This window comes from Paralcaligenes ginsengisoli, from assembly GCF_054781135.1.
In genome coordinates this window covers 56,589-112,791 of sequence record NZ_BAAGUZ010000004.1, presented here as the reverse complement: position 1 = coordinate 112,791, position 56,203 = coordinate 56,589, and the positions used below count along the sequence as shown (strand labels likewise).

General features: G+C 57.9%; 56 protein-coding genes and 1 riboswitch (2 of these 57 only partly in view). Of the genes, 28 read left to right on the top strand and 28 right to left on the bottom strand.

Annotated features, from left to right (window positions below):
- From ACYVIS_RS03815 to urtE, 6 genes are all read left to right on the top strand, one after another.
- Positions 1–325: the end of a heavy metal translocating P-type ATPase gene (locus tag ACYVIS_RS03815; protein WP_460873314.1), read on the top strand. The gene continues 1,958 nt to the left of window position 1, outside the view; 325 of the gene's 2,283 nt are visible here — the last part of the coding sequence; its start codon lies beyond the left edge, outside the window; it ends in the stop codon at positions 323–325.
- 232 nt (positions 326–557) lie between these two features.
- Complete coding sequence (gene urtA, locus ACYVIS_RS03810; protein WP_232741384.1) at positions 558–1,808, top strand: urea ABC transporter substrate-binding protein; 1,251 nt, start codon at positions 558–560, stop codon at positions 1,806–1,808.
- 15 nt (positions 1,809–1,823) lie between these two features.
- Positions 1,824–3,461, top strand: a complete 1,638-nt coding sequence (gene urtB, locus ACYVIS_RS03805) for an urea ABC transporter permease subunit UrtB (protein WP_232741383.1) — start codon at positions 1,824–1,826, stop codon at positions 3,459–3,461.
- Positions 3,458–4,588 carry an urea ABC transporter permease subunit UrtC gene (gene urtC / locus ACYVIS_RS03800; protein WP_232741382.1) on the top strand — a complete coding sequence of 377 codons (1,131 nt, stop codon included), beginning with the start codon at positions 3,458–3,460 and terminating at the stop codon, positions 4,586–4,588. Before urtB ends, urtC begins: the two co-directional genes overlap by 4 nt.
- A 2-nt stretch (positions 4,589–4,590) precedes the next feature.
- Positions 4,591–5,433, top strand: coding sequence for an urea ABC transporter ATP-binding protein UrtD (gene urtD / locus ACYVIS_RS03795; protein WP_232744685.1), 843 nt, complete (start codon positions 4,591–4,593; stop codon positions 5,431–5,433).
- A gap of 1 nt (position 5,434) precedes the next feature.
- Positions 5,435–6,133: an urea ABC transporter ATP-binding subunit UrtE gene (urtE, locus tag ACYVIS_RS03790; RefSeq protein ID WP_232741381.1), complete on the top strand. Its 699-nt coding sequence runs from the start codon at positions 5,435–5,437 to the stop codon at positions 6,131–6,133.
- A 303-nt stretch (positions 6,134–6,436) separates the two neighbouring features.
- Here the strand turns inward: urtE and ACYVIS_RS03785 are convergent, their stop codons facing one another.
- Positions 6,437–7,624 (bottom strand): MFS transporter, encoded by a 1,188-nt coding sequence (locus tag ACYVIS_RS03785; RefSeq protein ID WP_460873313.1) that lies wholly within the window; start codon positions 7,622–7,624, stop codon positions 6,437–6,439.
- A 110-nt stretch (positions 7,625–7,734) separates the two neighbouring features.
- Between ACYVIS_RS03785 and ACYVIS_RS03780 the strand changes: the two genes are divergently transcribed.
- Positions 7,735–8,640 (top strand): LysR family transcriptional regulator, encoded by a 906-nt coding sequence (locus ACYVIS_RS03780; protein WP_232741379.1) that lies wholly within the window; start codon positions 7,735–7,737, stop codon positions 8,638–8,640.
- 165 nt (positions 8,641–8,805) lie between these two features.
- On the opposite strand, the gene ACYVIS_RS03775 is transcribed toward ACYVIS_RS03780, so the two are convergent.
- The 8 genes from ACYVIS_RS03775 to ACYVIS_RS03740 all read right to left on the bottom strand — a co-directional run bounded on the left by ACYVIS_RS03775 (position 8,806) and on the right by ACYVIS_RS03740 (position 16,595).
- Positions 8,806–9,429: a TetR/AcrR family transcriptional regulator gene (locus ACYVIS_RS03775; protein WP_232741378.1), complete on the bottom strand. Its 624-nt coding sequence runs from the start codon at positions 9,427–9,429 to the stop codon at positions 8,806–8,808.
- Between the two features lie 76 nt (positions 9,430–9,505).
- Entirely contained in the window at positions 9,506–9,976 is a 471-nt protein-coding gene (locus ACYVIS_RS03770; RefSeq protein WP_460873312.1) for a MaoC family dehydratase, read from the bottom strand.
- A 58-nt stretch (positions 9,977–10,034) separates the two neighbouring features.
- On the bottom strand, positions 10,035–10,808 hold the full coding sequence (locus ACYVIS_RS03765; protein WP_232741376.1) for an enoyl-CoA hydratase/isomerase family protein: 774 nt from the start codon (positions 10,806–10,808) through the stop codon (positions 10,035–10,037).
- Positions 10,805–12,028: a CaiB/BaiF CoA transferase family protein gene (locus tag ACYVIS_RS03760; RefSeq protein WP_460873311.1), complete on the bottom strand. Its 1,224-nt coding sequence runs from the start codon at positions 12,026–12,028 to the stop codon at positions 10,805–10,807. Before ACYVIS_RS03760 ends, ACYVIS_RS03765 begins: the two co-directional genes overlap by 4 nt.
- Positions 12,029–12,041: 13 nt before the next feature.
- Positions 12,042–13,181: an acyl-CoA dehydrogenase family protein gene (locus ACYVIS_RS03755; RefSeq protein ID WP_460873310.1), complete on the bottom strand. Its 1,140-nt coding sequence runs from the start codon at positions 13,179–13,181 to the stop codon at positions 12,042–12,044.
- Positions 13,178–13,678 carry a MaoC/PaaZ C-terminal domain-containing protein gene (locus ACYVIS_RS03750; RefSeq protein ID WP_232741373.1) on the bottom strand — a complete coding sequence of 167 codons (501 nt, stop codon included), beginning with the start codon at positions 13,676–13,678 and terminating at the stop codon, positions 13,178–13,180. The genes ACYVIS_RS03755 and ACYVIS_RS03750 overlap by 4 nt, the downstream gene beginning before the upstream one ends.
- Positions 13,675–15,633, bottom strand: a complete 1,959-nt coding sequence (locus tag ACYVIS_RS03745; protein ID WP_232741372.1) for a TRAP transporter permease — start codon at positions 15,631–15,633, stop codon at positions 13,675–13,677. The genes ACYVIS_RS03750 and ACYVIS_RS03745 overlap by 4 nt, the downstream gene beginning before the upstream one ends.
- Positions 15,630–16,595: a TAXI family TRAP transporter solute-binding subunit gene (locus tag ACYVIS_RS03740; protein WP_460873309.1), complete on the bottom strand. Its 966-nt coding sequence runs from the start codon at positions 16,593–16,595 to the stop codon at positions 15,630–15,632. Before ACYVIS_RS03740 ends, ACYVIS_RS03745 begins: the two co-directional genes overlap by 4 nt.
- A gap of 321 nt (positions 16,596–16,916) precedes the next feature.
- On the opposite strand from ACYVIS_RS03740, the gene ACYVIS_RS03735 reads away from it, so the two are divergent.
- Together ACYVIS_RS03735 and ACYVIS_RS03730 are read left to right on the top strand one after the other, a co-directional pair.
- Positions 16,917–18,284, top strand: a complete 1,368-nt coding sequence (locus ACYVIS_RS03735; RefSeq protein ID WP_460873308.1) for an acyclic terpene utilization AtuA family protein — start codon at positions 16,917–16,919, stop codon at positions 18,282–18,284.
- Positions 18,281–18,604: an AtuA-related protein gene (locus ACYVIS_RS03730; protein WP_232741369.1), complete on the top strand. Its 324-nt coding sequence runs from the start codon at positions 18,281–18,283 to the stop codon at positions 18,602–18,604. The genes ACYVIS_RS03735 and ACYVIS_RS03730 overlap by 4 nt, the downstream gene beginning before the upstream one ends.
- Positions 18,605–18,671: 67 nt before the next feature.
- On the opposite strand, the gene ACYVIS_RS03725 is transcribed toward ACYVIS_RS03730, so the two are convergent.
- Complete coding sequence (locus ACYVIS_RS03725) at positions 18,672–19,460, bottom strand: IclR family transcriptional regulator (protein ID WP_460873307.1); 789 nt, start codon at positions 19,458–19,460, stop codon at positions 18,672–18,674.
- 129 nt (positions 19,461–19,589) lie between these two features.
- On the opposite strand from ACYVIS_RS03725, the gene ACYVIS_RS03720 reads away from it, so the two are divergent.
- Positions 19,590–20,549, top strand: a complete 960-nt coding sequence (locus tag ACYVIS_RS03720; RefSeq protein WP_460873318.1) for a Bug family tripartite tricarboxylate transporter substrate binding protein — start codon at positions 19,590–19,592, stop codon at positions 20,547–20,549.
- Positions 20,550–20,630: 81 nt separating this feature from the next.
- Here ACYVIS_RS03720 and ACYVIS_RS03715 read toward each other — a convergent pair whose 3' ends face one another.
- From ACYVIS_RS03715 to ACYVIS_RS03670, 10 genes are all read right to left on the bottom strand, one after another.
- Positions 20,631–21,677 (bottom strand): amidohydrolase family protein, encoded by a 1,047-nt coding sequence (locus ACYVIS_RS03715; RefSeq protein WP_460873306.1) that lies wholly within the window; start codon positions 21,675–21,677, stop codon positions 20,631–20,633.
- Positions 21,678–21,739: 62 nt separating this feature from the next.
- Positions 21,740–22,702, bottom strand: coding sequence for a Bug family tripartite tricarboxylate transporter substrate binding protein (locus ACYVIS_RS03710; protein WP_232741366.1), 963 nt, complete (start codon positions 22,700–22,702; stop codon positions 21,740–21,742).
- Positions 22,703–22,778: 76 nt separating this feature from the next.
- Complete coding sequence (locus ACYVIS_RS03705) at positions 22,779–23,768, bottom strand: Bug family tripartite tricarboxylate transporter substrate binding protein (protein WP_460873305.1); 990 nt, start codon at positions 23,766–23,768, stop codon at positions 22,779–22,781.
- Between the two features lie 24 nt (positions 23,769–23,792).
- Positions 23,793–24,578: an amidohydrolase family protein gene (locus ACYVIS_RS03700; protein ID WP_232741364.1), complete on the bottom strand. Its 786-nt coding sequence runs from the start codon at positions 24,576–24,578 to the stop codon at positions 23,793–23,795.
- A gap of 67 nt (positions 24,579–24,645) precedes the next feature.
- A complete protein-coding gene (locus tag ACYVIS_RS03695; RefSeq protein ID WP_370635868.1) occupies positions 24,646–25,560 on the bottom strand; it encodes an SMP-30/gluconolactonase/LRE family protein in 915 nt (304 codons plus the stop codon).
- Between the two features lie 14 nt (positions 25,561–25,574).
- Positions 25,575–26,507, bottom strand: coding sequence for a hydroxyacid dehydrogenase (locus ACYVIS_RS03690; RefSeq protein WP_232741363.1), 933 nt, complete (start codon positions 26,505–26,507; stop codon positions 25,575–25,577).
- Positions 26,504–27,190: an RraA family protein gene (locus ACYVIS_RS03685; RefSeq protein ID WP_232741362.1), complete on the bottom strand. Its 687-nt coding sequence runs from the start codon at positions 27,188–27,190 to the stop codon at positions 26,504–26,506. Before ACYVIS_RS03685 ends, ACYVIS_RS03690 begins: the two co-directional genes overlap by 4 nt.
- Before the next feature lie 34 nt (positions 27,191–27,224).
- Positions 27,225–28,208 (bottom strand): Bug family tripartite tricarboxylate transporter substrate binding protein, encoded by a 984-nt coding sequence (locus ACYVIS_RS03680; protein WP_232741361.1) that lies wholly within the window; start codon positions 28,206–28,208, stop codon positions 27,225–27,227.
- Between the two features lie 646 nt (positions 28,209–28,854).
- Complete coding sequence (locus tag ACYVIS_RS03675) at positions 28,855–29,829, bottom strand: LysR family transcriptional regulator (RefSeq protein ID WP_232741360.1); 975 nt, start codon at positions 29,827–29,829, stop codon at positions 28,855–28,857.
- Positions 29,830–29,901: 72 nt separating this feature from the next.
- Positions 29,902–30,093: a hypothetical protein gene (locus ACYVIS_RS03670; RefSeq protein WP_232741359.1), complete on the bottom strand. Its 192-nt coding sequence runs from the start codon at positions 30,091–30,093 to the stop codon at positions 29,902–29,904.
- Between ACYVIS_RS03670 and ACYVIS_RS03665 the strand changes: the two genes are divergently transcribed.
- From ACYVIS_RS03665 to folE2, 8 genes are all read left to right on the top strand, one after another.
- The gene (locus tag ACYVIS_RS03665) at positions 30,088–31,287 is read left to right on the top strand and encodes an NAD(P)/FAD-dependent oxidoreductase (protein ID WP_460873304.1); all 1,200 of its coding nucleotides are present in this window, start codon (positions 30,088–30,090) and stop codon (positions 31,285–31,287) included. The genes ACYVIS_RS03670 and ACYVIS_RS03665 overlap by 6 nt on opposite strands.
- A gap of 11 nt (positions 31,288–31,298) precedes the next feature.
- A complete protein-coding gene (locus ACYVIS_RS03660; RefSeq protein ID WP_460873303.1) occupies positions 31,299–31,685 on the top strand; it encodes a RidA family protein in 387 nt (128 codons plus the stop codon).
- An 11-nt stretch (positions 31,686–31,696) separates the two neighbouring features.
- Positions 31,697–32,941, top strand: coding sequence for an NAD(P)/FAD-dependent oxidoreductase (locus ACYVIS_RS03655; RefSeq protein ID WP_460873302.1), 1,245 nt, complete (start codon positions 31,697–31,699; stop codon positions 32,939–32,941).
- Between the two features lie 11 nt (positions 32,942–32,952).
- Positions 32,953–34,035: an ABC transporter substrate-binding protein gene (locus ACYVIS_RS03650; protein WP_460873301.1), complete on the top strand. Its 1,083-nt coding sequence runs from the start codon at positions 32,953–32,955 to the stop codon at positions 34,033–34,035.
- Positions 34,017–35,078 (top strand): ABC transporter ATP-binding protein, encoded by a 1,062-nt coding sequence (locus ACYVIS_RS03645; protein ID WP_460873300.1) that lies wholly within the window; start codon positions 34,017–34,019, stop codon positions 35,076–35,078. Before ACYVIS_RS03650 ends, ACYVIS_RS03645 begins: the two co-directional genes overlap by 19 nt.
- The gene (locus ACYVIS_RS03640) at positions 35,071–35,931 is read left to right on the top strand and encodes an ABC transporter permease (protein WP_232741353.1); all 861 of its coding nucleotides are present in this window, start codon (positions 35,071–35,073) and stop codon (positions 35,929–35,931) included. Before ACYVIS_RS03645 ends, ACYVIS_RS03640 begins: the two co-directional genes overlap by 8 nt.
- A gap of 16 nt (positions 35,932–35,947) precedes the next feature.
- Positions 35,948–36,724, top strand: a complete 777-nt coding sequence (locus tag ACYVIS_RS03635; protein WP_460873299.1) for an ABC transporter permease — start codon at positions 35,948–35,950, stop codon at positions 36,722–36,724.
- Between the two features lie 138 nt (positions 36,725–36,862).
- On the top strand, positions 36,863–37,660 hold the full coding sequence (gene folE2, locus ACYVIS_RS03630) for a GTP cyclohydrolase FolE2 (RefSeq protein WP_460873298.1): 798 nt from the start codon (positions 36,863–36,865) through the stop codon (positions 37,658–37,660).
- A gap of 17 nt (positions 37,661–37,677) precedes the next feature.
- Here the strand turns inward: folE2 and gntK are convergent, their stop codons facing one another.
- Positions 37,678–39,213, bottom strand: coding sequence for a gluconokinase (gene gntK / locus ACYVIS_RS03625; RefSeq protein WP_460873297.1), 1,536 nt, complete (start codon positions 39,211–39,213; stop codon positions 37,678–37,680).
- Between the two features lie 89 nt (positions 39,214–39,302).
- A riboswitch (ZMP/ZTP riboswitch) is annotated at positions 39,303–39,388 on the top strand.
- Positions 39,389–39,414: 26 nt separating this feature from the next.
- Between gntK and ACYVIS_RS03620 the strand changes: the two genes are divergently transcribed.
- The gene (locus tag ACYVIS_RS03620; RefSeq protein WP_232741349.1) at positions 39,415–40,047 is read left to right on the top strand and encodes a LysE family translocator; all 633 of its coding nucleotides are present in this window, start codon (positions 39,415–39,417) and stop codon (positions 40,045–40,047) included.
- 643 nt (positions 40,048–40,690) lie between these two features.
- Here the strand turns inward: ACYVIS_RS03620 and pdxR are convergent.
- A complete protein-coding gene (gene pdxR, locus ACYVIS_RS03615; protein ID WP_460873296.1) occupies positions 40,691–42,130 on the bottom strand; it encodes a MocR-like pyridoxine biosynthesis transcription factor PdxR in 1,440 nt (479 codons plus the stop codon).
- A gap of 109 nt (positions 42,131–42,239) precedes the next feature.
- Between pdxR and ACYVIS_RS03610 the strand changes: the two genes are divergently transcribed.
- From ACYVIS_RS03610 to ACYVIS_RS03570, 9 genes are all read left to right on the top strand, one after another.
- A complete protein-coding gene (locus ACYVIS_RS03610) occupies positions 42,240–42,677 on the top strand; it encodes a carboxymuconolactone decarboxylase family protein (protein ID WP_232741347.1) in 438 nt (145 codons plus the stop codon).
- Between the two features lie 181 nt (positions 42,678–42,858).
- Positions 42,859–43,890 carry an esterase gene (locus tag ACYVIS_RS03605; RefSeq protein ID WP_460873295.1) on the top strand — a complete coding sequence of 344 codons (1,032 nt, stop codon included), beginning with the start codon at positions 42,859–42,861 and terminating at the stop codon, positions 43,888–43,890.
- Positions 43,891–43,905: 15 nt separating this feature from the next.
- Positions 43,906–44,790 (top strand): acetoacetate decarboxylase family protein, encoded by an 885-nt coding sequence (locus ACYVIS_RS03600; RefSeq protein ID WP_232741345.1) that lies wholly within the window; start codon positions 43,906–43,908, stop codon positions 44,788–44,790.
- On the top strand, positions 44,787–45,278 hold the full coding sequence (locus ACYVIS_RS03595; protein ID WP_232741344.1) for a DUF1772 domain-containing protein: 492 nt from the start codon (positions 44,787–44,789) through the stop codon (positions 45,276–45,278). The genes ACYVIS_RS03600 and ACYVIS_RS03595 overlap by 4 nt, the downstream gene beginning before the upstream one ends.
- A gap of 4 nt (positions 45,279–45,282) precedes the next feature.
- Positions 45,283–45,660, top strand: coding sequence for a hypothetical protein (locus ACYVIS_RS03590; RefSeq protein ID WP_232741343.1), 378 nt, complete (start codon positions 45,283–45,285; stop codon positions 45,658–45,660).
- A 2-nt stretch (positions 45,661–45,662) separates the two neighbouring features.
- Positions 45,663–46,073 (top strand): DUF4345 family protein, encoded by a 411-nt coding sequence (locus ACYVIS_RS03585; protein WP_232741342.1) that lies wholly within the window; start codon positions 45,663–45,665, stop codon positions 46,071–46,073.
- Complete coding sequence (locus ACYVIS_RS03580) at positions 46,070–47,596, top strand: patatin-like phospholipase family protein (protein WP_460873294.1); 1,527 nt, start codon at positions 46,070–46,072, stop codon at positions 47,594–47,596. Before ACYVIS_RS03585 ends, ACYVIS_RS03580 begins: the two co-directional genes overlap by 4 nt.
- 12 nt (positions 47,597–47,608) lie before the next feature.
- Positions 47,609–49,585: a preprotein translocase subunit YajC gene (locus tag ACYVIS_RS03575; RefSeq protein ID WP_460873293.1), complete on the top strand. Its 1,977-nt coding sequence runs from the start codon at positions 47,609–47,611 to the stop codon at positions 49,583–49,585.
- Entirely contained in the window at positions 49,582–51,168 is a 1,587-nt protein-coding gene (locus tag ACYVIS_RS03570) for an FAD-dependent oxidoreductase (RefSeq protein WP_232741339.1), read from the top strand. Before ACYVIS_RS03575 ends, ACYVIS_RS03570 begins: the two co-directional genes overlap by 4 nt.
- 79 nt (positions 51,169–51,247) lie before the next feature.
- Here the strand turns inward: ACYVIS_RS03570 and ACYVIS_RS03565 are convergent, their stop codons facing one another.
- From ACYVIS_RS03565 to ACYVIS_RS03540, 6 genes are all read right to left on the bottom strand, one after another.
- Positions 51,248–51,736 carry a CreA family protein gene (locus tag ACYVIS_RS03565; protein ID WP_232741338.1) on the bottom strand — a complete coding sequence of 163 codons (489 nt, stop codon included), beginning with the start codon at positions 51,734–51,736 and terminating at the stop codon, positions 51,248–51,250.
- 115 nt (positions 51,737–51,851) lie between these two features.
- On the bottom strand, positions 51,852–53,207 hold the full coding sequence (locus ACYVIS_RS03560; protein WP_460873292.1) for an amidase: 1,356 nt from the start codon (positions 53,205–53,207) through the stop codon (positions 51,852–51,854).
- A gap of 65 nt (positions 53,208–53,272) precedes the next feature.
- On the bottom strand, positions 53,273–53,956 hold the full coding sequence (locus ACYVIS_RS03555; protein ID WP_460873291.1) for a DUF2848 domain-containing protein: 684 nt from the start codon (positions 53,954–53,956) through the stop codon (positions 53,273–53,275).
- A 37-nt stretch (positions 53,957–53,993) separates the two neighbouring features.
- Positions 53,994–55,277 carry a TRAP transporter large permease gene (locus ACYVIS_RS03550; RefSeq protein ID WP_460873290.1) on the bottom strand — a complete coding sequence of 428 codons (1,284 nt, stop codon included), beginning with the start codon at positions 55,275–55,277 and terminating at the stop codon, positions 53,994–53,996.
- Positions 55,274–55,894 (bottom strand): TRAP transporter small permease subunit, encoded by a 621-nt coding sequence (locus tag ACYVIS_RS03545; protein ID WP_232741334.1) that lies wholly within the window; start codon positions 55,892–55,894, stop codon positions 55,274–55,276. The genes ACYVIS_RS03550 and ACYVIS_RS03545 overlap by 4 nt, the downstream gene beginning before the upstream one ends.
- Before the next feature lie 70 nt (positions 55,895–55,964).
- On the bottom strand, positions 55,965–56,203 hold the end of the coding sequence (locus ACYVIS_RS03540; protein WP_460873289.1) for a TRAP transporter substrate-binding protein. It continues 820 nt past the right edge of the window; only the last 239 of its 1,059 coding nucleotides appear in the window; its start codon lies beyond the right edge, outside the window; its stop codon occupies positions 55,965–55,967.

The following is a 56,203-nucleotide window of genomic DNA, read 5'->3' as shown; positions in this document are numbered from 1 at the left end:
CGAGGCGGATGTCGGCCTGGCCATAGGCACCGGTACCGATATCGCTATCGAAGCGGCGGACGTGGTGCTGATGTCCGGCGACTTGGGCGGCGTGCCCAATGCCATTGCATTGTCCAGGGCCACCATCGGCAATATCCGGCAAAACCTGTTCTGGGCTTTCGCCTATAACGCGGCCCTGATTCCCGTGGCCGCGGGAGTGCTTTATCCGTTTAACGGCACATTGCTGTCGCCGGTTTTTGCCGCCGGCGCCATGGCGCTGTCCAGTGTGTTCGTTCTGGGCAATGCGCTGCGACTGCGGCGCTTTCAGCCGCAACGCCTGGCCTGACCGGCGTTGCGCCGTCACTGCGTAACGCACCGCTTTGGCGCGATCCGTGCCCGATAGCACGATTTCCGCACCGTCTTGAAACAAGTCCTTGCAGATTTCCAGGGACGTTTCCGGTGCGCGCCTGTCGCATTTCTTCTTGCCGCAAAGTTGGCACGTATCTTGCTTTAACTCCTTTTGAGTGCTGTACATCTCGATCGCCGGCCATGCCGGCCCCATCTCATTTGGAGTCATCATGAAACGTAGACTGGTACTTAAACAACTGACGGCTGTCAGCCTGCTTGCCTTGTCCGGCTGGATGCCGCAAGCTCTGGCCGCCGACACGATCAAGGTGGGTATTCTCCACTCGCTGTCGGGCACCATGGCCATTTCCGAAACGTCCTTGAAAGACGTGGCCCTGATGACGATAGACGAAATCAATGCCCATGGGGGCGTGCTGGGCAAAAAGCTGGAGCCCGTGGTCGTGGACCCGGCGTCGAACTGGCCCTTGTTTGCCGAGAAGGCGCGCCAGTTACTGAGCCAGGATAAAGTGGCCGTGGTTTTTGGCTGCTGGACTTCGGTATCGCGCAAATCGGTACTGCCGGTGTTCAAGGAACTGAACGGCCTGCTGTTTTACCCCGTGCAGTACGAAGGCGAAGAAATGGAACGCAATGTGTTCTATACCGGCGCGGCACCCAACCAGCAGGCGATTCCGGCCGTGGAATACCTGATGAGCGAAGATGGCGGAGGCGCCAAGCGTTTCGTGCTGTTGGGCACGGATTATGTGTATCCGCGAACCACCAACAAAATCCTGCGCGCCTTCCTGCATTCCAAGGGCGTCAAGGACAGCGATATCGACGAGGTCTACACGCCGTTCGGTCATTCCGACTATCAGACCATCGTGGCAAATATCAAGAAGTTTGCCACTGGCGGAAAGACCGCGGTGATCTCGACCATCAACGGTGATTCCAATGTGCCCTTCTATAAAGAGCTGGGCAACGCCGGCCTGAAGGCAACCGATGTGCCGGTGGTGGCGTTTTCGGTGGGCGAGGAAGAGTTGCGCGGCGTGGATGCCAAGCCTTTGGTGGGGCATCTGGCGGCGTGGAACTACTTCGAGTCGATCAAGAATCCGGTGAACGCGGAATTCATCAAGAAGTGGAAAGCCTATGCCAAGGCCAGGAATTTGCCGAATGCCGAGACCGTGGTGACCAATGATCCTATGGAAGCAACCTATATCGGTATCCATATGTGGAAGCAGGCCGTCGAAAAGGCGGGCTCCACGGATGTCGACAAAGTGATTGCGGCGATGGGCGGGCAGCAATTCAATGCGCCCGATGGCTTCACCGTCGAAATGGACAAGACCAATCATCACTTGCACAAACCTGTCTACATCGGCGAGATCAAGGCGGATGGCCAGTTCAATATCGTGTGGAAGACCAAAGGCCCGATTCGCGCTCAGCCCTGGAGTCCTTACATTCCAGGCAATGAAAGCAAGCAAGGTCTTTAAGCGGAAAGGGTCGTCATGGGCATGGCTGCATTTTTGAATGTCTGGCGCCGGATCATTCTGGCGTTGCTGATGCTCGCGACCGCCCCGGTCGCGTTTGCGGCAGGCGAACGCGGCATCGATCCGGGGTTGCTTGCATCCCTGGCGAGCGGCGATACCGGGGCCAGGCTGCAGGCCATTTCCCGGTTGGGCCAATTGCCCGACCCCCTTGCGGCCAGGGTGCTGGAGGCCCTGGATAGCGAAAATCTGTATGCCACGCCGCAGGGGCGCGTTCTGATCATGGGCAAGGACAAACGCGCTCTTGATCCGGCAACGGGACAAAAAGAGGCCCTGCCCACCGATGCCGATGCGGTCACCATCAACAACAGGCTGCGGCGCGCGATCGACGGTGCCTTGGCCGTTTCGCGGCTATTCTCACCGGACCCGGCGGCGCGTCTGGCGGCCGCAAAACGCATGCAGCAAAGCAGCGATGTCACGCGGTTAGCGCTGCTTGCGCAGGCGCTGGCAAAGGAAACGGATGCGCGGGTTCGCAGCGCGCTGCAGATTGCGCAGGCCAATCTGGAGATCAAGAGCACCGACGCCGCATTGCGCATGCATGCGGTAACGACGCTGGGCGATACGAACAATGCCGAATTCCGGCCAGTGCTGGCGAGCATGCTGGGCAAGGACGCCAGCGGCGCTTACCTCGAACCGGATGCGGGCGTGAGGTCTGCCGTCACGGTGGCGCTCAAGCATATCGACCGCCATCTGGCCACTATCGAATGGGCCGGCAATCTTTTTTATGGGATCAGCCTGGGCAGCGTCCTGCTGCTGGCCTCTCTTGGCCTGGCCATCACCTTCGGCCTGATGGGCGTGATCAATATGGCGCACGGCGAACTGCTCATGATAGGCGCCTATGCCACGTACGTCGTGCAATGGGTCTTCCGGCAGTTCGCGCCAGGGTGGATGGACTGGTATGTGCTTGTGGCGCTGCCGGTCGCCTTCGTCGTCACAGCCCTGGTCGGCATGGCGCTGGAGCGCACCGTGATTCGATGGCTGTACGGCCGCCCGCTGGAAACCCTGCTCGCGACATGGGGCATCAGCCTGATCCTGATGCAGACGGTCCGAACCCTGTTCGGCGCGCAGAACGTCGAGGTCAGCAACCCGTCGTGGATGTCCGGCGGAATCACGGTGCTCGGCGGGCTGGTGCTGAGCCACAACCGCCTCGTGATTATTGTGTTTGCCATGCTGGTGGTTTTCCTGGTGTGGCTCTTGCTCAACCATACGCGCCTGGGGCTGTTCGTGCGCGCCATCACTCAAAATCGCAGCATGGCGGATTGCGTCGGCGTGCCGACCGGCCGTATCGACATGCTGGCCTTCGGCCTGGGTTCGGGCATTGCGGGCCTGGCTGGCGTGGCCTTGTCTCAATTAGGGAATGTGGGCCCTGACCTGGGCCGCGGCTATCTGGTGGATTCATTCATGGTCGTGGTGACGGGCGGAGTGGGGCAGTTGGCGGGTACCGTCATCGCGGCCATGGGCCTGGGCGGCGTCAATAAGTTCCTGGAGCCGTATGCGGGCGCCGTCATGGCCAAGATCGTCATCCTGGTGCTGATCGTGCTGTTTGTCCAGAAGCGCCCGCAAGGGCTGTTCGCCCCGCGCGGAAGGAGTGTCGAATGATCGCCGCCAATTCACTGGGCCCGGCCGGATTCTTGTCGCGCCGGAGCCTGTTTTCACCCGCCGCCTGGACGGGATTGTTGGTTGCCGTCATTGCGCTGGCCCTGCTGCCCGCGCTCAATCTGGCGCTTCCGGCAAGCCATCCATTGCATGTATCGTCGTATACCGTGGCCTTGCTTGGCAAATTCATGTGCTACGCCCTGGCCGCGCTGGCCCTGGATCTGGTCTGGGGCTACGCCGGGATACTGTCGCTGGGCCATGGCCTGTTTTTTGCGCTGGGAGGATACGCCCAGGGCATGTACCTGATGCGGGCCATTGGCCATGACGGCGTCTACCAAAGCAATTTGCCGGATTTCATGGTGTTCCTGGACTGGAAATCCTATCCCTGGTACTGGGCGTTTACCGATCATTTCTGGTACGCGATGCTGCTGGTTATGCTGGTGCCCGGTGTACTGGCATTTGTCTTTGGCTATTTTGCATTCCGCTCGCGCATCAAGGGTGTGTATTTTTCAATCATTACCCAGGCCTTGACGTTTGCCGCAATGCTGCTGTTCTTTCGCAACGATACGGGTTTCGGGGGCAATAACGGCTTTACCGACTTCAAGCGCATCCTGGGTTTCGACATCACGGCACCGGGCACGCGCGCGGTGCTTTTCTGGGTCACGCTGGCGGCGCTGGCCGGCTCGCTGGTTTTTGCCCGCGCGATCACTCAATCCAAGCTGGGCCGTGTGCTGACGGCGGTGCGCGATTCCGAAAGCCGCCTGCGATTCATCGGCTACGACCCGCTGGGTTTCAAGCTGTTCGTGTGGACGGTGTCGGCGGTAATGTGCGGTATTGCCGGGGCGCTTTACGTGCCTCAAGTCGGGATCATCAATCCGGGCGAAATGTCGACCGAGTCGTCGATTGAAATGGTGATCTGGGTGGCGACCGGTGGCCGCGGCACGCTGATCGGTCCGATCCTGGGGGCGGGCGTGGTCAATGGCCTGAAGACCTGGTTCACCAGCGTGTTTCCCGAGTTCTGGCTCTATGCGCTGGGCCTGATTTTCGTATTGACCACTTTGTTTCTGCCGCAGGGCATGGTGGGTCTGGCGCGCCAGGTGGCTGCCCGACGTTCAGGGAGTAAAGCATGAGTATGTCGGGGGCTCGGCCACAAGCCGGTGCGGTGCTTGATGGCGAGGCGGGCGGCGAAGCCTCGTACGGCCGGGTTGCTTCGGCGGACGTCGACACCCGCCATGGCGCCATTCTCTATCTGGATGACATCACGGTCAGCTTCGATGGTTTCAAGGCCTTGAACAATCTCAGCCTGGATATCAGCGTAGGCGAATTGCGCTGCATTATCGGTCCGAACGGCGCGGGCAAGACCACCATGATGGATGTCATTACCGGCAAGACCCGGCCCACGGCCGGCACGGCCTTTTTCGGGCAAAACATCGATCTGACAAAATTCAGCGAGGCCGAGATCGCACATGCCGGCATAGGCCGGAAATTCCAGCGGCCCACGGTGTTCGAGAATCACACGGTATTCGAGAATCTGGAACTGGCCATGAAAACCGACAAACGGGTCAAGCCGACATTGTTTTCGAGATTGAGCGGCGAACAGGCCGATGCCATTGGCTCGACCCTGGAGTTGATTCGCCTGGGGCAGGAAGTGTGGCGACCCGCCGGCCTGCTGTCTCATGGGCAGAAGCAGTGGCTGGAGATCGGCATGCTGCTGATGCAGGAGCCGCAATTGCTGTTGCTGGACGAGCCGGTTGCGGGCATGACCGATGCCGAGACCGAACGTACCGGCGAGTTGCTGAACGAGCTGCGCGGCCGTCATTCCTTGATGGTGGTGGAGCACGATATGGACTTTGTGGCGAGCATCGCGGGGGCCGGAAAAGTGACGGTGCTGCATGAAGGATCGGTTCTGGCGGAAGGTACCATGGCGCAGGTTCAGGCCGACCAGCGCGTTATTGAAGTCTACCTGGGGCGCTGAGATGCTGGACGTTCGGGAAATCAATCAATACTACGGCGGCAGTCATGCGTTGCGCGGCGTGTCGCTGTCATTGAGGAAGGGCGAGTGCCTGGCGCTTCTGGGCCGCAATGGCGTGGGGAAAACCACGCTGCTCAAATGCCTGATGGGTGTGCTGCCGCTTGCATCGGGCAGCATTGTGTTCGATGGCGGCGATATTACACGCCTGACGCCGCATCAGCGTGCCGCGCGCGGCATTGCCTATGTGCCGCAGGGGCGGGATATTTTTGCGCGGTTGACGGTTGAGGAAAACATTCTGATGGGGATGGCGAGCAAGCCGGCCTCGGCGGCGCGCCGCATCAAGGGTGAGGTTTTCGAGCTGTTTCCGGTGCTGAAGTCGATGTTGGCCCGCCGTGGCGGTGATTTGTCGGGGGGACAGCAGCAGCAACTGGCCATCGCGCGGGCCCTGGTGGCGGAACCGAAGCTGATCATTCTGGACGAACCGACCGAGGGGATCCAGCCTTCGATCATCAAGGATATTGCGAAGGTGATACGCCTGTTGCGCGAGCGCGGCGATATGGGTATTTTGCTTTGCGAGCAGTATTTCGATTTTGCGCGCGAGCTGGCCGATCAGTTCATGGTGCTGTCACGCGGCGAAGTCGTGGCCAGTGGCGATAAAACGCAAATTGATGGAGAGGATGTGCGCAGGCATTTGTCGGTTTGAGCCTTAAGGGGGGCTTTGTGGCTGGCCTGTGCTTGTTTCTTAAGGAGCGGAGGTGGCGGGTCAATGACCGCTGCTAGATGCCGGCATGGTATGAGTTCTTAAGGCGCGGGGGTGGCGGCCCAGGTTCCGATCCAGGATGTAGTTTGCGCGGCTTGCGCGCCAGTGGCCCGGGTGATGATGACGGCTAATAGTGCTGTCGCGATGTGCAGGGTTCCGGTCGCCCGGCGGCTTGCTTTTCTGGGGAAGATATTCATCGAAGATTCCTGGTCTTTTGCTGTTGTTTTTCAACGTGGGCGATGTCGTTCATGCATTGGATGGAGCGCAGGCCGGGCTTCTCGCCGGCCTGGCGCGTTCGTGCCGGATGGCGATGAGGGCCAGCCCAACCGCGCAGAGGGGGGCGATGGCCGCGACCCAGGCAATGGCATTCAGGCCGGGGCCGTGTGCGATGACCATGCCGCCCATCCAGGCGCCCAGGGCGTTGCCCAGATTGAATGCGGCGATATTGAAGCTCGATGCCAGGCTCTGGCCTGCGCCCTGTGCCTTTTCCAGTACCCACATTTGCAGGGGAGATACTGTCGCGAAGGCCGAGGCGCCCAGCAGGCCGACAAAGATGATGGCCAATGCCTTGTTGTGCATGGCGAACGGCATCAGTCCCAGTACGGCCGCCAGGGCGACCAGGCTGCCAAGTACGGTGGGAATCAGGTAGCGGTCGGCCAGCTTGCCGCCCAGCAGGTTCCCGACGATCAGGCCTGCGCCAAAGACCAGCAGAATAGGCGATACGGAAGTCTCGTCGAATCCGCTGACACGCGTCAGAAGCGGCGCGATGTAGGTGAACACGGTAAAGACGCCCGCATAGCCCAGCACGGTGGTCGACAGTCCCAGCAGTACAGGGAGGCGGGCCAGGGCTTTCAGATCGGATCGCCAATCGCTCGCCTGCGGGCTTGCCGCATCCCGGGGGATGAACAGGCCGATGATAATCAGGGCGGCCAGCCCTATGCCTGTCACGGCCCAGAAAGTGGCGCGCCAGCCGAAGGCTTGGCCGAGCCAGGTTCCGAAGGGCACACCCAGGATATTGGCCACGGTCAGGCCGGTGAACATGACGGCAATGGCCGATGCGCGCTTGCCGGGGGCCACGAGGCTGGTGGCGACGACTGAGCCGACCCCGAAGAAGGTGCCGTGCGCAAATGCGGTAAGGACGCGGGCGGCCATCAGGAAGCCGTAGCTCGGGGCCAGCGCGCAGGCTGCATTGCCCAGGGTGAAGATCAGCATGAGCCCCAATAGCACGGTTTTACGCGGCCAGCGGGCCGTCATGGCCGTCAACAGGGGAGCGCCGGCCACGACCCCCAGCGCATAGCCGGATATAAGCAGGCCGGCCGCCTGTATGGTTACGCCGAAATCGTTTCCGACTTCCAGCAGCAGCCCCATGATGACAAATTCGGTAACGCCGATACCGAAAGCGCCGACAGTGAGTGCGTATAAAGCGAGTGGCATGAAAATTCGTATCCTGTGAATTCAATTGCTATTTGATATGCAATGATGAATTCAAATCACTTTTTAGGGTAGACTGATTACAGGAAAAACACTTGTGAGTTCATTTCAACATGGCACGCCTGGATATCAATCGATCGGGGGAAATGGAGGTTTTCGTTCGGGTTGTTGAACAGGGAAGCTTTTCTGCGGCGGCGAGAGCCCTGCGCATGACGCCCTCGGCAATCAGCAAACTGGTAGGGCGCCTGGAAGGCCGGTTGGGTGCCAGGCTGGTCAACCGTTCGACACGGCGGGTGCAATTGACCCCGGAAGGCTGCGTTTTCTACGAGCGCAGCGTTCGGGTGCTGGCGGATCTCGATGAGGCCGAGCGCGGCGCGGCCACGAACGGGGCGCCGCGGGGAAGGCTGTGCATCAATGCCAATGTGCCGTTCGGCCGGCATTTCCTGTTGCCGCTGGTACCCGAGTTCCTGGCCCTGCACCCCGACGTTACGCTCGATATTGTGCTGACCGATGAGGTGATCGATATCCTCGAGCAACGCACGGATGTGGCGGTTCGTGCGGGGCCGTTGAAGAGTTCACGCCTGCTGGCTCGCAAGCTGGGGGAAACGCGAAAAATGATTGTCGCCGCGCCCTCGTATCTGGAGCGCTGCGGGGTGCCGGAAAATCCGGTCGATCTCGAGCGCCATAATTGCCTGGGGTTCAATTATGCGCGAACGATCGAGGGCTGGCCTTTGATCGATAAAGGGCGCAGCATCAGCGTGGCGACCATGGGCACGGTCCAGATCAGCGACGGGGATGCCCTGCGGCACCTGGCTGTGGCGGGGGTCGGGCTGGCTCGCCTTGCGCATTTCCAGGTGCGCGACGATATTGCTGCCGGGCGGCTTCAGCCTGTATTGGAAAACTGCAACCCGGGCGATAGCGAAGAGATCCACGCTGTATTTCTTGGGCAAGGAGGGTACCTGCCGGCACGCGTCCGTGCTTTCCTGGATTTTCTGGTGGAAAGAGTCAAGTTCGATTAGGCCGGATCCCGTAGAGACCATCTTGTAAGTCAATAGGCGGGTTCTGTAGGGGCGAGTTCTTTGCCCGCCCTCATGCTGCGTAGTCGTGGCCCGTGGCGAAAAAGTGCAAATTGATGGAGAGGATGCGCGCAGGCATTTGCCGGTTTAGTCGGGGCGTAGCGAAGGTCAGCGTGGCACGACGATGCCGAACAATATGATGTCCGCGTATTCGCGTGCGATGTCGTGGCTCGATTGTTTGCCGCCAGGCTGATACCAGCGCGCCATCCAGTACACCGACGAAATGACCGCGCGCACAACCGCATTCGGGCTGCGGGCCTGGAATAGGCCGGCGGCGATGCCGTCGCGCACTATATTGCGAATCGTGTTTTCATAATTGACCCGCCATTCGATGGCCACGTCTCGCATGTTAGGTTCTTTCAGGTTTGCAAAGCGGGTCAGCAGGACCTGGAAGAAGGCCTGGTGCGTTTCAAAGAATTCGGCCTGGGCTTCCATGAAAGCGATAAGCCTGTCCTGCGGCTCGGTATGGCGGGCGACGGCCGCGTCGACATGCTCGCTCAATTGGCGCACTGTCGAAACCACAATGGTGCCCAGGATTTCTTCTTTACGATCGAAGTAATGATAAAGAGTGGTTTTGGACAAGCCGACCGCTTCGGCGATATCCAGCAACGAGACTGCCTTATAGCCTTCATCGGCAAACAGGCGTGCCGCGACTTCGAGGATTTCATCCTTGCGGGCGGTACGATGCACGGGTGCGGTCATTCTTTTTTTTGCGGCTGTCTTGCTCGCCATTTGCGGATCCTTTCGACCTGATAATACAGATATTGCTGATGATTCCGGTATCTTAACGTGCCTCTTGCAGGCATTTTCAGGCGGCCATGTCGATGCTCTGCACCAGCCGTAGCGGCGTGTAGATCAATATGGTTTCGCCATGCTGGTTGACGACTGCATTGCGGCTGCGCACCAGGCCTCGGGGGCCCTGCGAGGCGGGGCGCGATTCTATGATTTCTGCCTCGACATGTATCGTGTCGCCCACGACGGTGGGTGCCTTGATGTCCAGTTCCATGCCCAGGAATGCCAGGCCAGTGAACTGTACGCTGGGGGCCACCAGTCCTTCGGCGAAGGAGTACAGCAGCGCGCCCGGAACCACCCTGCCTTGCAAGGCCCGGCCGGCGGTGGAATGAGTATTGACGAACACGTCTTCGGTAAACCAGATGAGGTTGATGAAGGTCACCAGATCGGTTTCGGTGATGGTGCGTGCCATGGTCCGGAAGCGGAATCCAACCGGCAACTGCTCATAGTAATAGCCCTGGCCGAGCAATACCGTGTCTTGGTCCATATATTTTCTCCTGATCTGTGCAAGTCTTGCGATAGGGGCGCGCAGGGGTGCGCAAGCTTTATTCCTGCCATTGAGGGCGGCGTTTTTCAATGAAGGCCAGCGGGCCTTCGCGTGCATCGGCGCTGGCATAGACTGGCCGGTGAAGTTCCTTGGCATGCTCGAATCCAGCATCGCAGCCCAGGCTTAGCGCGTCATTGAGGCTGCGCTTGGCGGCCAGCACCGACAAGGGGGCGTTGTCGCGGATCAGCCTGGCCAGCTCGATGGCGCGCGCCAGCACTGCGGCACTGTCGGGCTCGAGATAATTGAGAAAACCAATCTCGTGAAGCCGCTCGGTCGGCTGCATGGCCCCGGTCAGGACCATTTCCATGAGTATGGCTTGCGGCATCTGCCACAGCATTGGCACTGCCCAGGGAGAGCCGCGGCCCACTCTGGCCTCGGCTATGCCGGCGTGGCTGCCCGCCTTGCCGACACGCAGGTCGCAATTAGCGGCCAGCACCATGCCGCCAGCCGTGAAGTGTCCATTGAGCGCGGCAATCAGGGGCTTGGCCACGTTGCGCATGCGCTCGAAAAAAGGGTCGCGCAGGGCCTGGAGAATATCGGTTCCATGTTCTCGCTGCACTCGCGCCGCATCTTTCAAGTCCATGCCGGCACAGAATACGCCGCATTCGGACGCAGTAATCACGGCAGCCTTAACAGTCTTGTCCTGGTCGATCTCACCCCATAGGTCGTATAGCCTTTCCGATGCCGCGATGGATAAGGCGTTTCGTTGGGCGGGGCGATTCAAGGTGATTAGTGCAGTCCCATCACGGACTTCGTAGAGTATGTCGTTCATATCGTTCCCTGGGCACGCAGTTTCGCGGCTTCTTCGGCGCCAATGTCCAGCAGGTCGGCGAGCACTTCGCCGGTATGCTCACCCAGCATGGGAGGAGCAAGCGAATATTCGATGGGTGTCTGCGAAAAACGCATTGGGCTGGCGATCGACGGCACATGGCCGGCGCGGGCATGCGGCAGGTCAAGGCGCATGCCGCGCGACCGCACCTGCGGATCGGCGAAAACCTTGTCTATGCTGTTGATGGGGCCGCAGGGCACGTTATTGTGTTCGAGCGCTTCTATCCAGTCATCGCTGTGACGGCTGCGCATGACTTCGGCCAATACCGGCAGCAGGATATCGCGATGGGCGTTGCGGTCCGCGATGGTGCGAAAGCGCAGGTCCCGCGCAATATCGGCCCGATCGGCAACGGCGCAGAATCGTAGGAATTGTTCGTCGTTGCCCACGGCAAGAATGATATGCCCGTCCCGGGTAGCGAAGACTTGGTAAGGCGTGATATTGGGGTGGCCGTTGCCCGAGCGTTTGGGCACGGTTCCCCCAATCAGCCAATTCATGCCCTGGTTATGCAGCACGGCCACTTGCGAGTCGAAAAGGGATATATCAAGGTGCTGGCCTTGTCCGCTTTGATGGCGGCTATGCAGGGCCGCCAGGATCGCGCTGGTGGCATACAGGCCTGTGACGATATCGGCCAGGGCGACACCGGCCTTTTGGGGGCCGCCGCCTGGCTGATCGTCGCGTTCGCCTGTGATGCTCATCAGGCCGCCCATGCCCTGGATAAGGAAATCGTAGCCTGGCCGATTGCGATACGGGCCGGTCTGGCCGAAGCCGGTAATTGAACAATAGATCAGGCGAGGATTGATGGCGCTCAGTTTGGCATAGTCGAGCCCGTATTTGGCCAGCCCCCCGACCTTGTAGTTTTCCACGACGATGTCGGATATTTCTGCCAGCCTGTGCAGCAGCGCCTGACCCTCCGTCTGGGTGAAATCGACGGTAATCGAGCGCTTGCCGCGATTGCATCCCGCGAAGTAAGCGGCGTCGATCGGCTTGCCGCTTTCGCGGTCAAGGATCCATGGCGGTCCGAACTTGCGGGTATCGTCGCCCTCGCCGGGGCGCTCCACCTTGATTACGTCGGCACCCAGATCGGCCAGTGTCTGTGTCGACCACGGGCCGGCCAGGATGCGGCTGAGGTCCAGTACCCTCACTCCAGAAAGGGGTCCCGTCATGGTGTGGTACTCCCTAGATCCGCATGGATTTGGCAATAATGGTGCGCTGTATCTGCGAGGTGCCGCCGCCGATCGTGGATTGCATGCCTTCGCGGAAATAGCGCTCCATATCGGATTCGGGCAGCATGCCGTGGCCGCCATAGATCTGCATGCCGCAGCGCGTGACTTCCTGCAGCGTTTCCGATGCAAAAAGCTTGGCCATGCTGACTTCCCGTGAGTAATTTTCGCCGCGGACCGCCATGTCGGCGGCGCGATATACCAGCAGCCGCGCGGCATCGACCTTGGTTTGCATATCGGCCAGCATGTGGCGGATTACCTGAAAGTCGAAGATCTGTTTCTCGAATTGGATACGTTCATGGGCATAGCGCAGCGCGTCGTCGACGGCTTGCTGGGCGTTGCCCACATAGCCCGCTGAAACGGCAATCCGCTCCAGTTCAAGGTGATCGGTGATGATGGGCCAACCCTGGCCCGGCGTGCCCAGCATCTGCGATCGTTCCGCCTTGACGTCGTCGACAAAGATTTCTGTGGTGCCCGTGGCCCGGCGCGCCATGGTTGGCAAGCGTCGGATATCGAGTCCGGGAGTGTCGTTGGGAACCAGGAATACCGACAAGCCTTCGCGTTTCTTGGCCGCGGGGTCGCTGCGCACCAGCATGGCAATTACCACATTCTTGGCGGCGGCGCCGCTGCACCATAGCTTTTGGCCTCGCAGTATATAGTTTTCTCCGTCGGCTATGGCTCGGGTGCGCGTGCTGGCCGCGTCGGATCCGGCTTGCGGCTCGGAAATCGATATCGAAAAGCGAATTTCGCCGCGCATGAAAGGCTCGAGGTATTTTTCCTTTTGCTCGTCCGTGCCGAATTTGACGATATTCATGGCGGTGAAGGTCGACACCATGAAAGCCGTGGCGAAATCGAACCCATATTTGGACAAGCCTTCGCACAGCAATGCATAGTCGAAGATGGTACCTCCCATGCCGCCGTGGTCTTCAGGTATCAGCAGGCGCAGCCAATCCTGCTTGACGATAGCCTCGTAGCCCTTATAAGGATATTCACGGTTGATGTCGCAGTTACGGATGTATTCCCGGCCTATCTCGCGCTCCATCAGCCGATCGACTTGGTCTTTCCACAGTGTTTGTTCGTGGTTCAGAAAATTCATGAGGCTTCCCTTGCTTTCGTATTGGCGCTGTAGGCATATGCAACTGGTTCGGGCACCGCTGCCAGGCGGTCGCGCCGTACCAGCAGGCTGAATTCACAGCTCAGAATAATTTCGCGGCGCTGGTTGGTTGCCTGAAGCAGCACCGTGGCTACGCCGTGTTGTTCACCCTTATCGCGCAGGGCAATGATTTCGGATTGGGCGTAAATCGTATCGTTGATGAACGTAGGCTTGACGAAGCGCATATTGTCCACGCCGTAGAAGGCTTCGATCAGTTCCGGATCGAAGCCGATCAAGGCGTTGGCAATGACAAACACAAGGCCGCCCTGCACCAGCCGTTCGCCATAGAGCGTATTCTTGGCGAACTCCACATTGCTGTGCAATTCAAGCCAGTTTCCCGTCAGCATGCAGAAATTGACCACATCCGATTCAGTGATGGTGCGGCCGCGCGACGCGCGTTTCTGGCCGAGTTGCAAGTCGCCGTAAGGGGCGTCGATCATGAGAGGTCTCCAGAGTTCGGTCGCAGCGCCTGAACTGGCGTTGAGTCGGAAGCGATGCGCCGCGAGTTGTTGCGCTGGACAAGAATGAAGCCGATCAGCAGCACTGTGGCGCTGGCGTCATAGACTAGCCCGGGTATGAAATACAGAAAACCGATAAGAGCTATAAGCAATCGAGCAGGCATCGAAAGCGAATGCCACAGGTAGCCGATCGAGGCGCTTGCCAGGCAGAACATGGCGACCGCCGTGATGAGGGTCGCGTAAGCGATATCGAGCAAGGATCCAGCCATCAGCAGCCCCGGCCTATACACCATCATGAAAGGGAGGAAGTACACCCCGCCGGCTATCAACAGGGCATAGCGCGCGACACGCCAAAAGGACTCTCCGGCGATCGCGGCCGCGGCGAAGACGCTGGCGCAAACAGGCGGGGTAATAGCCGACAGAATGGCGAAATAGAAAATGAACAAGTGCGCGGTAAGCGGAGGCAGCCCAAGCTTGGTCAGCAAAGGAGCGGCTACCGAGGCGGTCAGCACATACGAAGCGGTGGTGGGCACGTCCATCCCCAAAAGCATGCATAGGACCGCGCTTATCACCAGGGCAATCAGCAATCGGTCACCGGCAATTGCCAGCAATTCGCCGGAAACTTTGGTGCCCAGCCCGGTGGCGCCTATGATGGCCGTCAGAATTCCCGCGCATCCAAGCAGTACCGAAATCATGATCAGGCCTTTGCCGCCGTCGACCGCGCCTATCGCCACGTCGCGTATCATGCTGGTCAACGCTCGTGGCAAGCCGCCGGCGCCCTCGCGCAAGGCCGTGGCGATCAATCGGCAGAACAATGCCAGGACAATCAACGTCAGTGTCGCCATCGCACCCGCGAACGTCGCTGTGTAATTGGTAGCCAACAGATAAATCATCGCGAATATGGCGCCGGCCAGGGGCGTTGCCTTTTCCCATGAAATCACGGCGCGTGGAATGGGCGTGGCCGAAAGCCGGTTCTTGCGCGCGAATAGATCGACGCTGACAAAGATCAGCGAGAAGTAGAGAATCGCCGGCAGGATCGCCGCCTTGGCGACTTCTATATAGGGAATGTTCAGTAATTGAGCCATCAAGAAGGCGCCTGCGCCCATGATTGGCGGCATGATCTGGCCGCCCGCCGAAGCGCTGGCCTCCACGCCCGCGGCAAAGGCTTTCGGGTAGCCGGCGCGCCGCATGGTCGGGATGGTCACCGATCCAACAGCCATCACATTTGCCACGGCCGAGCCCGACACGGTTCCGAACAGGCCGGAGGTTACGACGGCGACTTTGGCGGCCCCGCCGTGGCCACGGCCGGCCACGCGATTGGCAAGTTGCACGAATACTTCGCCGGCCCCTGTGGCCATCAGCAATGCGCCCAAGATCACGTAGATGGCTATGACGCTGGTACCGATATCAGCCATGAATCCGAACATGCCGCCCGTCGACGCATACAACATGCCCAGGGCGGTTTCAGCGGAGACCCGGGGCGGCTGCCATAGGCCGCTCAGGATCGCATTGCCCCACAGGAAATAGATCAGTCCCAGTACAGTCATGATGGGCAATGCCCATCCCAGTAGGCGCTGGGTGGCCATAATGAGAATGACAATAGCGACGCTGGCCATCAGGAGATCGACGCTGGTAAGGTCGTTCATCACATCCATGAAGCGCTCATGGCCTATCATGACATGCAGCGTGGTCGCCAGGCTCAAGAGGGCCAGCAACCACAGAAGACCCTTGAGCGGCGATAGCCGCTGGATGCGCAAAGCCAGGGACCACCAGGCCAGGGTCATTGCGCCGCCAATGAATATGCCGCGTTGGATCAGGGGGTTATATGAGCCCGCGAACGACGTGTAGATGTGAAACAGCGTGAATGCGGCGCAGCATAGGGCGAACGCGATCGATTCAGCGTTTCGCGGGGTCGGTTCACGGGCGGATTCGATCATTTGAGCGACTCCCAGAACCTTTTGGCGCCCGGGTGCAGCTTGATGCCTACCTTTTCAGCGGCCAGAGCCTGCGCTTTGAAGTCGAAGTCTTTCAGATGGGGCCAGGCCTGTATCAGCATGGCGCGATTGTCATAAATCGATTTGGCAATCGCATAGGCGGTGTCGTCGTCCATCAGGGCGGTCCGTGTCGCATATACGATCAGCACCGACGGTGTATTGACGGGCGGCTGGCCCTCCATCACATTGACGATTTTTGTGAACCCGACTCCTTTGATGTGACTGCTTATTTTTTCCTGTTGTGCTGCGGTAAACGATAGTAGCCGCATCGGGGTCGTGACGATGAGTTCGCGTAATGTAGCGTCCACGCCATGGCCTGGGCCATATTTGGAATAGCCGACCAATTGGCGGTTCTGGACTCCCTCCACCGCATCTTTTACAGTGCCGGGCACCAGGTTCGGCTCAATGCCCAGCGTGGTGAATACCTGGCGGGTCAACTGCTCGGCGCCGCTGCCGCGAATGCCGGGGTTGAACTTCTTGCCTTGCAATTGCCCCAGGTCTGTGACTTTGGAATCTTGCGTCACGGCCACATTCAGCGTCGACACGTCATAGGCATAAAGGGCCACCAGATCGGGTACGGCTTTGCCTTTGAAGACGCCAGTGCCATTGATCGCCTCGATTGCCGCATCGGTGGCCACCAGGCCCAGGTCGAGTTCGCCCTTGGTCAGCCGCCGGATGTTGTCCACGCTGGCGCCGGTTTCGATGTGCGACACATGCGCGCCTGGGATGCCGGCGGTTATGGCCTTTGCCATGGCATCCGAGACAACGAAATGGCTGGATGTGATATTGGTCGACCCCAGTGTCAGACTGGTTTTTGGGGCCGCGCAGGCAAGGCTGCTCAGTACGAGCGTTGCCATACCGAAAATGAGCGAAAAATTATGGGGAGGTTTGGACAGGGATTTCATTTCTTACTCCGGAGAATGCGGTGGGCACAGGGCCAGAGCAGTTGCAGTGCGTTGCGATAGACAACGGCTCAGGATGCATGAAATGCTTCGTCTAAAAAACCGACTATTCGGTCGGTTAAAAAATTATAAATGCTTTTTTCCTGTCGTCAAGTGTGGAAAACACTTGTCAAGATTTTATGAAAGATATCGATTTTCATAGGTAAAACAAAGAATAAACCCTCATATTGCTTATAAAAATTATTTCTAGGCTTGCATCTGTCGCAGGCTTTGTGGCAGAATTTAAACCGACCAATTAGTCGGTTTATTTATAGGCGGACAAAAATGAAAGGCTCAACAACCATACGGCTGGGCTGCGGTGGCGGATTCTGGGGCGATGCATACGATCCGGCCGCGGAGCTGGTGGCATCGGCCAATCTTGATTTCCTGTGTTTCGATTTTTTGGCCGAGCTGACCATGGCCATTCTGCATAGGCAGAAATCGCGTGCGCCGGAATTGGGCTATGTAAGTGATGTAGTGCCCTTTATGAGCAATCTTGCCACACAGGCGCGCGAGCAGGGCACATGCCTGGTTTCAAATGGCGGCGGAGCCAATCCCGCGGCTGCCGGCCGCGCCATTGCAGATGCGCTGGCGCAGCGCGGGCTGCGCGGCACCCGCATTGGCGTGGTGTCGGGCGACGATCTGATGGATCGCCTCGACGAGTTGATCGCGGATGGCGTGCCGCTCGTTAATTCAGCGACCGGCGCTGCCGATCTGTCGACGATACGTTCGCGTATTCTCTGCGCCAATGTGTATGCCGGTTCCGAAGGCATCATCGATGCGCTTGCCGCCGACGCCGATATCGTTGTAACGGGCCGGGTTGCCGATTCCGCCCTGTTCGTGGGGCCGATCCTGCAGCGTCTCGGCAAGGGTTACGACGATCCTGATCTGGTTGCCGCGGCCATCGTGGCTGGCCATATAGCCGAGTGCGCCGCAGGCTGCACCGGCGGCATGTCGTCGCGTTTCGATGAAATGCCGCATATGGGCCGCGCCGGCTTTCCCATTATCGAATTCGCGGCCGACGGAAGTGCTATTTTCACCAAGCTCGCGGGCACCGGAGGGCGTGTCGATCAGTTCACTGTAAAAGAGCATCTGGTCTATGAAATCGGCGATCCCCGGCGCTATGCCGTGCCCGACGGTGTGGCGGACATGACTTCGCCGCGCGTCGCGGAGCTGGGCGCCGATCGCGTCAAGGTCAGTGGCAGCAGGGGGACGGGGCGGCCATCCCAATACAAATTGCTGATTGGCTATTCGGATGGCTGGATCGGCGAAGGCCTGATGATGTTCCCATGGCCCCGCGCCCTGGACCGCGCCCGCAAGGCTGAAACAACCCTGCGCGAACGTTTTGAGCGGATGGGGCTGGTGGCCGATGCCATCGAGTTCTCATACATAGGCGTCAATACCTTGCATGGCCCGGCCGCACCCTGGCCCCAGGACGACAACAGCAATGAAATCGGCCTGCGTGTCGCGGTACGGACGCGGACTCGCGATGAAGCCGAAAAAGTACGCCGCGCCTGCTCGCATCTCTGGATCATGGGGCCTGGCGGGACGTCTTTCGGCGCGCCTTTCAAACCGCGCCCGGCCATCAGCTTATGGCCGACGCTGATAGACCGGGAACTGGTGTCCCACCATATGGAGATCATCGAATCATGAGCCGTCTGCTCGAAGAAATCGCCTATGTGCGTGCCGGGGACAAGGGTGATAACGTGTCGATCGGTGTACTTGCGAAGCGTCCCGAGTTCTACGAAACCGTACTTGCCACGGTGACTCCAGAGCGTTTGCGCGATTTGTTCGGCAATTGGCTGAAAGGACAGGCGCATGTTTATCCCATGCCGAATATCGACGGCTGCCTGGTACTGCTCGAGCAAGGCCTGGGAGGCGGGGCCACCTGCACCTTGCGTTTCGACCAGACCGCCAAGTCGCTGGGTTATGCCGTTTTGCGGCTGGCGGTGCAAGAGCCGCTGCCGGAATAAATCGATATGTATGATGAGCCGGATGCGGCGGCCGGCGATACTTTCTATCCGGCCAGTTTTATTTTGGTCAAGGATGCCAGCGGCTTTCCTTCAGCCCTGACAGGTTGGCTCCTCGTTTTCCCCCTAGCGTGATGGACAATTGATTGGCTTTGCTGACAAGCGTTTCCACAAACGCTTCGAGCTTCTTTTTTGTCAGTCGGCTGGTGGGGCCGGAGATGCTGATGGCGCCGAGCAGTTGCCAGTTCACCCCATATACGGGAGCTGAAACGCTGGCTACATCGGCATCCCGTTCTCCTATGGAAATGTAGTAGCCCTTGCGTCTGATGCCGTCGAATTCGTGCCCCGGGGTGCCGGTAAAGGCAAGAATCACTTTGCCAGGCGAGCCTTTCTCCAGGGGCAGGACTTGCCCTACCCGAATATGGAAACGGATTGCTTGCGGCCCTTCCACCCGATACAAACAGGTTCGGGTATTGCCTTCGCGCACAAAGAAAGTCGAGCTCTCGCCGGATAGCTTCGACAGTTCCTGCAGCACGGGTTCGACCGATGCCGTGACATCGAAAGAGGCCTGGTATCGGGCGCCCAGCCAACCCGCCGCGGGCCCCAGGCGCCATGCGCCATCGTCCCTGTAGACCAGATACTGGTGGGTGGCCAGTGTTCGCGCTATGCGCAGCACGGTGGTTTTGTGCAATCCGCTGCGCCGGCTCAACTCGGCCAGCGATAGGTATTCGTCTTGAACGCCGAATGACTCGAGCAGGCTGATGGCCCTGGTGACGGCAATGACACCTATTGCATCCGGCTTGTCGTCAGGCGTGGATTTCAAGGCAGGCTGCGTTTTGTTGAACACACTTGATTTCATCAGGAGAAACTCAGTTGTATTGTGCGAAATTTGATTTTATAGTCAATAACGGAAAAATAGAAGGGCAGTCGTGTTGCCACGTTCGCGTCACAAAAATCGTGTATTCCCAAGGAGTGAAAAGTGAAGAAAATGCTTTATGGCATGGTGTTGTCGATACTGAGCGTGGCTGCGGCCACACAGGCCAGAGCGGAGGAGTACCCGGCTCAGCCGGTAAAGATTGTTGTCGGATTCAGCGCCGGCGGCCCCAGCGATGTGGTGAATCGCGCTTTTGCGAATTTCGCGGGCACCCGGACCGGCAAGAATTTCATCGTTGAAAACAAGCCCGGCGCCAACTCGACGATTGCCACTCAATACGTTAGCCAGGCCAAGCCCGACGGCTATACCTTGTTGGGGGCGGCGACCAACCATACGATGATTCCGGCTTTGTATGGGAACCGGATAAAGTTCGATGTCGAGAAATCCTTCATACCGATTTGCACGTTTGCCAAAAGCCCAACTGTGCTGGTGGTAGGGCCCTCGTTTCCCGTTACCGGCCTGAATGATTTTCTGGCAAAGGTAAGAAAGAGTCCCGGGAAATTCTCGGCCGCGTCGGCGGGTGTCGGGAGTTCCGGGCATTTTGCGACGGCTTTGTTCGAAAAGATAGCGGGCGTTCATTTCAATCATATTCCCTACAACGGAGCCGCTCCCGCCATCAATGCCTTGATGGGCGGGCAAGTGGACATGTCGTTTGCAACACTGGCTTCCGTGCTTTCACAGGTCGGTTCCGGAAGAATGAAAATACTGGCGGTTGCCTCCAGCCGGCGCCTGCAGTCCCTGCCTGACGTCCCTACGTTTGAAGAGGAAGGAATAAAAGGCTATTCCGCTGATGCCTGGTACGGTTTGTTGGCCCCTGCGGGGACACCCCAAAACGCCATTGCGGTTTTGACGGACTATGTCAAAGCGTTTCAGGCAGACCCCGCTGCCCGGAAGAGCCTGAAATCCCTTGGTCTCGAATCCGACGCAACGTGCGGGTCCGCTTTTGCCGCCGAAATAAAAAACGAAGTCGCGACCTATACCGAGTTGGCAAAGAGTCTGAGGCTTAAAAACTGAGATCGCCGTCACGCGCCGGATGGCCTAGGCATGCGCTGACGGCCTTCCGGGCTTGGAGTTTCCTGGAATTTTCACGCGTATTCAGGACAGGTCCAGATCATAAATGCGTCTGGCGGTTTCATGGAACAAGTCGGAAACTTCATCCTGTGAGCACGCCAGGCTCAATTTCTTGAATGCATTCCATAGCACGTGGTACGAGAACATTCCTTTATCGACAGGGAAGTTGCTTTCGTACATGCATCGTTTTGTGCCGAACATGTCTATCAGTGTTTCGACATAGGGGCGCCACTCGGCGGCAAGCAGATCGGATGACGGGGGAGTATCCAGCTTGTGATATTGATGCCCCATCACCATCAAGCCAAAGCCGCCCAGCTTTACGGAGGTGTTGGGCAGATCGGCGAGCCTGCGCATGTCGTTTTGCCACGCCTGGAAGACTTCCTTTTTGCAATCGGTGTATGGGCCCACACCCAAAGGGCCGCCCAGGTGATTGATGACAATGGGGATATTAGGGTGGTTTTTTGCTAAGTCATGCAGCAGCGGAAGTTGTGTGTGATAAGCCCAGACATCGAGTGTGAGCCCATATTTTCCAAGGCAGCCCACCCCTTCTGAAAAGCGGGGATCGATCAGGAGATTTTTAGGCGGCAGTATGGGATTGCTGCGCACGGCTTCGTGCTCATGCCAGGCGGTGGAGTTGCGTATACCCTTCAACCGTGTGCCGCCCGCGGCAATCAGGCGCTCGAGGACCGGTTGTATGCCATGGCCCAACGTCAGGTCGGCACAGCCTATGATGCCGGCGCATCCCCGCTGTTTTCCATAGAGCCCACTTGCAAACCGGGCGGCTATGCCATTGGCGAATTCGACTTCGCCCACCGGCTTGTAATGGTCGTCCCCGGCTTGCTTGTACATGCTGCGGCACTGGACAAATAGAGTGCCGACAATATTGTGTCCGGAAGTGATGTCTTCGCGCAGTTCGTCAAACAGGTATTTGGCTCCCGGCCTGTCCCAAAGATGATGATGCGGGTCGACGATGGGAAGATCCGGCCAGAGTATGTCTTCGCGGCGTTTATCGAGCCAGTCGGTTCTGATCTGCGCATGCGGCGAAGTTGGGGTGTTTGGTTTTTTTTGCATGGATAAAAGCCGGGCTTGCGGCCCGGCTCCTTGCTTGTCCGCGAAAGTTCAACGATGAAGAATCATTGCGCTACGATACCCGCGTTCTTCACCACTTTGCCCCATTTTTCGGATTCCGAATTCATATACTGTTTGAAATCATCAGGGGTTGAGGCGATGATGTCCGCGCCCAGCGAGTCGAATTTCGCCTTGACGTCGGGCTCTTTGAGCACTTCTTTGATATTTTTTTGAAGTATGTCGACGATTTCCTTGGGGGTCCCCTTGGGTACGAACATGCCATTCCATTCATAGACTTTATAGCCATCGAGGCCGGATTCGGCCACGGTAGGCACATTGGGCAGCAATGGGTTGCGCTTGGGCGATGTGATGGTCAATGCTTTCAGTTGCCCGCTTTTTACCATTGCAAGAGAGGATGCGATATTGGTGAACATCATGTTTACCTGTCCGGCGACGGTGGCCATGATTGCCGGTCCGCCGCTTTTGAACGGAACATGCAGCATCTTGAGGCCAAAGCCCTGATTGAAAAGCTCTCCGGCCATGTATTGCACCGTGCCCGTGCCGCCCGAGGTAAAGGTCAGCCGGCCCGGTTCGGCTTTGGCGGCCTTGACGACATCGGCAACGGTATTGAACTTGGAGCTCTTTGGAACCACCAGGATATTGGGGGTGACCGATACCAGGGTCAGAGGCACCAGATCCGTTTCCGGATTGAAGCTCAGCTTGTGCAGAAAAGGATTGATCGACAGAGGCGTCGCGTCGTAAAGCACGGTGTAGCCATCGCCTTTGGCGCGGGCCACGTAGGCTTCGCCTATCATGCCGCTGGCCCCCGACTTGTTTTCGACCACAATGCTTTGGTTCAGTTTCTTGCCGAGGTTCAGTGCGATGACTCGCGCCAAGGCATCCGCCGTCCCGCCCGGTGCGTAGGGCACGACGATGCTGATGGCCCTGTCCGGGTATGCGGCGGATGCCAGCGAGGGCAGCATTGCTGCGGAAAGAAGGGTACCGATTAATAACTTCTTCACAAACATATCTCCTGTGTTTTGAGTTCTGGGGCGAGCCGCCGCCATTTTTTGACAGCGAAGCTGCCTTGCTTGAGGGTGTTGCTTAATTGTTGAGATGGATCTTGGCAGCGGCAATGAGTTTTCCCCATTGCTCGAAATCGTTGCGTTGCCGATTGCCTAAATCTTCCGGTGTGCCGCCTGCCAGCGTTATTTTCAACTTGTCGGCAAGGTCGATCATTTTTGGAGTTTTCAATATGTCATTGATGGCGTGATTGAGACGCATGACAATGTTTTCAGGAGTCCCGGCAGGCACATAAATACCTTGCCATTGCTCAATCACAAAATCGGAAACTCCGGCTTCTTTCATGGTGGGTACGTCTTTCAGATTGCCCAGTCTTTCCGACGAAGTGACGGCAAGAGCCCGCAACCTGCCTGCCTGAATCTGAGGGAATGCGGCGGCTATGGGAGCAAACATGAATGTCACTTGCCCGCCCATGACATCCTGTATGGCCGGTGTGTCTCCTTTATAAGGAATGTGAATTGCACCGATTCCCGTTTTCAGTTTCAGCAATTCTCCCTGCATATGGAGAACCGTGCCTGCGCCGCCAGACGCGTACGACAGGGCCTTGGGATCGGCTTTGCCCGCCGCGATCAACTGGGCCAGGGTTTTATAGGGCGAATCGGCGTTAACGACTAGAACGTGCGGAATCGTGCCCACGAGGATGACAGGCTCAAATCCCTTGTCGGGGTCGTAAGGCAGCTTGTGCAAAAAATGAGGAACTATGGATTGAGGGCCGATGGAAGTGCCCAGCATCGTATATCCATCCGGTTTTGCTCGAGCTACGTATCCTGAACCGATAGTTCCGGTTGCGCCGGCTTTGTTTTCAACGACAACGTTGGTGCCCAGACTATCGACGAGCAGCTTTGCGATGTTTCTACCCAGAATATCGGTTGTTCCTCCGGGAGGATAGGGGACGACGTAGTTAATGGGCTCGCCTTTGGGCCATGTGCTCTCGGCCATGGCTGTCGTTGCGGAAATAAAGGCAAGGCCCGCGCAGATTATTCTCGCGATGTTTTTGGCCAATGGAGTCATCGGATTTCCTTTGAAGAAATATAGTTAGAATTGGTATAGATTCGCAGGGTTATTAACCAGAATCTGTTCAAATACCTGATCATCGTTCACCCAGTCGGCCATCAGATCAAGCAGGTGTGCGTCGTCGGGAATCGGTTGCAAGCCGGCCGTTGCCGAGGCATGGGGCCAATCGCTACCCCAAACAAGCCGGTCCGGTCCGATTTGGGTATAAGTGCGAACGAGTTCTCTCATGTCTGAATAAGAGGGCGGGCCGCGATGGCTCAAAATATAAGCACCAGACAGCTTTACCCAGGCTTTGCGGGCAGCGATCAGGTCCAGGATGGCTTTATGGGCTTCGTTGTCGCTGAAGTGATCGGGATCGATTCGTCCCATATGGTCAAACACCAGGGGGACGCGGAGCGCTTGCAAACGTTGCTTGTGCCGGACAAGTTGCCGGGATGGCATCAGGATCTGGATATGCCATCCCAAATGTCCGATCTTTTCAGCCAGTAATTCCAGCATATCGATGGAGCTTGTCACACCCAGCGATAGGTTGAGGCGAACCCCTCGCACTCCTGCATTATGCAGGTCCTCCAGGTGGCTCATTGATATTGACGGATCCACTACCGCGATACCGCGCCCGCTATTGCCCAATATGGCCAGCCCATCGAGAATCGACTGATTGTTAGTACCGTAGGTAGATGGGGTAATAATGACTGCCCGATCCGTTCCAAGGCGATGCTGCAGTTTCCTGTAATCGTCTATTGACGCATCCGGAGGGTTCAGTTGTGCACCTGCTACGGCAGGATAATGGCGGCTGTAAAGATGCATATGACAGTCGCACGAGCCTCCCGGGATGGCAGTTCTCGGTAAAGAGGTCCCAGAGGTATAGGGAATGTCAGACGGCAAGTTTCAACCCCGGTTGCCGCATTGGTATGGTTAATATCGATCCGCTGACCGATTCGGTGCAATACAGCGTTTTTCGGTTGAGCCCGCCGAATGCGATATTGGTCAGTGATTTCCCCAGCGGGCTGCGCCAGACTTCAATGGGTTCGGCGAGTTCGTTCAAAACCCACACATACCCCAGACCTGGATTGGCGATGATCAGGTGGCCGTCCTGGTCGACCGCCAATCCATCGGGTCCGCTTGGCCCGTACGACGTGAAAAACTGGCCGACCTTGGCAACGCTGCCGTCCGCCATCAACGGCGCACGCCATATGCAATTTCCCCTGGTCACGGCGATGTACAGGACTTTCTCGTCCGGGCTGAGGGCGATGCCGTTGGGGCTGGGTATATTACTGATGAGCAGGTCGAGCTGGCCGTCGGGGCGAAGCCGATATACCCGGCCGCTTGGGTCGTGCATGCCCGATTGGCCCTGGTCGGTGAAGTACAGATTCTTTTTCGAGTCGAAGATCAGGTCGTTGACGCCCTTGAATCGCTCGGTATTGCGGCGGGGCAGATAGGGCACGACTTCCTTGGTGCGCAGGTCCAGTTTCATCAAGCCATTTTTATAGTCGGCGATGATCAGTTCGTTCTGGCCCAGGAATTTCATGCCGTTGGGCTCGCCGTCGTATTCGACGACCAGGCTCCATTCCTTGTCGGGCGATATTTTGAATATGCGCCCGAAGGGAATATCGGTCACGTATAAATTTCCGTCGGCGTCAAAGACCGGGCCTTCGAGGAATGAGTCGATGGGCACACCACCGCGATTGGCATGGGCCCATTCCGATGCGATTCCCGTTCGCCGGAAATGCCCGGGCATCGAGCTGTAGACCTCGGCGTCCTTTATTTCGATATTGGTTCGTAGAAACACGGTTATGTCCTTTGCTACGTCGTGCGCTGGTTCAGATGGCCGAGCAGGTTGCGTACGGCGGCCAGCCCCATATTCACGTAGGCGTCCCGGGTGACTCCGCCGATATGCGGGCTCAACAGGATATTTTCCGCACCTCGGAAAGGGTGGTCGGCCGGAGGAGGTTCCTGCTGAAAGCTGTCCAGACCCGCGGCGAAGACATGGCCGCTTTGTACCGCGTTCAGGAGCGCGCATTCATCGATCAGCCCGCCGCGAGCGGTGTTGACGATAATGACGCCGGGTTTGCACCGATCCAGCGTGCCCTGGTTCACCAGGTTCCTGTTGTCGTCGGTCAAGGGGCAATGCAGGGAAATGACATCGGAGTCGCGCCAGATTTCATCCAGGCCGGCTTCTTTTACAAAATCAGGAATTTTTTTTGCGTAAGGATCGTGGCTGATGACGTGCATGCCCATGGCATGGGCAATTTGCGCCACGCGGCCGCCGATGGCGCCCAAGCCGATCAGACCCAGGGTGCGTCCGGCCAGTTCCACGCTTTTGTGGCTGGCTTTGTCCCAGTGTCCGGCATGCATCCGCAGATTCATTCTGGCGATGGATTTTGCGCAGGCCAGTATCAGGGCAATGGCGTGTTCGGCCACAGCGGGTGCATTGACTCCTGTGGCGGCGCATACGGCAATGCCTTTGGCCTGCGCGGCCGATACGTCAATGGTGTCGATGCCGCTGCCATGCTTGGAAATCACTTTCAGGGATGGTGCGGCTTGAATGATCCTGGCGGTGATTTTCCCGTACCGGACTATGATGCCCGCGGGGTCATGCCGTTTCATCAGGGCCAGGATATCTTCTTCCTGAGGGGCCAATCCGGTAAAGACTACCTCGAAATCTTTCAGCAGATTCAGCGCTTCAGGGGCGAGATCGGCGGCGGTCACCAGAATGGCGCGTTTTGCCACGCTCATAGTGCTTCGCCTTCCTTTATCACGCCGGCCTGCACCAGGGTCTGCTGCAACCACGGCGCGCCCAGGTCGCCGCTCTTTATGGCGGCAATCCGCCTGGCTTCGGCATCGACTTTTTTCTGGGCCAGGACCAGGATCTCTTCCACGTTTTCACGGGGAACGACGACCACACCATCGGCATCGCCGACAATCAGGTCGCCAGGGTTGACTGTCGTTCCGGCCAGCGTCACGGGCCAGTTCACACGCCCGCCCAGGGCTTTGGTCGGCCCATTGGGATTGGTGCCAGCGGAAAATACCGGGAAGCTGCCCGCAACGATTTCTTCCGAGTCCCGGGTGGCCGCGTCCACTACGAAGCCGGCCAGGCCAGAGGCCTGTGCCTGGGTAACCATGATCGTGCCGCACAAGGCGGCCGAAAGATCGCCTTTCCCCTCTACGACGATGACATCGCCAGGCTGGGCCATTGCCAGGGCCGCATGAAACATCAAGTTGTCGCCGGGCCGGACTTCGACGGTGAATGCGGGTCCGGCCACTTTCATGGAAGGATGCAAAGGTTTTATTGCCCCCCCCAGTGTGCCGCGGCGCCCCCCTACATCGGCCAGGATGGCGGCCTGAAATTGGCTGGCTTTCTTGACGAGATCAGGGGCGACGCGTTCGATGTCTTTGCGGATGTAGGGTAGCGTTTTCATGGTTGGTGCTTCCGGGTTTCAGGGGGTGTTTGAATTAATGTGCAAGGGTGATATGTGCTTTCTTGATGACGTCGGCCCACATGTCGTAATCGGCACGCAGCCTGTTTGTAAAATCTTCCGAGGTTCCGCCCAGGGTCGTTGCGCCTTGCGCGCCCATGCGCTTGACGAAGTCGGGATCATTGACCGCTTTGTTTATGGCGGTGTTCAAGATGACGGTGATGTCTTTCGGGGTGTTGGCGGGAACGAGAATGCCGAACCAGGTCGTGGCGTTGAAGCCTTTGTAGCCGGACTCATCGATTGTCGGTACATCGGGGAGCACGCTGACCCGGCTTTTCGATGTCACGCCCAGGGCCTTGATCTGCCCGGCTTTTATCGAGCCCAGCAGGGTGGGGATTGAGGACATGTAGGCCTGGATCTGGTTGCCCATCAGTGCCGGCAATCCGTCCGATGCGCCTTTATAGGGCACGTTGGTGATCTTGATCTGGGTGGTGCGTTCGAACAGGACGGTGGTCAGCTGCGCAACCGTACCTATGCCCGGAAGCCCGAAATTCATGCTGTCGGGCGCGCCTTCGTTCACGGCTTTGACGAATTCGGGCACGGTGCTGTACTTGGCATTGCCGGGAGCCACCATGACGAGGGCGGAATCCGCCACCAGGCTGATCGGGATGAAGCTCTTGAAGGGGTCGTAGGGAAGGTTCGAGTGCAAGGTGGGATTGATGGCCAGGTTGCTGGTTTGCCCAAGCACCCATGTGTAACCATCCGGGTTTGCCTTGGCCGCGGCGGCAATGCCGATATCGCCGCCGGCGCCTGCTCGATTTTCCACGACGATGTTCCACTTGTTCTGCTGTGAGAGCGTCTTGGCCAGGTCGCGGGCGATCAAGTCAGTACCGCCTCCGGGAGGAAACGGAACGATCAGCTTGATGGCGTGATCGGGGTAGCTTTGAGTGGCCGCGGTTGCGGCCGTGGATGAAATCAAGGCGATGGCCAAGCCGTACGATAATTTAGCCAGCAGTTTCATGTCTTCTCCTGATTGAAGGTCTGGTTTTTGTAAGCACTAATGAAGGAAGCGGTTGTGCGCATAGTAGCGATATATTTCGTCTGTCGCATCATAGTTTCATCAGATGAAATTAAAACCGGGTGCTAAAACATGTGCCGGTACTTAAAATGGCGGGGGTGTCGGTGTTCTTGAGCGTTCCTTGGCGTTCTTAAGGCGCGGGGGTGGCGGCCCAGGCGGGGTGGAGCTCGCATCGTCCGGTCCTGGCTGCGCCAGGACTGCCCGCGGCCGGCGCCTGGATCGGGCGGTCGCGGAACTCGCGTCGTCCACAGCCCCCCGGGCTGTGGACACCCTTGACGCTCAAGCAGCCGCTCCCTTGCCTCCCGATCCAGGCGCCAGCCGCGGCGGACTCAAGCTCGCTCACCCCGCCTGGGCCGCCACCCCCGCTTGCATTTAAATTTTTGGACGATCACGGGCCATAATGCCGGGCGTGCGCGGACACTTTGCTCGCGGGCTTGTGTAGATACCGTCTTGGAAGTCAAGGAGGGCCGGGGTAATCGGGGCCGATAGGGGATTCGTGTGTTGAGCGCCTGGAAGCACCGATGGACGAGCTTGCGCATGGCGGCTTCCAGCAAGCGCCCGGCTTGCAAGGCCTAAATGCGGGATCCATTTACTTTATATTCAAGTTTGGCCGAGATGTTTGCTTGAATCCGTATTTTTTGCTGTCTTTCTTGCTGCCATCGCGTATCAGTTCGATAAACAAATTGGCCAGCAAGTCGGCGCTGGGGGTCAGTGTGCGATTTTTGATTTGAACCAGGCCCCAGTCTCCGAAGCGGTTTTGGGTCATGGGGATATTGAGTCTGACTACTTGCCCTGCCGCAATTTCCTGCTCCATCATCAAGTTGCTGCTGGCAAAAATAATATCCGAATCGGGCAGCATTTTCTTGATCAGCGCGATGTCGTCGCATTCGATATTGACCGCGAAGGTATCGTTATGGTCCAGGCCTATGCTGCGCTTCAATTCATGAAACACGACGGTGGGAAGGCTGACCGTGGCAAATGTGTACTTGAGAATCTCCTGGGGCTTGATCGGGCGATCCGGCTTGCCGGCTACCAGAGGATGCTTGCGGTCACAGAAAAGCGCGACCGTAAGCCCGCCTATGGGAGTAATGGCCAGCATGGCGTCGTCGGCTATGTCGCGAATGTCCGCCATGAAGAAATCGAGCTGTCCTTCCCTGAGATCGGCCAGCAGGTTTTTCCAATAATCAATCCGTATACGCAGCGAGATCTTGGGATACCGTTTGTGGAACTCTCTGATTCCAGCGCCCAGGAAGGCCGTGGCGGGGAAGGGGCCCGCGCCGAGCGCCACGCCGCCCAGGGAGCCGGTTTTCAAATACTCAATGTTTTTGTTGAAGTTCTTGGCTTCGGACAGCAGGTTCTGGGCATGGTCGACCACGAATTGACCTGTGGGCGTGACCGACACGGCATTGGTCGTACGGTCGAAGATTTGTATATTGAGCTCCTCTTCCAGGGAAGCAATGCTTTTACTCAGGGCCGATTGGCTCAAATGCACGCGCTCGGCTGCTTTGCTGAAGCTGAGTGTCTCGGATAGGGCCACGACATGGCTGAGCTGTTTTAGATTCATTATGAATTGAATTCATAGAGATAAGCCGAATTATTCATTTTACACAGATGTTTTGGGCATGGCATAGTAGTTTCAATGCATCGGTTTTATCTCTGAATCGACTTGATCGATCGACGAGTAGCCGTCGTAAATAGACAGAATAATAGCCAGAGACAATTCGGAGACCCATTCGTGATTAGCCGCCTTGACCACTTGTCCAGGAGTGGATGGAATGCTGTGGCCCGCAATAATGTAAGCGGCGCCTGTTTGCAGCAGGATATGCACGCAAAATACCTGGTTGTCGGCGCCGGATATGCCGGCTTGGCCGCGGCGCGGCGACTGGCGGAGCTATTTCCCGATGAAACCATTGTTGTGCTGGATGCGACGCGCCCAGCGGAGAATGCGTCCGGCCGGAACTCGGGCTTCATGATCGACCTGCCCTACGCAAAAATAGATTCCCGGTCGTCTCCGGAACAGAGCCAGTGGCAAATCAACTTGTTGCGATCCGGCCAGCGATTATTAAAGGATTTGGTCGATGCGCACAATATAGAGTGCGGCTGGAGCCAGGCGGGGCACTACAAGGCGGCTACCAGCGATTTCGGCATTGGCCAGCTGAAAGCCGTGGAGGCTACCCTGGAAAAGAACCGGATTCCTTTTCGGCGCCTGGCCCCCCGGCAAATCCGAAGCGAGCTAGGGTCGTCGCATTATAAAAGGGCGATCTGGTTGCAGAACTGCACCTTGGTCCAGCCTGCCGAGTTGGTCAATGGGCTGATCGGATCACTGCCCGAAAATGTGACGGTTTTTTTCGATACGCCCGTAAGCTCCATATCGCGCGGCAGTCCTTATGCCGTGACCGCCAATAATCATGAAATTAGCGCGGAATTCATTTTTCTGTGCGCCAATACGGGCCTGCCCTTCTTCGGTCATGCCAAATACCGGCAGCTCACCATGTATACGTACGCGGGATTGTCCCGCGAATTGTCCGATGCGGAATCGGCCGCTTTCGGCGGTGCGGCCGAATGGGGAGTCACTCCCGTCGAGCGGCTTGAGGCGACCAGCCGGAAAATCGATGGCAAGCGTTTTATGTTGCGTGCGGGTTTTTCATATAAGCATGAATTGCCGACCGATCAGGTCAAGAAGCATCTGTCCGGAATGTTGCTGGCGCGCTATCCCGATATGCCCGCGGACTTGTTTGAATATGTATGGGGCGGGGCGGTAAGCCTGACCAGGAATGGCGATCCGGTTTATGAACGTTTCGGCGAAAAAATCCATGGTGTATCGGGGTGCAATGCGTCCGGCATTTTAAAAATGACCATGCTCGGCACTTTATTGGTTGACGGTGTGTTCGGACTGGATTCCGAATTGCTGGATCAGACCCGGCGATTCAGCCATCCAGGCTTTATTCCCCCAGACCCGATAAGACGCATGGCCGTGAATATGAACATCAGAAAAATCAGACAGCAAATGAATGGGAGCTAGCGAGGAAAATCATGATCGAATGTATTAAAACCAATATCGTCAACGCGCCGGATGTGCCTATCAGCAATGCCGTTTTGGCCAACGGAACCATTTACACGGTTCAGGTTCCACGGGATCCCCAGACGCACCAGCCCAGCGGGCAAGGCGATATCGGGGTACAGGCAACACGGGTGTTCCAGCAATTGGCACATGTTCTGGAGTGCGCCGGGTCCGACTTGAATAATGTGGCGCAGATGACTATTTACCTGGTCAATAAAGACGATGGCAAGAAAATGAACGAAGTCTACAAAACATTTTTCAAGATGGCGCCTTATCCGAACAGGGCGACGGTCGTCGTCAAGGAACTGATGGGGGCCAATTGCCTGATTGAGATAGTCGTGGCCGCCGTTAAGAAATAAGCTGAAATTCCATGGAAAAAATAAGCATTATCGGCGCGGGGATAGTCGGCATGTGTACGGCGGTTGCCCTGCAGCAGCGCGGTGCCGCCGTTCGGATTATCGACGAGCGCGAACCCGGCACCGGTACTTCGTTCGGCAATGCCGGACTGGTCAGCGTCGACAGTTGTGTGCCTATCGCGCTGCCGGGAATGATAAAAAACGTGCCTCGCTGGCTGACGGACCCTATGGGGCCTTTAAGCGTAAGGCCGGCCTATCTGCCGAGTGCGCTTCCCTGGCTGGTTCGTTGGGTGAAATCGGGTGCCAGCGAAAAAAATGCATTCAGGCTTGGCCATGCCTTGCGGCAATTGCATCAAGAAGCCGTCGACCAATATCGCAAGCTGCTGGGGCCGGAGCATTTCGATGAAATCATCAAACTTACCGGGCAGTTATACATTTGGGAAAACAGCGCAAAGAGCCGGACCGATTTGTTGTCCGAGAAAATACGCAAACAAAACGGCGTTACCGTTCGCGAACTGGCGGGAGAGGAAATATTCGACATGGTTCCCGGCCTGAACCGGGCGGTTACCCGGGCCGAGTTTTATGAGAAAAATGGCCACGTTGCCAACCCCTATCTGCTGGTCCAACGCTTGTTCCGCATTTTTTCCGAAAATGGCGGCGAGTTCATCAGGCAGAAGGTACATGGTGTTTCGCGCCAGGCCGACAGCAACACGTATCGCATTATTACCACCTGCGACGATTTCAGCGTCAAGCGCCTGCTGGTTTGTTCAGGCGCCTGGTCGAAAAAAATACTCAAAGGCCTGGGTGTGGGTATTCCGTTCGATACCGAGCGGGGTTATCACGTCTCCTTCGACCGCGGCGCCCTCGATTTAAAAATCCCGGTGCTGCATAAAGAGCGGGCCTTTGGTGTTACCCCCATGGTCGACAATATTCGTGTGGCGGGTTTTGTGGAAATAGCCGGACTGGAAGGCTTGCCGGATATGAAGAAGGAAGAAGTCTTGATAGGCAATGTAAAGCGTCTATTCCCAAAAATTGATATAGGCATGAAAAAGAATTTTTGGCTGGGCTTTCGGCCATCGACGCCCGACAGCTTGCCCATCCTGAGTCAGTTGGATTCATTGCCCAATCTGTATTTTGGATTCGGCCATGGTCACACCGGCATCACCGGGGCCCCCATGTCCGCGGAAATCCTGGCGAACATGGTTATGGGGACTCCCAATACCATTGATGTAAAACCCTACGATATCAAGAGATTTTAGGAGACAGCACCATGACTAAGAACACGTTCGGATTTGATAACAAAGTATCGCGGCGTTCAATGCTGAAACTGACGGGGGCGGCGCTGCTTGCTCCCATGATCTGGGTCAAGAATTCCGAAGCGGCCCAGCAGCAAGTGATTATCCGCTCTCCGGGTGGCGCCTACGATGAAATTCGCAAGAAATTGATTTTTGAACCCTTCAGGGAAAAAACCGGGATCCGGGTTGTGCCGGTAGCCATGACCAGCGCCAAAATGGAAGCCATGATCCGGTCGGGCAATGTGGAAGTCGATATTATCGATAACGACGATAGCGTGATCTTGCAGTGGGAGAATGAACTGGCGCCGCTTGCCTACGACAAGTTCAAGTTTACCGATCCGGCCGATATTCTCCCCCAGTACAAACATGGCAGTTACGTGGGAAACTTTGTCTATGCCTCGGTCATGGGGTACAACACCGGCAAATACAATAAAAATACTGTGCCGTCGAATTGGGCGGATTTCTGGGACTATAAAAAAATTCCCGGGACACGCGCCCTGGCGGATATGGATACCGGCGGCCCCGATATCGAATTCGCGCTGATCGCCGACGGTGTCCCGATCGACAAGCTGTATCCGCTGGATTTACCCCGTGCATTCAAGTCCTTGTCCAGGATCAAGCCGGGCATCTCCAAGTTCTGGACTTCGGGCGCCTTGTCGGTGCAAATGCTGTCCACGGGCGATGCCGATGTCAGTTCCGTCTGGAGCACCCGCATTCTCAAAGGCATTGAGAATGGAGCGCCGCTGGCTATCAACTGGAATCAGCATGCGGTTCATTTGCAGGCCTATGCGGTCTTCAAGAAGGCAAAAAACCCTGAGAATGCCCAAAAACTGGTCGATTTCTGCTTGAGCAAAGATGTGCAAAGCAAATTCAGTTCGCTGTGGAACAGCGGTCCTGTTACCAAAACAGCGTATGAAGCCTTGACCCCGGAACTGCGTGAGAAAATTCCCGGCGGGGAGCGTACCCAGCAGCATGGCTTCTTGCTGGATGCGGGGTGGTGGGCAAAGAATCGAACGGAAGTAGGCAAGGAGTGGGCAAAATGGGCACTGAATTCGTAAGCCAGAAGGGAAGCCTTGGCTTTCGCAATATTACAAAGAAGTATGGCGACTTGACGGTCGTCGACAAGATCAATCTGGACATCAAGCCAGGGGAATTTTTTTCCTTGCTCGGCCCTAGCGGGTCGGGCAAGACCACGACCCTGATGATGCTGGCCGGGTTTGCCGCGCCCGATTCCGGCCAGATTTTTCTTGACGATACGGATATCAGCCGGCTAAGCCCGCAGCAGCGGAATTTGGGCATGGTGTTTCAGAACTATGCCCTGTTCCCTCACATGAGCGTGCTGGATAACGTCATGTTTCCTCTCAAGGTCCGCAAGTATTCGAGCAAGGATTGCCTGGAGCGCGCGCAATGGGCGATAGATCTTGTGCGCCTGTCCAACTACTCGAAGCGTCTGCCGAAAGAGCTTTCCGGTGGACAGCAACAGCGCGTCGCGCTGGCGCGCGCCGTGGTGTTCCATCCGGAGGTCGTTTTGATGGACGAACCCCTGGGGGCTCTGGACAAGAATTTGCGCTATCAAATGCAAATGGAGATCAAGGAGTTGCAGCGCAAGCTCAATATGACTGTGGTATTCGTCACGCACGACCAGGAAGAGGCGATGAATATGTCGGACCGCATCGCTATCATGAACAATGGCAGAATCGAACAGCTGGGCGGCCCGAAAGAGGTGTATGAGTCCCCCTGCAATGTGTTTGCCGCGGGATTTCTAGGCGAGGCGAACATACTGCCCTGCGGCGACCTGGACCCCCGGTATAGCCAGCATATGAATATGCGCCGGGGCGATTGCCTGTTCATCCGTCCCGAGCGGGTCGTGCTGTCGAACCCCGCCGCCGACGGCGACATGGGCGGGAAGCTGTTGACGGGACAAATACTGAGCATTTCCTTTCTGGGAAACATTATCCGCTATCAGGTCAAGATCAACGAGACGGTAAAGGTGTATGCCGACTCGACCAATCTGTCCGATATAAAAGAGTTCTCCGTCGGTGATCGCGTCGTTGTGGGGTGGAGCCGCCCGGAAGATATCAGGATTATTCATCATGACTGACAGGGTCTTGCCTAGGCGAAACGAATCGGTGTTTCTCAGGAATGAAAATCTGATCTATCCAGTTCTGGCGTTTCTGCTGATTTTTTTCGTCTGTCCGATTGTCTGGTTTTTCATCAAGTCCGCCCTGGATTATGACGGCAGCTTTGCTCTCAAGCTTTACCAGACATTCACGTCTCCGTTGTTCATCGCGGTGACCTGGAAGACCGTCTGGATATCGCTGCTGGTAACCATATTGGCTTTGCTGGCCGCGTATCCGATTGCGTATTCGTTGACCAGGGCCGGCCCATTGTCGTTTACGCTCATCATTATTTGCGTAATTGTGCCGTATTTCACGTCCATTATCGTCAGAACCTATTCGTGGATGATTATCCTCGGTACGCACGGGGTGATAAACCGGCTGCTGATTTCCGTAGGGATAATCGACAAACCCATAACCCTCATATACAACATGGTGGGGGTTGTAATCGGCATGACGTACGTGCTGCTTCCCTATTTCGTATTGACCTTGTATTCCGCCATGAAAAGCATAGATCCCTGGCTGATACAGGCCGGCCGCAGCATGGGCGCCTCGAATTCTTACGTTTTCCGCAAAGTCTTCCTGCCCTTGAGCGTGCCCGGGATTATCTCCGGATTCCTGATTGTCTATATCCTGGCCATCGGTTTCTTCATTACTCCGGCCCTGATGGGAGGGCCCAACAATGTAATGATGGCCATGCTGATCCAGCGGAATATCGAAATAACCATGGACTGGGCCCTGGCGTCGGCATTGTCTTTGTTTCTATTGTTTATTACCTTAATTATTTACGCTTTTTATTGTAAATATACCGATCTCGACAAAATGCTGGGTCAATGATTATGGGCAGCGCAAAATGAACAAGCGGATCAAGTTTGTAAATATCCTGTCTGCAATCCTGTGTTTGATACTGATTGCTCCGATTTTGATCGTGGTGATTGTTTCATTCGGGAAAAGCAGCTACATGATTTTCCCGCCGTCGAGCTTTTCGACGAAATGGTATCTGGATTTCTTCAGCAGCCCGGACTGGATGGGTTCTTTGGTCACCAGCTTGATAATAGGCCTGGTTTCCAGCCTGATCGCCACCACCTTGGGCTTTCTCGGGGCCTATTCGCTGGTAAGAGGCACATATCGAAATAAAAAACTGCTTATTTCCTTTTGTTTGCTGCCATTGATTATCCCAAGCATTATCACGGCCGTGGCACTTTATTTTGCCTCGGTTCCGCTGGACCTGGTGGGGTCCAAGCTCTGGATCGCCATTTGCCATGCGGCCTTGTCCATTCCAGTGGTTTTGCTGATTTTGATCAGTTCCCTGCAAGGCGTGGACCAATCCATAGAGCGCGCCGCATATGGCCTGGGCGCCAGCAAGTTCTATACATTCACACGGATCGTCATCCCGCTGGCGGCGCCCGGGATTCTATCGGCGGCATTTTTCAGCTTCCTGACATCTTTTGACGAGCTGATCATTTCCTTATTCCTGTCGGGAGTATCGAGTCAAACGCTGCCGGTCAGGATCTGGAACAGCCTGTTGATGGATATGGAACCCGTCATTGCCGCCATTAGTTCATTCCTGATTCTTTTGACCATTGTCTTGCTGCTTCTGGAGCTGGCGGCGAGAAAACTTCGGACGTAAGCCGTATTTTCAACGCCTGAAAGGCCTGCCGGGAACGCAAAAGGGCATAACCCTATCCAATGTGTGTGCTCTCCGTGGAAGCATGTAGCGTTTCGGCGCGACAGTTTCCGCGGTCTTCCATTGGAATAAGGAACTGATATGAACTCTCCGGTCGATATTGCGATCGTTATGCCTGATATTCAAAGCTCGTTTGATGGGCGGCATATGGCCATACAGCGCGTAGGTATCCGCGGGGCCCGTTACCCTGCGCTGGTGGCAACGGCCGACGGCTCGGCCCAGCCTACGGTGGCCAGCTGGACCATGACGGTGGCGCTGCCGGCGGATCAGAAGGGCACGCACATGTCCCGGTTCATGGACCTGTTGGAACGGCATCGTTCCGAAGCCATGACGCCGGCCAGTTTTCGCGGCATGGCGCAGGAAATGCTCGTGCTGCTGAACGCCGAGGGCGGGGAAATCACGGCGGAGTTCCCCTATTTTGTCCATAAATCGGCCCCGGTTTCCGGGGTCGGCAGCCTGCTTGACTATCATGTGCAGTGGACGGCGCGCGTCGCCGGCGATCATGTCGACTTCGAAATGACGCTGCAGATCCCCGTTACCAGCCTGTGCCCCTGCTCGAAAGCGATTTCCAAATACGGTGCCCATAACCAGCGTTCCCATGTCACCGTTTTTACGGTCTTGAAGCACGATCTGGATATGGATGAGGTCATTCGCCTGGTCGAGGCGGAGGGATCCTGCGAATTATGGGGGCTGCTCAAGCGTCCCGATGAAAAATACGTGACCGAATACGCCTATAACAACCCCAAGTTTGTGGAAGACCTGGTGCGCGACGTGGCCGCCCGCCTGGAGGATCACCCGGGAATAGCACGCTACCGCGTCGAAGCTGAAAACTTCGAATCCATACACAATCATTCGGCCTACGCGGTAATAGAAGGCTGAACGCCGGCCGTGTCTTCCTATTGCTGCAGCTTCGCGATGATCTCGTATTCTTCGCGAAGCTTGACGGGGATGCTCAGAAATACCGGCAGCAGGCGAGCATAGGTACCGGCATTTTCGTGCGAGGGCGAGTGATGGAAGCTGGTGCCTGTCATCTTCGTCACGGCATCCAGCGAATCGATGTGCCCCAGTGCGTAAAGCCCGAGCACGGCGGCCCCAAGGCACGAGCTTTCGTAGCTTTCGGGGACATGAACGTCGCGATTGAAAACATCGGCCATCATTTGCCGCCATAGCTCGGAGCGTGCGAATCCGCCGCTTGCGTGCACTTTCCTGCTGGCGCCGCTCAGCTCCTCGAGTATCTGCAGAACGCTGTAAAGATTGTAGATAACGCCTTCCATGACGGCTCGGACCATGTGTTCCTTGCTATGGTGCAGAGCCAGCCCGAAGAAAGAACCGCGCGCATTGGCGTTCCACAGCGGGGCCCGTTCCCCGGTCATATAGGGGTGGAAAATAAGGCCTTCGCTGCCAGCCTTGATGCGTGCGGCGCTCTGGGTCAGGGCATCGTAGGGATCGATGCCGGCTTGCCGGGCCGCGGCCGATTCCGCCTGGGCGAATTCGTCGCGCAGCCAGCGCAGAACGATTCCGCCGTTATTGACCGCGCCGCCGATGATCCAGTGTTTTTCAGTGAGCGCATAGCAGAAGGTGCGCCCCTGGGGGTCGGTTTGCGGCTGGTCGACGACGGTGCGAACGGCGCCGCTGGTGCCTATGGTGGCGGCGACCACTCCCGGGGCAATGGCCCCCACTCCCAGATTCGACAGGGCGCCGTCGCTGGCGCCGATCACAAACGGTGTGTCGGGCGGCAGGCTGGTCGCATGGGCCATGGCGGGGTCGAGTCCGCGAAGTATGTGGGTGGTGGGTACCGGAGTCGACAGGCGGTCTGCCTTGATGCCGGCTACCTTCAATGCTTCCGAGTCCCAGGCGAGTTGGCGCAGGTTGAAAAGGCCTGTGGCCGAAGCCACCGAGTAATCGACGAGATACGTGCCGAAGAAACGGTGAAAGACATATTCCTTGATTGAAATGAAGCGGGCGGCTTTGGCGAAAAGCTGCGGCTCGGTTTCACGCAGCCAGAATAGCTTCGCCAGGGGCGCCATGGGATGTATCGGTGTGCCGGTGCGCAGATAGATGGCGTGGCCATCCAGTTCGCGCTTGATCCGTTCCGCCCAGGGGGCGCTGCGATTGTCGGCCCAGGTTATGCACTGGGTCAGCGGCTGCCCGTCGCCGTCCACGGCGATGAGGCTATGCATGGCGCAGCTGAACGAGACGCAGGCAAGATGCCGTGCGTCGATACGGCTCGATTCGATGGCCGTTTTCATGGCGGCAATAACCGCGTGGAAAATCTGTTCGGGGTCTTGTTCCGCAGCCTGCGGTTGCGGGGCCAGCAAGGGGTATTCAACACTGTGCCGGGCGACGATCCGCCCATTGCCGTCGAATAGCACGGCCTTGGTGGCGGTCGTGCCGATGTCTACTCCCAAAGCGTAGCAAGCGGCGTGGTTCATGATTGTTTCCTGCGATGACCAGGTATTCTATAGTATTGAATCGAACCATCCGTGCGAGTTGCGTTTTGTTTTTTTCCCGGGCAGAATCTCTACATCCACGTTACTGACGCTTAAAGATGGTGCACCATCATGGAGCGTGGGTCGCCAGCAGTCGCCGCGCGTCTGGGCAATTCCCGAAATATGTTTTTGGAGGATTGCCCCATGCCTGAATTTTCACATCTGCTCGCCTTCGGCCTTATCTCGTTGGGAATGGTTTTAACGCCAGGCCCCAATATGGTTTATCTGCTTTCCCGCTCCATCTGCCAGGGCCGCGCCGCCGGCCTGATTTCGCTCGCCGGGGTTGCGCTGGGTTTTATCTTTTACATGCTTTGCGCTGTCCTGGGCATTACTGCACTGCTGCTTACTGTGCCGTATGCCTACGACATGTTGCGTTTTGGCGGCGCGGCTTATCTTTTGTACATTGCGTGGCAGGCCGTGAAACCGGGCGGCAGCTCGCCATTTCAGGTCAGGGAATTGGCCCGGGACAGCACGCGCAAATTGTTCATGATGGGTTTCATCACTAATTTGCTGAATCCGAAAATCGCCATTCTGTATATGTCTTTGCTGCCGCAGTTTATCGACGCCGGCCATGGCAGCGTGCTGAGTCAGTCCGTGGTGCTGGGTGCAACTCAAATTGCGATCAGCCTTAGCGTGAATGCGTTGATCGTCGTCATGGCCGGTTCGATCGCGGGTTTTCTGCTTCGTCGCCCGACGTGGCTGGTGATACAGCGCTACCTGATGGGGACGGTATTGGCGGGGCTGGCGGTTCGGATTGCTCTTGAGTCGCGGCGCTAGTGTATGTTTGGTTTTCTCTGTTAAGACGCCGCAGGGTGGGCGGTGCTGTGTAGTCCGGCACGTCCAGCGGTCGTGGTGCTACGCACCCCGACTGCCCGGGTCTGCCTCGTCGAGGCGGGCGTCGGGCCAACTCTCTACGCCGCTGGCGCGGCTCCGTTCAAACAGGGCCCGCCGAAAGCCCCCGCCTTCCCTTCGTCAGCACCCGGCGCTGGACTACCGCCGGACTACACAGCACCGCCCACCCTGCGGCTTGCGTTGAGGCAATGCATCGAGGTATACGCTGGGCTGGCAAGTTCATTCCAGGCATGCCATCACGTGAGCCGTCTATCGGGGCTTGGGGTCAGGACCGGCGTAAGGCGTGCGCCGGATGCTACCGTAGGGAAGGCGGGGGCTTTCGGCGGGCCATGTTTGAGCGTAGCCGCGCCAGCGGCGTAGCGAGTTTGGCCCGACGCCCGCCTGGACGAGGTAGATCCGGATGAAGCACGCCGTGCCGGTCCTGACCCCAAGCCCCGATAGACGGCGTCTTCAAATACCAAAACGTAAATACCAAAGCGACCAAAACATCAAACTCCATAAACAACGCAAACCAAAAATGCCCCAGGCGGCATTTTTCGAGGGTCGCCCGCGTTCATGCGTCTATCCATCATGGCGGAGCAATCCGGGGCAATAGATCGCGCAGCTTGTCGAGCGCCGCATTGATCTTCTCCAGTCCCATGCCCCCATAACCGAACAACAGCCCTTGTTGTGGAGGCTGGCGTATATAAAATGCCGCGATTCCATACAGCCCTATGGATTCTCCCCGGGCTGCCTCGACAAGAGCCTTTTCCGTCAGCGGCTGCTTGAGCCGGGCAACCATATGGATGCCCGCGGACGGCGCGATAGGCTCGAACCAGGGGGCGAGCTCGCCGCCCAGGCGGGCAAGCAGGGTTTGCCGCCGGGCCGAGTAATACTTATGCATGCGGCGCAGATGCTTGGCGAAATCCCCATCCAGCATGAAGTGTGCGAGCGCGGTCTGGGTCAGGGTCGAGCCATGCCAGTCGCAGAGCTGCTTGGCCCGGTTCAGCGCCGCCAGCAGCGAAGCCGGCGGCACCACGTAACCCACCCGCAGTTCCGGGAAAATGGTTTTCGAAAAAGAGCCCACATAGGCCACCAGGCCTGTGCGATCCAGGCTTTTCAGGGGATCCATGGGCCGGCCTTCAAAACGGTACTCGCCATCGTAATCGTCTTCGATAATGACCGCGCCTCGCTGTTGGGCCCATTCCAACAGCTGGCTGCGCCGCTCCAGGCTCATGGAAGTCCCCAGTGGAAACTGGTGCGATGGCGTGACGTAGATTAATCGGGCTTGCCGAGGCAGTTTGCCAACGATAATGCCTTGCTCGTCCACAGGAACCGGCACCACCTTTGCGCCCAGTGCGGTAAAGCAAGCGCGCGCCGGCGGATACCCCGGGTCTTCGACCGCAACGAGATCGCCAGGCTGGAGGACGGCGCGCGCCAGCAAGTCCAAGGCCTGCTGCGCGCCCTGGGTCACCAGGATTTCCTGCCAGGCGCAGGTGATCGCACGGTTAAAGGCCAGGTAGCGCGAAATGGCCAGGCGCAATTCCTGTTCGCCGGCGGTGTCTCGATACGCTCCGCGTCCGTGCGCCTGGGCGCGCACAGCGCGGCTTATGCAGCGCCGCCAGGCATCAAACGGAAACAGGGTCTTGTCGGTGACGCCGCCCAGGAAATCGAGCGGTAGTGTGTCGGCGGGCCTGGGCAGCGACAAGGCGGCGGGAATCTGGCTCCAGATGGGTGCGGGCCTGGCTTGCGCCGCCCGCTGCGGCAATGGCGGGGAAGCCAGCCTGGCGACATCGGTGGAAACAAAAGTGCCGTCTCCCGGGCGGGACTGCAGGTATCCTTCGGAGCCCAGCCTCTCGTATGCCTCGAGGGTGGTCTTGCGCGATACCCCCAATCGGGCGGCCAGATCGCGGGTCGAGGGCAGGCGGTCGCCCGCAGCCAGGCGCCCGTCCATGATCCCCGCCCGCAACTGGCTGTAGATTTGCCGGGCGAGCCCCTGTTGGCCCTGGATGCGGATATGTATGTCCATGACTGGTTACCTGAAAATACCAAATAATGGCTATTTTATCGAACCAATGGCAGACCTACACTGACTTCATCGCCCTATTTTCGGGCTATCAATGAACCAGGAGTCGAAAATGGAAACACGTCTTGATTATCGCAAAGCCAATCCGGGCGCATATAAGGCCATGGTGGGGCTTGAACAGCAGATTGCCAAAAGCAGCCTGGAAAAACCACTGACGGAACTGGTGCGTTTGCGTGCGTCGCAAATCAATGGCTGCGCGTTCTGCGTCGATATGCACGCCACCGATGCGCGCAAGGGCGGCGAAACAGAACGGCGTCTTGCCGCGGTGGCCGTGTGGCACGAAGCCCCATTTTTTACCGATCGCGAACGTGCCGCGCTCGAATGGACCGAATCTTTGACGCTGCTTCCCCAAAACCATGCTCCCGATGCCGTCTGGGCCGCTGTGGAAGCGCATTTTACGCCGGCGGAAATCGTCGACCTGACTTTGTTGATTGTGTCCATCAACGGCTGGAACCGGTTCGGTGTCGGATTCCGGCTCATGCCGGAATAAGCGCGAAAAAACGCTTAACCTTTTGCGTAAATTCACTTACCATGAGCTGAATTGATAAAAAATGCAGCCTTTAGGTTTGGCAGAAATGTAATTCTATAAAAAAGCGGTCCCTGATCAAAAGGGGTGGCATGGATTACGAGGGGCAGTTTCGCGGAACTTACCTGGCCGATCGGCGGTGCGCATGAGCGCCACCGATCGGATAGTGCCGTTCCTGGCCGACGACGGGATGCCCTGCAACCTGGTTCACGTGCTTGGCAAGCGCACGCCTGACAAAGGGCCGGTAATGCTGGTGCACGGCGCCGGGGTGAGGGCCAATATTTTCCGGCCGCCCGTTCAAGTCAGTTTTGTCGATTACCTGTTGCAGCACGGGTACGATGTGTGGCTCGAGAACTGGCGCGCCAGCATCGACTTGCCCAAGAACCCATGGACGCTCGACCAGGCTGCGCTCTATGATCATCCGGCTGCCGTACGCAAAGTCCTTGAAGAGTCCGGCGCGGCAACCATGAAGGCCGTCATTCATTGCCAGGGCTCGACCAGCTTCATCATGTCGGCGATTGCGGGACTGGTACCCCAGGTGACGACCATCGTATCCAATGCGGTGTCCCTGCATCCCAGGGTTTCCTGGATTTCCCATCAAAAAGGGCGTTACGCGGTGCCGCTGGTCGGCAAGGTAACGGATTACCTGAATCCCCAGTGGGGCGACGAGCCCGAGGGGCTGGTTCCCCTGGTGCTGCAGGGCCTGGTCAAACTGACTCACCACGAATGCCGCAACAATGTTTGCCGATTTTCCAGCTTCACATATGGCACGGGCTTTCCCGTGTTGTGGCGGCATGAAAACCTGGATGACGCCATTCACGACTGGATCCGCGGCGAGTTCGCCAATGTGCCCATGTCGTTTTTCCGGCAGATGACACGCTGCCTGAGTGCGGGCCACCTGCTGGCTCAGGACGATCTCCCCGGATTGCCGGCCGATTTCGCCGCCGCTGCGCCCAAAACAACGGCACGCGTGGCTTTTGTTGCGGGACAACTCAATCGCTGCTTTGAATGGCAAAGCCAGCAGGCCAGCTTCGACTGGTTCGATCATCATCGTCCCGATTATCACTCCTTGCGCGTGTTGGGGGGTTACGGCCACCTCGATGTGTTTATTGGCAAGAATGCAGCAAGCGATACCTTTCCTGTCCTGCTCGATGAGCTGGACAGGCCGGTTTCCTGACCTGGAGTTACGCATATGGCCATTCCCGCACGGCAAAAACGACTCGCTGGCCGATATGCGCAGATAGACGGCATCCCTTTTCACATGCCCGTGAATTCGGAGCAGACCCCGGCCCTGATGGCTGCTTTTTCCATCGACCTGGATGCGGCGCGCGCCCTGATTCCCGGCAACGAGGTGCATCCGTTTCAGTTGTGGCGCCGCGGCTTGCTGTTGGTGACGGTAGTCGATTACAGGATTACCGACATAGGCCGGTATATTGAATATTCGGTTGCCATTGCCTGTACGCATGGAGCGCGCCCCGCGCCGCGCCTGCTGCCGGGCTTGCTCGTCAAGGCCTTCGGCACCGGCCAGTATGTGTGGGACCTGCCGGTTTCCACCGAAATCTCGGTCAAGGGCGGCAGGGGTATCTGGGGCATGCCCAAGCATCAGGCCAATCTGGATTTTGTCGTCGGCCGGGACTGGATCAGCAGCCAGTACGATCTGGATGGCCACATGATGATGCGGGTGGACGTGAAGAAGCCTTCTTCCGCCTGGCTGCCCGTCAGCATGGGGGCAGCCAACTACTGCACGTTTCGCGGCATGCTGATGAAGTCCTACATCTATTTCAGCGGCAAGCTGGGTTTTTCCCTGTTCAAGAAAGGTTCGGCCAGATTGCTGATTGGCGATCATCCACGCATGGCGCCTCTCAAGACCCTCGATATCGATGCCGACCCCATTTTCGCGGGCTATTTCCCGTCCACGGCCGGTGTGCTCGACGATTACTTCGAATGCTGGTTTCAGACCAAGGCCGATCCGATCGTGGATCCGGGAGCAGGTCTCGAAACCACTTATCCGCTGGGGCTGTCGCAGGAATGGCTGCCTCCGCCGAATCGCGCCGCAAACTGGGAGGAAGCCCCATGAAAGGGAAACTGCTTGTTGCCATCTACGCACTGCTCTTCTTGTGCGCGTCGATGTATCTGGGCACCGGCGGTTCCTTGGTGCTGTTTTCCTTTCCGCTGGCCGCGCAACTGACACCCGATAACTACTATCTCCAGTTTGTGCCGCAGGTGCAGGCGGCAACCGCCTTTTTCACAACCATGACCAAGATCATGCTGGCCTGCGGCGCGATCATGCTTGTGTTCGAGTGGCGTCACGCCACACGCTGGGTGCCGATTGTCGTACTGGCCTGCCTGACCGTTTCCACCGTGCTGACGCTTTATTGGATTTTCCCTTTGAACCAGGAAATGGCCAGTCATATTCAGGATGCCGGCCGGCTGCAGCATGTGCTGGCGGAATGGATGCGGCTGAATCGGATTCGCGTCGGCCTGTGGTGCGTTCAATGGGCCGCGCTGATGTGGTATTTCGCTCGGGGAGCCTACTGGCTGCGCTATCCCGCTTTGGGACGTTAATGCCATGAATACCCTGATTCTCGAGCGTCGCGCCACAGCGGTAATCGCGGGCATCACGGTCTTGACCGGTGCATCGCAAATGGCTTTGCCCGCTGCCCTATTGCCTTTATTGCATGTCGACCCGACGCCTGCCGCCTGCCAATTGTTTGCCACGGTCGGGATGTTCATGGTGTTGTTCGGTTGCGCTGTGCTGCATGCCCAAAAAAGGCCTGAAGCCTTGCCGGTGGTCTTGCTGTGGGCCGCTTTGCAAAAATTCGGCGCGTCCATCCTGGTGGCATGGGGCGTAGGCCATGGCGTATTTGCGGCCTTGGCTTTATTGGTGGCGACATTCGATTTTGCCAGCGGGCTGCTGTTCATCGATTTGCGGCGACGCGGAGGATAGGCATGCCGACTCTGTCGCGCTGGTTTTTCTGGGGCTACACGCTGATGTTGCTGGGTGTCGGTGTCAGTGGCGTATTTATTGCGTCGTGGGAATTGCGAGTGGTTTTTTCAGTACCAATGGACCATATGAATGATGCGGCGCGAGCCACGTTGTTGAACCAATACCGATTCTTGAAATCGCTGGAGCTGGGGTTCGGGATTTTCTGTATTGCGTACAGGCGGCGGATATTTCTTCGTTCGCTTGCGCACAAAGTGTTTCTGGCCGGCGTGTTTGCCGGCGTGGCCGCACGCATGGGAGGCTGGCTGGCCGACGGCCGGCCCAGTCCGGTATTCATAGCCTTTGCCGTGCTTGAACTCGCCACCGGCCTGCTTGTCTGGCACACGGTTCGCGGCACTGTGGGAGTCGTGAAATGAACGCTGAACATACCCCTCCAATCGCAGGCGGAGCACCGCAGGCCGCCCGGGCCCTGGTGTTGGCGGGAGGCGGCATGCGTGTGGCTTATCAGGCGGGCGTGGTCAAGGCCTTGTTCGACGAAGGCATTCGTTTTACTTTTGCCGATGGCTCTTCGGGGGGCACGATCAACCTTGCCGCATTGATGTCGGGGATTGCCCCGGACGATCTATGCGCCCGGTGGCGCGATCTGTCGGTGAAGAAATTTGCCTCGTTGCGTCCGGCTTCCGAATACCTGCACGCCGCTCGCATGCCGGCACTGGGCGACGCCGATGGCATGGTGCAGTATGTGTACCCGAAGCTGGGTGTCGACATCGGCAACATCAATGCGGCGATCGGTATCGAGGCGGCGTTCAATGTGTGCCGTTTCGATGACAAGACAGTGGTTCCCATTCCTCACACCCAACTGGATATGCAAAGGCTGGTTGCCGCCGCATCGCTGCCGATTTTCATGCCGGCGGTGCAGGCGGACGGCAGCACGTGGACCGACGCCGTATGGATCAAGGACGCCAATCTATTGTCTTGCGTAGAGCGCGGCGCGCGTGAGTTGTGGGTAGTCTGGTGCATAGGCAACACGCGCGTTTTCCAGGACGGGGTTTTCAATCAGTACGTGCACATGATCGAGATGAGTGCGGTGGGGGCGCTGAACTGGGAGCTTGCCACGATTGCCGCGATGAATGCACGCATTGCTTCCGGCGAAACGGTGCAGGGGCATAGCGAGCCTATTGTGGTTTATGTGATCAGGCCGGAGCTGCCCTTGCCGCTCGATCCGGACTTCTATCTGGGAAGAATCGATGCCGCGACCCTGATCGACATGGGTTATCGCGATGCTCGGCGTGTGTTGCTTTCACGGCAGCCGGCGCCGCTGGACAGTCGCGCCACCGCGACGCAAGAGCCCGGCATCGGCGTTACGTTCCGCGAGAAGATGTCGGGCGGGTTTGCGCTTGGCGTCAGCGACCCGCAGGCCGCGGCGGCCGCTGGCACGACCTTGACTATGAATGCAAGCATCCATATCAACGATATTGCCGCTTTTGTTGCCGACCCGCAGCACAAGGCCGACCTTACCGGCCATATCGATTTCGAACCGTTCGGCATGTCGATTCCCGCGGAATCCGGAGTGTTCGGCCTGTTTACGCCCAGTGGCGATCCCGCCCTGACCTACATGGTTTATGAGCTGGGGTTTCGGCATGCGGGCAAGTCTTATTACCTCGAGGGGAAAAAGCATGTGCGGCTCGGCGGGCCTTGGCGCCTCTGGACTGAAACCACTACCTTGTTTTGCCTGCTGCATGAAGGGGTCAATACGGCGGGCCGCGTAGTCGGCGCAGGCACGCTGCGGCTGGGGATGGCCGATTTGTTCAGGTTGCTTGGGACGTTTCACGCCACCAATGCTCCGACCGAGGGTCGGTCCATTAAAGCGTCGTGGCGGTTCTTCAGATTTTTTACAGCTGAGCTGATGCGCACGTATATACTGCGCCGGCCGCATTGAATGGCCAAGCGCATGGTTACGGATACTCCCGCACCGAAAAGCCGCATCGAGCTCTACACGCACGAGCCCATGACCAATTGGCTGTCGCCCAGCCAACTGCTGCAGACCGGAGTGCGTGCCGCCATAGCGACCACCCTGGGCTCCTACGCCGATGCGCGCGACCTGCAGGCTGTTCTGAACGTCGAGGCCCTCAAGCAGCCACTGCAAATTGCCGAACGGGATATCACCTGGATCGATTACGTGGCCGACACCGGCGATGGATGGGATTCGACCTATAGCGTTGCCTGGTCGATCAGTCGTGAGCAACTGAATGTAGCCGACGGTGCGTTTGTGCTGCCACGCGCCAATTTACTGATTCTGGGCGGCGATCAGGTTTACCCCACGCCGGCGGAAGACGGCTATCGAACTCGTTTTATCGATCCGTACCGTGGCGCATTCCCATCCGATATTCCGCCGCGCGACGAAGAAGACGCTCCGCAAATAGTGGCCATTCCCGGAAATCACGATTGGTATGACGGTCTGCGCGGTTTTACAAGCCTGTTTTGCGCCCGGCAGGCCATCGGGCGCTGGAAAACCGTGCAGCGCACCAGCTACTTTGCCGCCAGGCTGCCGCACGGCTGGTGGTTGTGGGGCCTGGATTTGCAGCTGGAATCGCTGATGGATGCGCCGCAGCTCAACTATTTCAAATGCATAGCCGCACCGCTGCTGCAGGCAGGAGATCGCGTCATCATATGCGCTCCCGAGCCGAGCTGGATCGACGAAAGCGAGCGGCTGGCATTTCAGCGAAGTCGCGCCGGCGGCGCGGGAAACGCGGCGGCAGCCAGGCCTTCTTCGCGGGAAAGCACAAGCTGGCTGCGATCGATAGAAACACAGACTCCGCGGTTCCTGAGCCTGCGCAAGATCGAAGGCCTGGTCGAAGCATGCGAAGGTGTATGCCTGGCCGCTGTCCTGACGGGTGACCAGCATCATTATGCGCGTTATGAGCCCGATGAGGCCGGCACGCTGCCGCAACGCGTTACCTGCGGCGGCGGAGGCGCCTATTTGCTGGGCACGCATCATTTGCCCGAACAGCTGTGCTTCAAGTCCGAAGCAGGAAATGAAGAGCGCTATAAGCTGAGTACCGCGTTTCCCGATGCGGCATGGTCGCGCCGTTTGCGAAATGCCGCCTGCCTGCTGCCCATCAGGAATTCGCTGTTTTGCCTTCAGTTGGCGGCCCTTTACCTGCTTTATCTGTGGGTTATACAAAGCGCCAGCAAGGTTCCAAACTCTTTCCTGGGTGGAAAGACCCTGATGGCGTATCTGGCCCAGGCGCCCGTCACCTTACATGGGTTTTTTGACACACTGTTGCCGGCGGTGGCGCATGTCATGGCGCATAGCCCGGCCAGTATGATCTTTACGCTGTTCATTGTGGTCGGGCCGGGGCTGTTCACAATGTCCAGCACCGACACGGATCGTCGCCGCGCCTGTATCGGCGGGATGTTGCACGGCATGCTGCATTTGATGCTGGCCTTCGTGTTGTTATGGTTGATGGGTTATTTCAATCTCGGCTGGGTAGCACGATCTCTGGGCATGCCCGCCGAGGTATTCCTGGATGACTGGCGCCATGTGCTGCTGTTCATTGTTGAAACAAGCGTGTTCGGCGGCGTGATTGGCGGCTTTCTGTTCGGCGGCTGGATGGTTCTTGCCGATGCCTGGTTCGGTTGGCATAGCGACGAGGTATTTTCATCGCAGGGCATTGCCGATGGCAAGAGCTTCCTGCGTATGCGGATCGATGCGGACGGCCTGACGATTTATCCGATCAAGATCGAACGGGTATGCAAGAACTGGAAGACTGGCATCGGAGTCCAGTCTCTGATGCGGGCGGGCAACACCTGGCGCCTGCGGGCATTTCCCGGCTCCGGGGCGCGATTCGTGCCGGCCGACCCCATCAAGGTCGAGCTGATCGAGACCCCGATTCATATTTCGTCTAAACCCAAGGCCCCCACATGAGCACATACGATTTTGATGCAATCGTTGTCGGCAGCGGATTTGGCGGCGCTGTGTCGGCCTGCCGGTTGGCCGAGCAGGGGCAGAAAGTGCTGGTTCTGGAGCGCGGCAGGCATTGGACTCCCGAGACATATCCCCGCGAGGCCGATGATGCCTGGATTTGGGACCAGGCCAGGCCTCACAAGCAAAATGGCTGGGTAGACTTGCGCACTTTTGCCGATATGTGGGTGGCGGCGGGTGCCGGTGTCGGAGGCGGTTCGCTCATCTACGCCAATGTTTCGGTTGAAGCAAAACCCGAGATGTTTCGCCATGGCTGGCCGCCGGAAATTACGCATGAGGTGCTGAAACCCTATTACGATAGGGTAGGCGCCATGCTCGATGTGCAGGAATTGCCCGAAGCGCAATGGAGTGAACATACCCGTCTGATGCAGGAAAGTGCGCAGAAATGCGGATGGGGCGATCGCTTTCATACGGTGCCACTCGCGGTCAGCTTCGACCGCGAGTGGCGCTACGATCTGGCCGATGCGCATGCCGATCATCACTCCAGGAAATTTATCAATGCCCAGGGGAAATTACAAGGAACCTGCGTGCACTGCGGCAACTGCGATATCGGGTGCCAGGTATCGGCCAAGAACACGCTCGACTTGAACTACCTGGCTCTGGCTGAATCGAAAGGCGCGGAGATATGGCCCCTGCATCTGGTTTGCTCACTGGAGCCTGAAGGCACAGGATGGCGCATACATGCCGACTGCATCAAGAGCGGACAACGCAGGCGGCGAATCATAACGGCGCAACGTGTCATACTGGCCGCAGGCTCTATCGGCTCCACGGAATTGCTGCTGCGGTGCCGCGACCAACACCGCAGCCTGCCGGCATTGTCTTCGCGCCTGGGCCACGGCTGGGCATTCAATGGCGATTTCGTGACGCCCGCGTTTTACAAATCGCGTGCCGTATCGCCCTCCCGCGGAGTGACGATTTCCAGCGCCATCGACTTGCTGGATCGATCTGTCGATGGACAGGCCCTGTTTATTGAAGATGGCGGCATACCCAATTTACTGGGCGCGTTCATCAAGCGCCGTGTCAGGCATGCGGGATGGGGAAAGCTGCGGCGTTCATGGAAGGAACTGGGCGCTTTGCTTGATGCGGAGGATCCGTTTGCCAACATGATGCTCTGGTTTGGCCAGGGGGTCGATGCATCCGACGGGCAAATGTATCTGGGTCGTCCCTGGTACGCTCCCTGGCAACGTTCCCTGAAAATGCACTGGCATTATGAACGTTCGGAGGCCATGGTCGAGGCGATGGCCGCGGTGCACACTCGCTTATCCCACGCAACCGGCGGCGAGCCATGGGTGCCGCCTACCTGGACTTATCTGCGCAATTTGATTACGCCCCATCCGCTGGGCGGCTGCAATATGGGCTTGACGGCGGCGGAAGGCGTGGTGGATGCGCGGGGCCGCGTATTCGGGTATGAAAACCTGTATGTGATGGATGGCTCGACCATACCGCGAGCGATAGGGCTGAATCCGTCGCGAACGATAGCGGCGCTGGCTGAATTGAATTGCGAGAGGTTGGGGCGGGATGGCTAGGTTCCAGCGCAAAGATTGTATTGTGCGTAGGGCGGATGACGTCGAGTCAGTGTGCCGCCCCGCCGTGGCTCGGCCGAAATTATTTTGTGTCAAGAACGGGCTGCTGGGTCCCCCAGGGCATGAGGGGGACGGTCGAGACGCTGTTGAACGGAGAACCGTCGATGATTTTCTCGCTGACGACCAGGTACACCAGTGTGTTGTTGGCTTTGTCCACAAGCCGGGATACATTCAGTCCCTTGAACAGGAAGCTCATCCGGTGCGTGAAGACGCCTTCCTCGATTGCTGGAATTTTCTTCTTGCTGATTATGGGCCCCGTCTGACGGCAGGCCAGCGAAAAGCGCGAAGGGTTCTCGGCAAAGCCGAGCGCCCCCGAAATTCCACCAGTTTGCGCATACGACACATGGCACACCACGCCGTCGATATCCGGATCTTTGAATGATTGCACGCAGACCTTGTCGTTATTGACGACGCGCCAGGTGGTGCTGACGCAACCGACTTTCTCCGCGTGGGCGGTATGGCCGAACAGGCTGGCGGTTGCCAGGGCAATAAAGACGAGTAGCTGTTTCATGATAGATACACCATTGAGGCTGCTGAGGAGGCGTAAAGATTCTAGCCGATCCGTCCAGCTGGATGATTTCATGAGGCCATAAGATTATTTTCAGGCCAGCTCAGATCAGGCCAGCTCAGCGACCGGCCTGGGCCAGCAGGCCTTCCAGTGCCAGGCCCACATCCAATATATGGCGGTCCCGATTGGCGGCGCCGGCTATCATCAAGCCCACGGGCGCGGTGCCCGGGGCATGGCAAGGTATGGACAGCGCGCAGCCGTTCAAGAAATTGATAAAGGTGGGATTGCGCAAAATCAGGCCGTTGGCGGCGAAATAGGCGTCGTCCGAGCCTTGCAGTTCTTTGATTGACGGGGCAATCACGGGTACGGTGGGCATCAGCAAGGCATCGAACGGTTGAATGCGGCGTTCGACCGCGGCGATCCATTCGGGCCGTATTTGCAACAGCTCGATGTAGTCGGCGGCGCTCATGTTCTTGCCTCGCAGGATGCGCGATGAAACCCGTGGGTCGTAGCCGGCTTCCCGGTCGGCCAGGAGCTTTTGGTGCCAGGCCCAGGCCTCGGAACATGTGAATCCGCCATTGCGGTTGATGTATGCGAGTTGTTCGAATTCGGGCAGATCGATTCTTTCAATCCGGCCACCATGGCTTTCGATCGTATCAAGGGCCTTTTGGAATGCCGCGCTTACATGCTCGTCGGCGCCGTCGAGCGCCAGCGTCGAGGGGACGGCAAAGCGCAGTTGCCGCAGGACGGGCGCCACAGGCGCGTTGTAGGCTTGCCCGGCCATGATGGCATCGAGTATGGCGCAGCAGCTTACCGACGCGGCCAATGGCCCGATCGAATCCAGGGTCCAGGACAAGGGCAGGGCGCCTTGCGTGGGCACGCGGGCCGCCGTGGGCTTGAAGCCTGCCAGCCCGCAAAATGCCGAAGGAATGCGCACCGATCCGCCGGTATCGGTGCCTATGGCCGCAACCGACATCTGGTCGGCAACCGATACGGCCGCTCCCGATGATGAGCCCCCCGAGATTCGCCCAGTGACCCGATCCCAGGGGCTGCTGGGCGACCCGTAATGCGGGTTCAGGCCCAGGCCCGAAAATGCAAACTCGCTCATATTGGTGCGGCCGACTATTACCGCGCCCGCATCGATCAGCCGCTGGACTATCGTCGCGTTTTTGGCGGCGGGGGCCGAATCTTTCAGTACCACGGAGCCGGCCTGCGTGATATCGCCGGCGACATCGAAAAGGTCTTTGACCGAAATCGGCAGCCCATCGACGGGCGAGCGGGTCAAACCCGCGGCGCGCAGCACATCGGAGGCCTGTGCCGATGCAAGTGCCTGAGCCCGGTAGGTTTTGGTAAATGCCCGGTTTCCTTCGCCTTGAGGATCGGCGATGCGCGCCAGTGCCGCTTCGGTCAGCTCTACAGAGCTAGTCTTGCCTTCGGCCAGAGTATTTTGCAGGGCGAGTAAAGTGGGAAGCATGGGAAATCAGCCTGAAGTAAAGGAGTTGGGTCCGTGGCGGAGATTGTAGGATGGAATGCAATGGCTCAGGCGATTTCCGGCAGAACCGTGCTTGCATACGTATGCTTGATACGGCGATTGCGTTTCGGGTCGAACAGTTCCATGGTAAATACGGGCGATGTACGAATCCCGCCGATCGCGGCGACTGTGCCGCAAGTCATGCCTGCGTGCCCGGGTATGGATGCCTGCCCGAAATGGCCTTGAATCAGCTCAAGAGGAGGGCGCAAAGACGCCAGCGCACCCTCCTGGTACAGCACTGTCCGGCCGTTTTCCTCGATCCATGAACGCAGGATCAGGTCATCCCAGTAATCGGCGACTTCGCTGTACAGCCAGGCTTCGCGCGCCACAGGCTTGATGCACAATTGCTTGGATAGCGCGACGCTATGCGCCTCCAGCTTACGGTCGGTGTGGTCCGAGGCCACGCTGACCAGCATGCGGCCCTGATGAGAAAAGACAAAGACTTCGGCCTCGCCCGAGGAGCCGTCGCCAACCACTTCGACTTTCGATTCCTGCGATAGCTGATTTGAAGCAATACGATAATAAAGTGGTACCGCGCTGGGGCGGGGTACGCCGATTTCGGCCAGCTCTTCAATATGGTGTTCGATGGCGGCCAGATCGCGGCCGGCCCAGCCGGCGACGATGCACGTCGTAATATCGACTTCGATGGATTCGGCTTTGTGTTCCGAAGCAAGACTGAATAATAGTTTCATGATTGTTGAGCAGGTAAATGAGTAAACGGGGAGATCGTCAACCGAACAGATTGGGCAGCCACAGCGCCAGGTTGGGTATCAGCGCGAGCAGCCCGATCATGGCCATCAGCATGATCACGAAAGGAATGCTCCCCAGCATGACGGCGTTCATGCTGCCCCCCTTGCGCAGGCTTTGCACCACGAACAGGTTCAGCCCTACTGGCGGGGTAATCAGGGCGGCTTCGACCAGAATAATGATCACAATGCCCAGCCAGACCGGGTCGTAGCCCAGGGCAATCATGATCGGGGCCACAATGGGAATCGTGGTGATCATCATGGACAATGTTTCCATGAAGCAGCCAAGTATCAGGTAGAACACCACGACGATGAGCAGCATCCATCCCGGCGCAAGGCCCAGTCCGGTAATGGTATTGGTCAGTGCGGTGGTCAACCCTGTGGCGGCCATGATGAAGTTGAGAAACGCGGCACCCACCACGATCAGCATGATCATGGCCGTTGCCTTCATGGTGCCTTCAAGCGATTCCCGCAGCATGGCGAATGTCAGCCTGCGTACACAAGCCGCCAGAATCAATGCCCCCACGACACCCAGTGCCGCGGCTTCGGTAGGTGTTGCCAGCCCTGCATAAATGGAGCCGACGACCAACAGGAAAATTCCCAGCGGAGGTATCAGGTGGATCAGGCTGGCGAAGCGTTCGCTCCAGGTCGCCTGGATTTTCTGTCCGCCCCATTTCGGCTTGACGATACATGCGGCGGCAATCGCAAGCATGAACAAGGCCGCCATGCCCAGGCCGGGAATAATGCCCGCCAGATACAGCTTGGGCACTGAAGTGTTGGTGAGCACCCCATAGATGACCAGGTTGATGGATGGCGGGATCAGTATGCCCAGGGTTCCTCCGGCGGCCAGGCTGCCCAGGAACAGGGATTCGTTGTAGCCTTTCTTCGCTATTTGGGGAATGGCGACCGTACCCACCGTGGCGGCCGTGGCAACGCTGGAACCGGACGTGGCCGCAAACAGCGCGCTGGCGCCGATATTGGCGTGCATCAGGCCGCCCGGCAGCCAGGACAGCCACAGGCTCATCGAGTTGTACATTTTCTCCGCCAGGCCGGATCGCAGCAGGATTTCGCCCAGCATGATGAACAGAGGTATGGCCACCAGCAGGAATTCGTTGCTGGTGCTCCAGGACACTTCGCCTATGGCCCGCGTCAAGGGCAGCATCGAGTACAGAGGGTCCAGAATCAACCCCAGCAGGCCCAGGGCGGCGCCCACGGGGATGCTCAGCCCGATTAAGACCAGTAAAGCAACCAGTGCGGTGGTAATCATGCTGTTTCTCCACGGACCATGCGTTCGCCGGCTTCGGCTTCTTCAGTGGCTTCGTCTTGCGTGCTGCGAATGCCGCATATGGCTTGAATCGTGGCCAGGTCGCCGGTGATCAGTGCGATGGACGAGCGCACAAGCATGAGGGCCAGGACGACGCACAGCCAGATCAGCCCCACTACCCACAGGTATTGGGGAATCCATAGCGGCGTAGCCAGGATGGTATTGGCGGTCGAGTTCCTTTCCCAGGAAACCAGGGCCACGTCGTTGGCATAGCGAGTCAGGTAGACAATGAAGACGGCCAGGCTGACCAGGGCGACCCAGTCGAGCAGGGCGCACAGGCGCGGCGGTAAACGCTGGTACAAGGCATCGATGCGGATATTGGCTCGCTGCAGCGTGGCAAACGAAAGTGCCCACGACACGCTGATGGCAAAGGCATAGCCTGACAATTCGTCGGAGCCTCCCAGCGTAAAACCAAGGAATTTCCGCGCAATGACGTCGGCGGAAATATAGATTGCGCTCGCCAGGGTCAGCGCGCCCGCGACCCACATTGCAATGCGCGACAGGGTAGTGGCCTTGCTCAATAACTGGTTGAGCAAGGTATAACGATCTGATGATGTCATGATGGTCACCGTGTGGAGATTGGGGGCGGTTCACGGTTTCACCGGAACCGCCCCCAGAGCATCGCGCCGGCTACTTGGCGGCGGTGATGTGCAGCAGCTTGCCTATGGTGTCGTTGAAGTCTTTGACACATCCGGCCGAGCAGCGCGCGGCCCACTTCGGCACTACTGTTTCAGCAGTGATCTTTTTAAGCAAGGCACGATCGGCTTCGCTGGGTTCGACCAGTTTCATTTTGCCCTTCACGGGCAGCGGGCAGGCGGCGGCACCCGTGTTGCAATCGTAGCCTTCCTGCGTTTCCTTGGCCGCGGCTT

Bases quoted from the DNA above. Each gene is read 5' to 3' on its own strand.
- ACYVIS_RS03640 (WP_232741353.1), top strand. From the start codon at position 35,071: ATGACTGACAGGGTCTTGCCTAGGCGAAACGAATCGGTGTTTCTCAGG.
- ACYVIS_RS03760 (WP_460873311.1), bottom strand. From the start codon at position 12,028: ATGACGGGACCCCTTTCTGGAGTGAGGGTACTGGACCTCAGCCGCATC.
- ACYVIS_RS03565 (WP_232741338.1), bottom strand. From the start codon at position 51,736: ATGAAACAGCTACTCGTCTTTATTGCCCTGGCAACCGCCAGCCTGTTC.
- ACYVIS_RS03730 (WP_232741369.1), top strand. From the start codon at position 18,281: ATGAGCCGTCTGCTCGAAGAAATCGCCTATGTGCGTGCCGGGGACAAG.
- ACYVIS_RS03635 (WP_460873299.1), top strand. From the start codon at position 35,948: ATGAACAAGCGGATCAAGTTTGTAAATATCCTGTCTGCAATCCTGTGT.
- ACYVIS_RS03645 (WP_460873300.1), top strand. From the start codon at position 34,017: ATGGGCACTGAATTCGTAAGCCAGAAGGGAAGCCTTGGCTTTCGCAAT.
- ACYVIS_RS03780 (WP_232741379.1), top strand. From the start codon at position 7,735: ATGGCACGCCTGGATATCAATCGATCGGGGGAAATGGAGGTTTTCGTT.
- urtA (WP_232741384.1), top strand. From the start codon at position 558: ATGAAACGTAGACTGGTACTTAAACAACTGACGGCTGTCAGCCTGCTT.
- ACYVIS_RS03675 (WP_232741360.1), bottom strand. From the start codon at position 29,829: ATGAATCTAAAACAGCTCAGCCATGTCGTGGCCCTATCCGAGACACTC.
- ACYVIS_RS03725 (WP_460873307.1), bottom strand. From the start codon at position 19,460: ATGAAATCAAGTGTGTTCAACAAAACGCAGCCTGCCTTGAAATCCACG.
- ACYVIS_RS03745 (WP_232741372.1), bottom strand. From the start codon at position 15,633: ATGATCGAATCCGCCCGTGAACCGACCCCGCGAAACGCTGAATCGATC.
- ACYVIS_RS03700 (WP_232741364.1), bottom strand. From the start codon at position 24,578: ATGCATCTTTACAGCCGCCATTATCCTGCCGTAGCAGGTGCACAACTG.
- ACYVIS_RS03545 (WP_232741334.1), bottom strand. From the start codon at position 55,894: ATGACATCATCAGATCGTTATACCTTGCTCAACCAGTTATTGAGCAAG.
- ACYVIS_RS03765 (WP_232741376.1), bottom strand. From the start codon at position 10,808: ATGAACGACATACTCTACGAAGTCCGTGATGGGACTGCACTAATCACC.
- gntK (WP_460873297.1), bottom strand. From the start codon at position 39,213: ATGAACCACGCCGCTTGCTACGCTTTGGGAGTAGACATCGGCACGACC.
- ACYVIS_RS03755 (WP_460873310.1), bottom strand. From the start codon at position 13,181: ATGAATTTTCTGAACCACGAACAAACACTGTGGAAAGACCAAGTCGAT.
- ACYVIS_RS03735 (WP_460873308.1), top strand. From the start codon at position 16,917: ATGAAAGGCTCAACAACCATACGGCTGGGCTGCGGTGGCGGATTCTGG.
- ACYVIS_RS03555 (WP_460873291.1), bottom strand. From the start codon at position 53,956: ATGAAACTATTATTCAGTCTTGCTTCGGAACACAAAGCCGAATCCATC.
- ACYVIS_RS03600 (WP_232741345.1), top strand. From the start codon at position 43,906: ATGGCCATTCCCGCACGGCAAAAACGACTCGCTGGCCGATATGCGCAG.
- urtD (WP_232744685.1), top strand. From the start codon at position 4,591: ATGTCGGGGGCTCGGCCACAAGCCGGTGCGGTGCTTGATGGCGAGGCG.
- ACYVIS_RS03705 (WP_460873305.1), bottom strand. From the start codon at position 23,768: ATGACTCCATTGGCCAAAAACATCGCGAGAATAATCTGCGCGGGCCTT.
- ACYVIS_RS03580 (WP_460873294.1), top strand. From the start codon at position 46,070: ATGAACGCTGAACATACCCCTCCAATCGCAGGCGGAGCACCGCAGGCC.
- urtE (WP_232741381.1), top strand. From the start codon at position 5,435: ATGCTGGACGTTCGGGAAATCAATCAATACTACGGCGGCAGTCATGCG.
- ACYVIS_RS03665 (WP_460873304.1), top strand. From the start codon at position 30,088: ATGCACGCAAAATACCTGGTTGTCGGCGCCGGATATGCCGGCTTGGCC.
- ACYVIS_RS03785 (WP_460873313.1), bottom strand. From the start codon at position 7,624: ATGCCACTCGCTTTATACGCACTCACTGTCGGCGCTTTCGGTATCGGC.
- folE2 (WP_460873298.1), top strand. From the start codon at position 36,863: ATGAACTCTCCGGTCGATATTGCGATCGTTATGCCTGATATTCAAAGC.
- ACYVIS_RS03610 (WP_232741347.1), top strand. From the start codon at position 42,240: ATGGAAACACGTCTTGATTATCGCAAAGCCAATCCGGGCGCATATAAG.
- ACYVIS_RS03775 (WP_232741378.1), bottom strand. From the start codon at position 9,429: ATGGCGAGCAAGACAGCCGCAAAAAAAAGAATGACCGCACCCGTGCAT.
- ACYVIS_RS03650 (WP_460873301.1), top strand. From the start codon at position 32,953: ATGACTAAGAACACGTTCGGATTTGATAACAAAGTATCGCGGCGTTCA.
- ACYVIS_RS03770 (WP_460873312.1), bottom strand. From the start codon at position 9,976: ATGGACCAAGACACGGTATTGCTCGGCCAGGGCTATTACTATGAGCAG.
- ACYVIS_RS03550 (WP_460873290.1), bottom strand. From the start codon at position 55,277: ATGATTACCACCGCACTGGTTGCTTTACTGGTCTTAATCGGGCTGAGC.
- ACYVIS_RS03690 (WP_232741363.1), bottom strand. From the start codon at position 26,507: ATGAGCGTGGCAAAACGCGCCATTCTGGTGACCGCCGCCGATCTCGCC.
- ACYVIS_RS03740 (WP_460873309.1), bottom strand. From the start codon at position 16,595: ATGAAATCCCTGTCCAAACCTCCCCATAATTTTTCGCTCATTTTCGGT.
- ACYVIS_RS03560 (WP_460873292.1), bottom strand. From the start codon at position 53,207: ATGCTTCCCACTTTACTCGCCCTGCAAAATACTCTGGCCGAAGGCAAG.
- ACYVIS_RS03595 (WP_232741344.1), top strand. From the start codon at position 44,787: ATGAAAGGGAAACTGCTTGTTGCCATCTACGCACTGCTCTTCTTGTGC.
- ACYVIS_RS03715 (WP_460873306.1), bottom strand. From the start codon at position 21,677: ATGCAAAAAAAACCAAACACCCCAACTTCGCCGCATGCGCAGATCAGA.
- ACYVIS_RS03660 (WP_460873303.1), top strand. From the start codon at position 31,299: ATGATCGAATGTATTAAAACCAATATCGTCAACGCGCCGGATGTGCCT.
- ACYVIS_RS03655 (WP_460873302.1), top strand. From the start codon at position 31,697: ATGGAAAAAATAAGCATTATCGGCGCGGGGATAGTCGGCATGTGTACG.
- ACYVIS_RS03680 (WP_232741361.1), bottom strand. From the start codon at position 28,208: ATGAAACTGCTGGCTAAATTATCGTACGGCTTGGCCATCGCCTTGATT.
- ACYVIS_RS03685 (WP_232741362.1), bottom strand. From the start codon at position 27,190: ATGAAAACGCTACCCTACATCCGCAAAGACATCGAACGCGTCGCCCCT.
- pdxR (WP_460873296.1), bottom strand. From the start codon at position 42,130: ATGGACATACATATCCGCATCCAGGGCCAACAGGGGCTCGCCCGGCAA.
- ACYVIS_RS03710 (WP_232741366.1), bottom strand. From the start codon at position 22,702: ATGTTTGTGAAGAAGTTATTAATCGGTACCCTTCTTTCCGCAGCAATG.
- urtB (WP_232741383.1), top strand. From the start codon at position 1,824: ATGGGCATGGCTGCATTTTTGAATGTCTGGCGCCGGATCATTCTGGCG.
- ACYVIS_RS03605 (WP_460873295.1), top strand. From the start codon at position 42,859: ATGAGCGCCACCGATCGGATAGTGCCGTTCCTGGCCGACGACGGGATG.
- ACYVIS_RS03585 (WP_232741342.1), top strand. From the start codon at position 45,663: ATGCCGACTCTGTCGCGCTGGTTTTTCTGGGGCTACACGCTGATGTTG.
- ACYVIS_RS03575 (WP_460873293.1), top strand. From the start codon at position 47,609: ATGGTTACGGATACTCCCGCACCGAAAAGCCGCATCGAGCTCTACACG.
- urtC (WP_232741382.1), top strand. From the start codon at position 3,458: ATGATCGCCGCCAATTCACTGGGCCCGGCCGGATTCTTGTCGCGCCGG.
- ACYVIS_RS03720 (WP_460873318.1), top strand. From the start codon at position 19,590: ATGCTTTATGGCATGGTGTTGTCGATACTGAGCGTGGCTGCGGCCACA.
- ACYVIS_RS03620 (WP_232741349.1), top strand. From the start codon at position 39,415: ATGCCTGAATTTTCACATCTGCTCGCCTTCGGCCTTATCTCGTTGGGA.
- ACYVIS_RS03750 (WP_232741373.1), bottom strand. From the start codon at position 13,678: ATGATCGACGCCCCTTACGGCGACTTGCAACTCGGCCAGAAACGCGCG.
- ACYVIS_RS03570 (WP_232741339.1), top strand. From the start codon at position 49,582: ATGAGCACATACGATTTTGATGCAATCGTTGTCGGCAGCGGATTTGGC.
- ACYVIS_RS03590 (WP_232741343.1), top strand. From the start codon at position 45,283: ATGAATACCCTGATTCTCGAGCGTCGCGCCACAGCGGTAATCGCGGGC.